The sequence below is a fragment of the Nocardia sp. NPDC050710 genome (assembly GCF_040654375.1).
Classification (GTDB): Bacteria; Actinomycetota; Actinomycetes; order Mycobacteriales; family Mycobacteriaceae; genus Nocardia.
Genome location: NZ_JBFAHV010000025.1, coordinates 54886 through 110433, shown reverse-complemented (window position 1 = coordinate 110433; position 55548 = coordinate 54886). Strand labels below are relative to the sequence as shown.

Below are 55548 nucleotides of genomic sequence, written 5' to 3'. Positions count from 1 at the left end.
TGGCCGCCGCGATCTGGCACAACCACGCCATCAGCGCCCCAACAAGCCGATCACTAACCGCCTACGACCACTGACGTTAGGAATCACTCGTCTAGTCGACGATTTCGATGACGCCCTCGTCCACGGCCCACTTGATCGTCTTCTCGAGGTGCGGGCAGGTGTCCGGGCGGCCGGGGGCATTGCCGTCGGCGCTGAGCTTGGCGAAGACCGGGCAGTGGGCGGCCGGATTGTCCTTCCACTGCACCGAGGTCTGATGCGAACTGCTTTTGCGCACCAGGACTTCGCTGTGGCAGGCCTGACACCGCAGCGGGGTCAGGCCGTCCTCCAAATAGCGCTGTTTGTCGACCACCGTCTGGGCCCGCACCGCGGCCCGCCGAGCGGGCTGGTCGGCGAAGTCGGGTGCTTTAGCCCAGGTCGCGGCCATCAGACACCCGCCTCCGCTTGCTTGGCCTCGGCCGCGTCGTCTTCGGCCTTGCGCCGCAGATTCTCCGCGACCTCGGCCTCCCACGCCTCATTCGCCTTGGTGGTGTCCACCTCGAATTCGAAGCGTTGCGTCATCTTCTCGGTGACATCGGCCGCGTCCACGTAGAACTGGTCGTACCAGCGACGCAGCTGATAGACCGGGCCGTCCTCCTCGCAGAGCAGCGGGTTCTCGACCTTGGACTTGTGCTTCCAGATCTCGACATCCTGCAGGAAGCCGACACTGATGCCCTCGGTCATCTTCGCGGCCAGCTTGTCCGCCATCTCGCCGTCGACGCCCTGCGGCTTCTCCAGCGTGATGCCCCATTGGAGTACGAACGAATCCTGCGTCACCGGGTAGTGGCAGTTGATCAGGACGCTTTTGACCTCGTATCCGCTGTAGATATTGATCAGCGGGTTGATCATGTAGGAGGGCCCGAAATAGGACGCCTCCGACTTCAGCAGCGTGTCACCGCCGTACTTGGAGGCCATGCCGATATCCGGGCGGCCCTTGGTCTCCAGGAACTGGGTGGCGATATGACCTTCGAAGACGTTCTTGAAGTACGTCGGGAATGCGAAGTGGATGTAGAAGAAGTGCGCCATGTCGACCACGTTGTCGATGATCTCGCGGCAGTTGGCGCCCTCGATCAACATCGAGTTCCAGGTCCAGTCGGTCCACCCGCTGTCGAGCTGTTCGGTCGGGTTGCCCTCGGCATCGGTATAGGGGCCCTTGATATGCGGGATGGTGACTTCCGGCGGTGGCGGATTGCCCTCGTGATCGTGCCAGACGAACAGCTGTCCGTTGCGCTCCAGCGTGGTCCACTTGCGGGTGCGCGCCAGCGGCGGCACCCGCCGCGCGTAGGGAATCGCCGAACATTTGCCGTTCGTGCCGGACCAGCGCCAGTCATGGAATGGGCAGGCGATGTCGTCGCCCTTGACCTCACCCATGCTGAGATCGCCACCCATATGCCTGCAGTAGGCGTCGAGCACGCGCAGTTCACCGTTGCTGTCGGCCCAGATGACGAGCTTGGTGCCGAAGACGTTCACCGCATGCGGCTTGCCGTCCCGGAACGTCTTGGCCAGGCCGACGCAATGCCATCCCCGCGCATACCGGGTGGGTGCGGAGCCGACATCGAGCTCCCTGACCCTACCCGCCCCGCCGGCTCCGCCGGCTGCCATCCCCCTTTCCCTCGCACCGCTCCCCTGTGGGGTAACTGCCATCGCGATTCCTCCTCCTTCTGTACTAGAACACGTTACAAAAATGTCGCGTTAGAAGCCAGCGATTCGGCCTACTTCCAGCACATGTCCACGTCGGGCCAGCGATGAACACCCGTTCTCGACAGAAATAAGAACCTGTTCTAGTCTCAGAGGCAAATGAGTACCGGTTACCAATCCGACCAGGCAGGAGCAGGTCCCGAGATGACGCAAGAAGTGACCGAACGGGTCGAAGCGCTGTTGCCGACGCTGCGCGAGCGCGCGCAGGAGGCCGAAGACCTGCGGCGCCTCCCCGACGAGACCGTGAAGGCACTGCAGGAGACCGGATTCTTCCGGCTGCTCCAGCCCAAGCAGTGGGGCGGCTACGCGGCCGATCCGGTCGTCTTCTACGACACCGTCCGCAAGATCGCCAGCGCATGCGGTTCCACCGGCTGGGTCGCGGGCATCATCGGCGTGCACAACTGGCATCTGGCGCTGTTCACGCAGGAAGCCCAGCAGGAAGTCTGGGGCGAGGACACCGAGGTTCGCATCTCCTCGTCGTACGCGCCGATGGGTGCGGGCACCGTGGTCGAGGGCGGCTACATAGTGAAGGGCGCGTGGGCCTGGTCCTCGGGATCCGACCACGCGGATTGGGTGGTCGTCGGCGGCCCGGTGATCAAGGACGGCCGGCCGGTCGACTTCGGCAGCTTCCTCATCCCCCGCACCGAGTACCGCATCGACGATGTGTGGAATGTGGTCGGCCTGCGCGGCACCGGCTCCAATACCGTTGTGGTGGAAGATGTTTTCGTGCCGCGGCACCGGTTCCTGAGCTTCCGGACGATGAGCGAACTGAAGTCGCCCGGCCTGGAGCAGAACACCGACCCGGTGTACAAGATGCCGTGGGGCACCATCCATCCCACCACCATCTCCACCCCGATCGTCGGCATGGCGTACGGGGCCTACGCGGCGCATGTGGAACACCAGGGCAAGCGCGTACGCGCCGCGTACGCGGGTGAGAAGGCCAAGGACGATCCGTTCGCCAAGGTGCGGATCGCGGAGGCCGCCAGCGATATCGACGCCGCCTGGCGTCAACTCTCCGGCAATGTGGCCGAGGAGTACGCGCATCTGGTCGCGGGCGAAGAGGTTCCGTTCGAGCTGCGACTGCGGGCGCGGCGCGATCAGGTGCGCGCCACCGGACGGGCCATCGCCTCCATCGACAAGCTGTTCGAGAGCTCCGGCGCCACCGCGCTGGCCAACGGCACTCCGCTGCAACGGTTCTGGCGTGACGCGCACGCGGGCCGGGTGCACGCGGCGAACGATCCCGAACGCGCCTACACCGTCTTCGGCTCGGGCGAATTCGGCCTGCCGATCACCGACACCATGGTCTAGGAGGACCTTCCGTGACTTCGACGGTGGAACTCACCTACGAATCCACTTCCCGGTACGCCCAGGTGCGGCCCGATCTGCAACTGCACTACCACGAGGCGGGTGTCGGAAACGGCCCGACGATCGTGCTGCTGCACGGCGGCGGGCCCGGAGCCTCGTCCTGGTCCAACTTCGCCCGCAATATCCCGGTGCTGGCGCAGAATTTCCATGTGCTCGCGGTGGATCAGCCGGGATTCGGACTGTCGGACAAGCCGGTCGACCACCCGCAGTATTTCGTGCACAGCGCCTCGGCGCTGAAGGATCTGCTCGATCACCTGCAGATCACCGATCGCGTTCACCTGCTGGGTAATTCGCTCGGCGGTGGGGCCGCGGTCCGGTTCGCGCTCGACTACCCGGACCGCGCGGGCAAGCTGGTGCTGATGGGTCCGGGCGGGCTGAGCGTCAATGTCTTCGCGCCGGATCCGACCGAGGGTGTGAAGAACCTGGCGAAGTTCAACTACGAACCGACCCGGGCGAATCTCGAGGCGTTCCTGCGGATCATGGTCTTCGACCAGTCGCTGATCACCGAGGAACTCATCGACGAACGGTTCGCCTCGGCGAGCAGGCCGGAATCGCTGGCCGCGACCCGGGCCATGGGTAAGTCCTTCTCCGGACCCGATTTCGAGCAGGGCATGCTCTGGCGCGAGGCCTACAAGTTGCGTCAGCCGGTGCTGCTGATCTGGGGCCGCGAGGATCGGGTGAATCCGATCGACGGCGCCATCATGGCCACCAAAATGATTCCACGGGTACAGCTGCACGTGTTCGGCGGTTGCGGGCACTGGGCGCAGCTGGAGAAATTCGACGAATTCAACCGGCTGGCAACCGATTTCCTCGCCGGTTCGCGCGGCAAGGAGGGATGATGAGCTACCAACGCGCAGCGCTCATCGAGACCGACCGGGTGCGGGTGTCCCGCAGAACACAGGAGGGGTAATGGGCATTCGATCACTGGGGTATCTGCGCATCGAGGCCACCGATATGGCGGCCTGGCGCGAGTACGGGCTCAAGGTGCTCGGCATGGTCGAGGGCAAGGGCGGCGACCCGGAGTCGCTGTACCTGAGAATGGACGAATTCCCGGCCCGGCTCGTGATCGTGCCCGGCGAGAAGGACCGGCTACAGGCCTCCGGCTGGGAGACCGCCAATGCCGGTGAGCTACAGGACATCCGGAACCGACTGGACGCGGCGGGCGTGCCCTACAAGGAGGGCACCAAGGCGGAGAAACAGGATCGCCGGGTCGACGAGCTGATCCGGTTCGAGGACCCCTCCGGCAATACGCTGGAAGCGTTCCACGGTGTGGCGCTGGAGGCGCGGCGACTGGTCACCCCGTACGGGCACCGGTTCGTCACCGAAGAGCAGGGTCTGGGCCACGTGGTGCTCAGCACCTCCGACGATGCCGCGGCGCTGACCTTCTACCGCGACGTGCTCGGCTTCCGGCTGCGCGACTCGATGCGGCTGCCACCGCAGATGGTCGGGCGGCCCGCCGACGGCGAACCGGCCTGGCTGCGCTTCTTCGGCTGCAACCCGCGCCACCACTCGCTGGCCTTCTTGCCGATGCCCACACCGAGTGGCATCGTGCATCTGATGCTGGAAGTGGACAAAGCCGACGACGTCGGCCTGGCACTGGATCGCGCGCTGCGCAAGAAGGTGCCGATGTCGGCCACCCTCGGCCGCCACGTCAACGACAAGATGCTGTCCTTCTACATGAAGACACCGGGCGGCTTCGACGTCGAATTCGGCTGCGAGGGACTGGAAGTCGACGATCATTCGTGGATCGCCAGGGAATCCACCGCCGTGAGCCTGTGGGGTCACGACTTCACGGTGGGCCAGCGACCGCAATGAGTACAAACGGCCGGGAGCCCGCTGGGCCGGACGGCGAACACGCTGTGGATTCGACGGCGGCGCCGGTGATCGATCCGCGTCGATTTCGGAATGTGCTCGGCCAGTTCTGCACCGGCATCACTGTGATCACCACATTCGATGGCGATGCGGCCCCGATCGGGTTCGCCTGTCAGTCGTTCGCCGCCCTATCCCTCGAACCACCCCTGATCCTGTTCTGCCCGACCAAGACCTCGCGGTCCTGGGCGGCGATCGAACGGGCGGGCCGGTTCTGCGTCAACGTACTCGCCGAGGAACAGCGGGCGACCTGTGCCACATTCGGTTCCCGCGAACCCGACAAATTCGCCGGAATCCCCTGGCGCACCTCAGAGCTGGAGCTACCGCTCCTGGACGACGCCCTGGCCACGATCCAGTGCACAGTGGACAGCGTCGTCGACGGCGGCGATCACTACATCGTGATCGGCCGCGTGCAGGCCCTGTCGGAGTCCACGGACTCCGGCAGGCCCCTGTTGTTCTACCGAGGCCAGTACACCGCCATCGAACCGGAGAAGACCACCCCGGCCCCCTGGCGCGCCGACCTCGACCACTTCCTCACCACCACCACCCTCGATACCTGGCTGTAGCGCTCGCTACGGCTTACGCGCCAGGCCCGCGACGATGAGCCGTGCCCGGACGGTCATCTCGCGGTCCGCCGCGCCGATGGCGGCGGCGCCGTTCCACTCCGGCGCGCGCTATCCACAATCCGGCGCGGCCACAACGGAATCGGTGCGGATCGTACCGATGACGCCGACCGTACGGCGCTCAGGCGGACGAGGCGCGCAGTGCGAACCAGCCGTCCGTGGGGTCGGCGTAGCCGTGGTACAGGAGGGGGATGCGCTGATCTACCTCGAAGTGACGGTAGATGGCCAGCATGGCGTGGCGGACCGCGTAATCCTGGAAATCGTCGACCCTGCGCGGGTCGATCGGGTGCTCGGGGAGCAGGGATAGGCGCGCCATATCGTCGGGGTCCGCGGTATCGAGGCCGATCGGGGCCGGATCGGCGATGAAGTGGTCGTGCAGAATCGCGCGGGTGCGCCGGTAGTCCGGGAGCCGGGTGGTGAAGGCCCGGAATTCCGGACGCACCGAACTGTGCGGTTCGACCTGGGTCTGGATCAGCTCCGTCAAATCGGGCCTCGGGGTGGTCGACCCCGCACTCAGCGGCGTCTGCTCGAGCAGGTGCAGGATGCAACCCCCGCGCACGAGCGGATCCGGAACCAGGAACGCCGCCAGCACGGGATCCGGGTACTCACGGCAGGTCAGACAGATTTTCCAATGAGTCGGATCGGTCATGCTGCTCTCCCTCCGAGAGGGGCGTCGGCCGCTCGTCCCGACTCGTAAGCGACCACCATGGGGTTATCCATTGTGCGCCGGACGCGGATAGTCTCGCGGCGCCCGACCAGCTGTGCCCTTGTCAGTATAGGAGCCCGGTCGGTCCACCGAAACGCCCTGATCTCGGCCGATCCGGTCGGCCGCGGTCAGCGCGGCAGGTCCGCACAGGTCTCGGCCTCCGGCAATTCCGCTGCCAGGAATACGGTTTGGGCCATCATCTTGAACCCGGACATGCGCTCGCGGAAGACCTCGATCGATTCCTCGGGATGTACCGAATCGATCACCGCGTGCTCGCCGATCGCATTGAACTGGTGGCTGACGCCGCGCGGGATCTGCATATCGACGAATGAGCAGGGCGGCACGATCAGGTTGTACCGGGTGCGCCGCACGCCAGGGGGTGTGTCGGGTAGTTCGTCGGAGAACCGCTCGGGACGGAACGGGGTCACGCCCTCGACGTGGGTCACCTCGAACGGTGACAGGCTGCCCACCCGGATGCGGGTATCCGGGCCGGTCATCATGCGTACGAAGCGCAGACCGGTGTGCAGATGCATGCGCGAGCAGATGCCGCGCTCTTCGACATTGTAGAAATCCATCAGGTAGCGATCGGCGAAGAAGCCGTCGAAGGGCTTCTCGATCATGTACACATCGCCCTCCTCGAATGTCTGCGAACGGACGATGCCGTCGGCGTCGGGGGTGGTGGCGGCCCGGCTGATCTTCGCATTCCGGACAATCTCGGCGAAGGCCCCGACGACGACCAGCGCCACCTCCGCCGGGAATCGCGCCACCGGGGTCACGGTATTGCGGCCCGCATCCGCGAATGCGGCGACATCGTGGATCTCGTTCTCATCGTCCGCGGTGTACTTGATTCGGGGATCGGACATGCGGTGGAACTCCTCGGGTACGTCGGCAAGAACAGGGCTGGCGGATCATGGGCCCACTTCGAAGGCGCGCAGCCACAGCTCCAGTGACAGCACCAGCCACAACTTGCCGCCCTGGCGCGGCAGCAGCGCGCCGTCGCCGCGCAGCCAGGATCGGATGGTGTCCTCGCGGAACAGGCCACGGGCTCGAGCCGAGCGGCCGAGCAGCAGGTCGTGGCCGAGATCGCGCAGCGGTCCGGAGAGCCACTGCTGCACCGGAACCCGCATACCGCTCTTCGGGCGATCCACGATGGTCGCCGGAAGCAGATCGCGCACCGCCTCTTTGAGAATCCACTTCTCGCTGGTGCCCGCGAGTTTCCACCGTGGCGGTATCCGGAAGGCGTAATCGATGACGGCGCGATCGAACAGCGGCGCTCGTCCTTCCAATCCGCTTGCCGTGGTGAGTCGTTCGACCTTGGTGAGAATGTGATGCGCGCCCTTGGTGCGCAGGTTCGTATGCAGTAATTGATTGAGCAGGCTCGTCATTCGGCCCGGACGCAGACAGGGCGCGACGAGCTCGGTCAGCGGCGGCGCGCCGGTCAGCGCGGTGCGCACATCGGGACTGAGCAGGACCGGCAGGTCGCCGTAGCACTTGCGATAACTGTCCAGGTAGGCCAGTGCCCTGGCGTCCGGATCCGGATCGTCGCGGGCCAATTCGAAGATGAGCATCGGCAGATTCTTGGGACCACCGAAGACCGGATCGCCGCCCTCGCCATTGAGCACCACCCGGACACCGTCCGCGGCGGCCGCCTCGGCGAGCAGCAGATTCGGCACGGTCAGCGGATCGCCGACCGGGCAGTCCAGCAGCGCGACGGTCTCCGCCAAACGCGCCGCGACGGTCTCGGCGGGCACGGTGAGCACGCGGTGCTCGGTATGGCAGTGCGCGGCAACGAGACCCGAATAGGCGAGTTCGTTCGGCGTGGTTCCGGTGAAACCGATCGAGTACGAGCGCACCGCCTGGTCGTGACGCTTCGCGGCGAGCGCGGTGACCAGACTGCTATCGATACCGCCGGACAGCAGCACCCCGACCGGGTCGCCGACCGGGAGTCTGCGGGCGGTGGCGTCCTCCAGCAGAGCACGCAGTGCCCGCGCGTGCTCGGCGGCGGGGCGATCGTCCTCGATTTCGATCGGCTCCCAATAGATTTGCTCGGTCGAGGATCCATCGGCGTGCAGACGCAGGCAACGGCCGGGCAGCACCTCGTACACGTCGCGCAGCAGGGTTTCCCGACCCGGCAGGTAGGCGAAGGTGAGGAACGATCGCACGGCGGGCAGATGCAGTCCGGTCCGCAGGGCGGGCCAGCGCTGGAGTGCCCGTAGCGAATTCGACGCTCCCCATGCCGTGCCCGCCCTAGCGTAGAAGAGGGTGCGGGTGCCGACGTGGTCGCGAATCAGCACCAGGTCGGCGCCGTCGGCGATGGCGAGGGCGAACATGCCGTCCGCGCGCGCGATCCCATCGATACCGAAACGTAGGTAGCTGTGCAGCAGGAGTTCTCCATCGGCACAGTCGCGCGGCACGGTCGCACCGAGGCGGGCGCGCAGCTCAGCGGCGTTGAACAGCGTGACCATACCGACGGCGGTCAGCTCACCGGCGGTGAAGTGACCGGCCGCGGGGCCGTCGAACAGCCCCCGCGCGGAGCGCCCCGTCGTCGGTACGGAGTCACGGCTGATGGCCCGGGCCTGGCCGGATACGACAGTGAGACCGTCGAGCGGCCCGTGTGCATAGCGCCCGTTACCCCGGACCGGACCGGACGCGACGGTGCGACCGTCGAGCAGGCCCAACGCGTACCGCCCGGTCCCCGACACCGGACTGCCGCCAACGGCCCGGACTTGACCCGACGGATCGTCAGTAGTCGAAAAGGCACACCAGTGCGACATCACTGCCCCTAGCCGAAATCGCCGCCGTCGTCACCGGAATCGTCATCCCAGGAACCATATTCGGAGCCGCCGCTATCGGAGCCGGTCGACTGCGCGGCCGACTGCCGCCGGAGTTCCTCCTCCTCGGCCGCGGTGAGCGCGTCCGGGGGCATGACCAGACCACCGAGCAGCGCGCCGCCCGCCACACCCGCCAAGATGACGCCGAGGCGGCCGCCGAATGAGGACCGGTTGACGGTGAGCAGGCCGTCGCCCCACAGGGTGCGGCCGTAACCCGCCTCGCGCCCGTAGACCACGGATCCATTGCGGTAGACGCGTTTCACCAGCTTTGGGCCGAGCGGTTCGTCGGTGCCGGCGTTGCCGCGGTCATCGCGCCAGGTCACCACGCCCGGCCCGCGCACCCGCCACTCCTGGCGGCCATCGGAGTAACGCCGGTGCGCGGTGCCGTCGGCGAGCAATTCATCGGTATAGGTGATCTGCCGTTGCACCGGCATGCGCTGTCCCTTTCATACGGTGGGCCAGGTCAGGAAGCCCGCGGTCCGGGCGCTGCGCAGCTGTGCCAGAGTGCTCGGGGGCGAACGCACCTCGCGCACGAGACGATGCACGGTGCGTAGCAGCGAGGCCGGGCGCACCGCGTCCACTTCGACGAATCGGCCGCGGTGCAGCCAGGCGCGCTCCCACGGATCGACCGCGCACTCCAGGGTGAGCGTTTGATTCGCGGGTAGCGCATCCATCGCACGCCGCCGCGATTCCAGCTGCGCCGGCTCGGTAATGTCGGTGAGTTCGGACTCCGGAGCGGACGTTGGATCGTTGCGGTGGGTCAGGTGCGCGCCCACCTCGTGCGGCCACAACCCCGGCGGCGGCACCTCGGGGCTCCGCCCGGGGGTATCGGTGAGTTCGGACTCCAGGGCATCGCGGTGGGTCGAGTGCGGGTCGACCTCGCGCAGCCGCGACCCCAACGACTCATCGAACCCCCACTTGGGGATATCGGCGAGTTCGGGGTTCGCAGTCCCATTGCGGTGGGCCAGGTTCGCGCCCATCTCATGCGGCCGCGATTCCAGCGGTACCGTGCGCACGCCGTCGGGTATGAGTGCAGACTCGGGCGAACCGCGGCGGTGGGTCAGGTGTAGAGCACCGGCCTGGCGTGGTCGCAATCCGAGCGGGACCACACGCACGCCCTCGGGGATATCGGTGAGTTCGGCCAGACGCGCGGGGAAGGCGAGACCCCGCGGGCTCGCGTCGTGCAGCAGGTAGACGCTGGCGCGCTCGACGCAGGCCATCATATCCGCGACCCGCGGATCCAGCGGCAGTTCGGACGCGCCGAGTACCGGGCAGGCCGATTCCATCGGAACGCCGTTGGCGCGCAACATCTGTGCGATCGCGTCCGACTCGCAGACGAGCAGCCGCGGCAGGCCGTAATCGAACAGGTCCGGTTCGGGGGTGTGCCGCCCGGCGGTGCGGGGACGGGCGGGGGCGGGCGTCAGCAGGCCCGGCACCTCACCGTGGCGGCGCAGCGCGGCCTGGAAATCCGGATACCGGACCGGTGCGGGGAGCGTGAACGCCGGATGCCGCACCCCGCGCGGCAGCGGCGACAGTGCCCGGCACACTTCGTAATAGAGCTGGCGTTCGGTGAAACGTAATCCGCTGGGTGCGCCCGCTCGCACGATCGCCACCCGCAGCGCCCGGCCGAGTATCCGCTCTCTCACCCGGTCGGCCACGTCAGGAAACCTACCGCGCGGGCACGACGCCGATCCGGGTCGCCCGCCTCCTCGACGCGGTGCACGGCACTGCCGAGCGCCGCAAGCAATTTCGCGGGCGGTACCGCCGCCAGTGGCGACCACCACCCCTCGGCCAACCACACGATCTCCGCCTCCGACAGCGGTTCCCGATGCAAGCGCGCCACTTCCGAGGGCTCCGGATGACCGTCGCGCAACCGCAGCGGCTTCTCCTTCCCCAGCAGCGCACGCGGAGCCAATCCGACCTGAACGGCCCTGGATCCGAGCGCTTCGCGGGCCCGGCTCGCGAACAGGACACCGGGCAGACTCGCATCGTGCAGCACCAGCACCGGAAGCTCCGGCGGCAACCGATCGATCCGATCCGCCAGCACCATCCCCCAGGTGTGCGAAACATTATTGGCCGCAAGGCAGGTGAGCACGCCGCGATCCGGGCACAATACCGCGAACCGGGGCCGCTGCGGCGCGGGAGGCAGCGCGGCGCCCTCGTCCACCGCGCCGGGCGGCGGCCCACCGTATACCTGCGACCACCGCCCGACCACCTCCTTGCGGAAGCGGTCGTACGGCACCGGCATGCGCACCGGCGATGTGCGCAGGAACCGCGGCCGGACGGCCCGCAAGGCGAGATCGGCGACGACCAGCGCCACTATGCCGGTACCGAGCACGACGAATCGGTTGAAAGCGCCGCTCACCATCGCGAAGAACGTGACGGCGACGAGCGGGATATACACCCCGATCCGCCACCCGTTGAACCGCTTCGCCAAATCCGGCATCTTCGCACGCGACGCCGCATACCAGAGCTGCGGCAGCGTATAGACCAGATTCCGCCCGTCACCGAGCCGTTCGCCCAGCTTGCGCATCCGAATATCGTGCAACCCGAGCGGACTCTCCTTCGGCTCGAGCGCGAATACCCGCTTGCATTTCGAGCACCGCCGATCACCCCGCTCCCGGCGCAGCAGGTTCTGGTTACAGTGCGGACAGATCACGCTTCACCGCCACCGTCCGAATATCCCACGACAACCCACGCCGCAGAACCCGAATCTTCACAGCTCCGGCATACCCGATCCCCCCGTCCCCCGCGACCCGGCAAATTGAACTGCCGAGGGCGAACCGGCCAACAGTCACCCCGCCACGAACTCCGCAGCGGGGTCCGCCAGCCGCGCCGGAATACGAACATGTCGCGGACGCGCTGGTTGAACCGTGCGCTTCACGAGGCGCAGGAAGCAGACGAGTTCTTCGGCGAAGGCCCCTGGCGGATTCAGTGCGGGGATACAGTAGGACCATGTCGCTGCTCGACCGCATCACAACGAATCCCGAAATCTGCCACGGTAAGCCCGTGGTGCGGGGTCTGCGGTACCCCGTCGAAATGTTGCTCGAGCTGCTCGCTTCCGGCATGACCGCCACCGATCTCCTGGACGACTATCCAGACCTCGAACACGAGGACATCCTGGCGGCGCTCGAGTACGCTGCCGTGGTGACCGCGCAACGGACCACTATCCCGTTCAACGCCGCGTGAAGTTCCTTGTAGACGCGCAACTACCTCGTCGGCTTGCCGCGTTCCTGGCGTCCTCCGGTCACGACGCAGTGCATACGTCGGAGCTATCCCTGGGGAATCGCACACCGGATCATCAGATCGCGGCGCGCGCCGACCACGACGGGCGCGTGGTCATTACCAAGGACCGCGATTTCTGGGTCAGCCATGTTCTCCACAACTGTCCGCGAACCGTCCTGATCGTGGCCACCGGCAATATCACGAACTCCGCACTGGTCGCGCTCTTCGCCGATCATCTCGATGACATCGTGGAGCTGTTGGCCGCGTGCGCCGTGGTCGAGATGAGCAGCGACCGGCTGGTCGGACATGCCGATAAGCCGCCGATCGCTGAGGAATCCGTCGTAGCGCCACGAGACGACTACGCCCGCATGCGCCAGGAAGCCGACGAGTTCTTCGGCACCGAGGATCGGCTTGGTGACGACGATGTCGAGTGGTGGCGTCCATAAGCGATGGGCATGCCTTTGGCGGCCTTTCGATGATGGTCGGAATGCCGCAAAGGCCGCGACCAGAGGTTCCGGTCGCGGCCCATGTGGTGCGTTCCCGTCAGGCGGTGACGGGGGACTGTTCGCGCTGGAGTTCCAGGGCGATGTCGATGAGCTGGTCTTCCTGGCCGCCGACGAGTTTGCGCTTGCCCGCGCGGACGAGCATTTCGGCGGCGGAGACGCCGTAACGTTCGGCCTGGCGTTCGGCGTGCTTGAGGAAGCTGGAGTAGACGCCCGCGTAGCCCATCATCAGGGCCTGGCGGTCCAGCAGGCATTCCTGCGGCATGACGGGGCGGACCACGTCCTCGGCGGCGTCGGCGATCGCGAAGAAGTCGATGCCGGTTTTGACGCCGAGCTTGTCGCAGACGCCGACGAAGGCCTCGACGGGGGTGTTGCCCGCGCCGGCGCCGAATCGCCGGGCACTGCCGTCGATCTGCTCGGCGCCCGCACGCACCGCGTACACCGAATTGGCCACGGCCAGATCCAGATTCTCGTGGCCGTGGAAACCGACCTGGGCGTCATCACCGAGTTCGGCGACCAGGGCCGCGACGCGATCGGAAACCTGTTCGAGCACCAGGGCGCCCGCCGAGTCCACCACGTAGACGCATTGGCAGCCCGCGTCGGCCATGATGCGGGCCTGTTTGGCCAGCGCCTCCGGCGGCTGGGTGTGCGACATCATCAGGAAGCCGACGGTCTCCAGCCCGAGCTCGCGGGCCAGGCCGAAGTGCTGGATCGAGACGTCGGCCTCGGTGCAGTGGGTCGCGATGCGGCAGATCGAGGCGCCGTTGTCCTGGGCGACCTTGATGTCTTCCTTGACGCCGACACCGGGGAGCATGAGCACCGCGATCTTGGCCTGCTTCGCCGTCTCCGCGGCGATTTTGACCAGCTCCTGCTCGGGGGTCTTCGAGAAGCCGTAGTTGAAGGAGGAGCCGCCCAGTCCGTCGCCGTGGGTCACCTCGATGACCGGCACGCCCGCACCATCGAGCGCGGCGACGATATTGCGCACATCGTCACCGGTGAACTGGTGACGCTTGTGGTGCGAGCCATCGCGCAGGGAGGTATCGGTCACCCGGATGTCGAGTTCTGTCGAGTAAGCCATGGTTTGAAGTCCCTTCTACACCCGGGCCGCTGAGTCGGATTGGTCGCCTCGCTGCGCTCGGCTCCTGATTTGCTGGGCCATGACCTCGCCGACCTGGGTCGCCGCGGCGGTCATGATGTCGAGGTTGCCCGCGTACGGCGGCAGGAAATCGCCCGCACCCTCGACCTCCACGAAGACCGAAACCTTCGCCATACCACCGGAAACCACCGAGGGCGCGTCGAACTGCGGTTCGTTGAGCAGCCGGTAGCCGGGCACGTACTGCTGGATATCGGCGACCATCCGGTGGATGGAATCGGCGATGGCGTCGGTATCGGCATCCTCCGGAATGGCGCAGAAGATGGTGTCGCGCATGATCATCGGCGGCTCGGCCGGATTCAGGATGATGATCGCCTTGCCGCGCTCGGCGCCGCCGATGGTCTCCACGCCACGCGAGGTGGTCTTGGTGAACTCGTCGATATTGGCGCGGGTGCCCGGACCGGCGGAGACCGAGGAGACCGAGGCCACGATCTCGGCGTAGGGAACGGTGACCACACGCGAGACGGCCGCGACGATCGGAATGGTGGCCTGGCCGCCGCAGGTGATCATATTGACGTTCGGCGCATCGAGATTCGCGCCGAGGTTCACCGGCGGCACCACCGCGGGTCCGATGGCGGCGGGGGTGAGATCCACGGCTCGGATGCCTGCCTCGGCATAGCGCGGCGCGGCGGCCCGGTGCACATAGGCCGAGGTGGCCTCGAACACCATATCCGGGAGTTCGGACTGGCCGAGCAGCCAGTCGACGCCCTCGTGCGAGGTCTCCAGCCCGAGCCCGCGCGCTCGCTTCAAACCCTCGCTCTCCGGGTCGATTCCGATCATCCAGCGCGGCTCGATCTTGTCCGAGCGCAGCAGTTTGTAGAGCAGATCGGTGCTGATATTGCCGGACCCGACGATCGCGGCGGTGACGGTCCCGTTTTCGGACACTACAGGCCTCCTTGGGTGGGTGCCGGCGAAGCCGGCGGGGTGGGTGGACTCAGCTGAATTGCAGGCGGACGGAACCGAGTCCGGCGAACTCAGCGTGGAAGGAATCGCCCGGACGGGCGTCGATGGCGCGGGTGCAGGAACCAGGGAGCACGATGTCACCGGCTTTGAGCCGCACCCCGAAGGAGGCGACCTTGCGGGCCAGCCAGGCCACCGCGATCACCGGATTACCGAGCACCGCGTCGCTGCGGCCCTCGGCGACGACCTCGCCATTGCGGGTGAGCACCGCGTCGATGGACTTGACGTCGATATCGTTCGGCGCGATCCGTTCCCGGCCGAGTACGAATCCGGCGGAGGAGGCGTTATCGGAGATGGTGTCGCACAGTCCGATATTCCAGTCCTTGATCCGGGAGTCGATCAGCTCGATGGCGGGCGCGTAGGCGACGGTCGCCGCGAGCACGTCGTCCTCCGTGCAGTCCGCGCCGGGCAGGTCCACACCGAGTACGAAGCCGACCTCGACCTCCACCCGCGGGAACAGGTAGCGCCCGGCCTCGACCGGGACATCCTGGTAGACCTCCATATCGGCGAGCAGGTGACCGTAGTCGGGTTCGTCCACGCCCATCATCTGCTGCATGGCCGCGGAGGACAGACCGACCTTGTGCCCGACCACCCTGGCGCCGTCGGCGAGCTTGCGCCGGATATTGATCAGCTGGATTTCGTAGGCGTCGACCACATCGATATCGGGATGCCGGTCGACCAGCTTGTCGATGGCCACCCGATCGCGTTCCGCGTCATCGAGTTCCTGGGCCAGTCGGTTTCGTACCGCGTCGGACAGCACGCTAGTTTCCTTCCACTGTGGTGTTATCGAGCGCAGTCGCCCGCTCGGCTGGTGGGGTCGGTTCGGCGGCGGCGTTGGCGCCCGCGCGGCGGCCGGAGAAGATGCAGTCGGCCAGCGAAAGCCCGCTGACGTAGGAGTCCGAGCAGATGCCGACCGCGGTGCGACCGGCCGCGAACAGGCCCGGAATATCGTTTCCGGCAGTGGATTTCACCGCGCCGGTGCGCTCATCCACGACGACGCCGCCGAGGGTGAGCATCGGGCACGGGTTGGTCAGGCTCGGTTGGATGCCCACATCCAACAGCCAGAAGGGTGCGGTGCGTACGGGTTCGGCGAATTCGGCGGGCTTGCCGACCGGATCAGGGGCGCCGTTGACCATGGCGGCATTGTGGGCGGCCACGGTTTCCCGCAACCCCGCCGGATCGACACCCGCCCGAACCGCGACCGCCTCCAAGGTGTCACCGCGGACCGCGGTGCGCCGGATCACCTCGAACTGCATGCGCTGGAACCAGGTGCCCTGCTTGCCGATCTGCGAGATCGCGGTGCGCATCAACCGGTCGTCGGCCAGGACCCAGCCCTTGCCCTCGTGTTCGGTGATCAGCGCGTGACCGACCGCCGCGCCGTAGCGGGTCTCATCGATGACGCGCCCGCCCGCCGCGTCTACCAGCAGAGAACCGGTGAAGGAGCTGGGCGGCAGGATGAATCGCCAGGCCGAGATGTTGCCCATCCGATCCGTGGCCGCGCCGACCTGCTGCGCCATTCGGATGCCGCTGCCGTCGTCACCGGTGGTGCCGAGCGCGAGTCCATTGCGGTACCGCGGGCCGTATTCGGCGAGCATGGTGCGGTTGGCGATGAATCCGCCCGCGCTGACCACGACGCCGCGGCGCGCCAGCACCCGGATCGGCTTGCCGTAGCGGCGATCCAGCTTCGCCAGCCGCTTCTCCAGCGCCCGGCGCAATGGCGGGTAGTAGATGCCCGGCTTGGCGGCGATCTTCGCCATCCGGGTATAGCGATCGCGGATGCGCCCCGGCGCGTCGCGCAGCGACCAGCACTCGACGCCGATTACCGCGCCATTGTCGTCGGCAATGAGTTTCGTTGCCTGCGTGAGCGTTTCGACCCGGACGCCGAGCCGAGAGGCGGACGCGGCGAGCGGCGCGGTGAGCTGCTTGCCCGAGGTGCCCTTGCCCTTCACCCGGTGACCTCGCTGCGCGGGCTCCGCGACCTCGCGCCCGTAACCGGAGACCTCGCTGCCCGAGTAGTACAGGTAGTAGCTGTCGTTCGGATACGAGGTCTTGTAGGGGCACAACGATGCCTCGAACGGCACCCCGTGCCCGGTCAGCCAGTCGATGAGCGCCGGGCTCTCGTCCACGAAGCGACGCAGTGTTTCCGGCGTGACGGCCGAGCCGACCTCACGCTCGAGGTAGGCGAGCATCTGCTCCGGGGTGTCCTTCACCCCCGCCGCTTCCTGCACCCAGGTGCCGCCGCCGGCGTATATGATGCCGCCGGAAAGCGCCGACGCGCCGCCTCCGGCGAACCGCTCCAGCACCAGTACCTGCGCACCCGCCGCGGTGGCTTCCAGCGCGGCCGCCGCACCCGCCGCACCGTATCCGACGACGACCACATCCGCGGCCAGGTCCCATTCGAGGCCCATGTACTTCACTCCGGTCTGAAACTGAAACGAGTTTCTCGGCCAGTGGAATGCCGAGCAAGTCTTCTGCCACACAACATAGACCAATGGCGCCATCATTCTATAACGTGTTCTACATGACTGATCAGGTTAGTGAGCCACGCAGCTATGACGTGGTGGTGGTCGGCAGCGGTGCCGCCGGCATGACGGCCGCGCTCACCGCGGCCCACCATGGACTGAGCGCCGTAATCATCGAGAAGGCCGCCCACTACGGCGGTTCCACGGCCCGCTCCGGCGGCGGCGTGTGGATCCCCGGCAATAAGGCGCTCAGGGCGTCGGGCAGGCCCGACGATCGCGAGGTTGCGCGCATCTACCTGCACAGCATCATCGGCGACGTGGTGCCCAAGGAGCGGATCGACACCTATATCGACCGCGGCGCCGAGGCCTTCGACTTCGTCCTCGAGCACACCCCGCTGAAGATGCGCTGGGTGCCGGGCTACTCCGACTACTACCCCGAAGCCCCGGGCGGCAAGGGCGAGGGCCGCTCGTGCGAACCCAAGCCGTTCAACGCCAAAATCCTCGGCGAGGAGCGGTTCAAGCTGGAACCGCCGTACGCCAAGGCGCCGCTGAATGTCGCGGTCACCCAGGCCGACTTCGTCCGGCTGAACCTCATCCGCCGCCACCCCAAGGGCATGATGCGGGCCATGCGGGTCGGCGCGCGCACCTACTGGGCCAAGTTCACCAATAAGCACCTGATGGTGATGGGTCAGGCCATCATCGCCGCCATGCGCAAGGGGCTCATGGACGCGAATGTGCCGCTGCTGCTGAATACTCCGATGACCAAGCTCATCGTCGAGAACGGCAAGGTCACCGGCGTCGAGGCGGAGCAGAACGGGGAGACGATCCGATTCACCGCCAACTACGGCGTGGTGCTGGGCGCGGGCGGATTCGAGCACAACGCCGAGATGCGCACCAAGTACCAGCGCCAGCCCATCACCACCGATTGGACCACCGGCGCGGCGGCCAATACCGGCGACGGCATCATCGCGGGGATGGAGGCGGGCGGCGCGGTCGACTTCATGGAGGACGCCTGGTGGGGGCCGACCATCTTCAAGGGTGGCCGTCCATGGTTCGCGCTGGCCGAACGCAATCTGCCCGGCTGCATCATGGTCAATCCCGACGGCAAGCGATTCGGTAATGAGTCCGCTCCTTACGTCGAGGCTGTGCACACCATGTACGGCGGCGAATACGGGCAGGGTGAGGGGCCGGGCGAGAACATCCCCTCGTGGCTGGTGTTCGACCAGCGCTACCGGAACCGCTACATCTTCGCCGGATTGCAGCCTGGTCTGCGCTTTCCGTCCCGCTGGATGGAAAACAAGAACATCGTCAAGGCCGACACCCTCGCGGAACTCGCCGCCGAGATCGGGGTGCCCGCGGAGAATCTGGCCGCATCCGTCGCCCGGTTCAATACCTTCGCCGTAACCGGTAAGGATGAGGATTTCGGACGCGGCGACAGCCACTACGACCGCTACTACGGCGACCCGACCGTGAAGCCCAACCCGTGTCTGGCCGGGCTGGTGCAGGGCCCGTACTACGCGGCCAAGATCGTGCCGGGCGACCTCGGCACCAAGGGCGGTCTGGTCGCCGACACCGCGGGCCGGGTCCTGCGCGAGGACAAGTCGGTGATCGAGGGCCTGTACGCCTCCGGCAACTCCAGCGCCCCGGTGATGGGTCATACCTACGCGGGCCCCGGCGCCACCATCGGACCGGCCATCACCTTCGGCTATCTGGCGGTGCTGGATATCGCCGAGCGCAAGAAGTCGGACCGGACATAACGTCCCACAGAACGGACGCCGCCTTGCCCATCCGGCCGATCCGGCCGCAGGATCGATTCGAAGCTCACGGGCGACGGTGCGGCATTTGTCCACAAGCATTCACAAGGAGACCCGATGCCCATTGATCCGACGATCGCGCTCGGCGCCGAACTTCCGAGCCGGGAGTTCGCCTGGACACCGTCCGATGTGCAGCTGTACCAGCTCGGCCTCGGCGCGGGCAGCCGCTGGACCGAACCGGCCGAACTGCGCTACCTCGACGATCGCGCCCCGCAGGTACTGCCGACCTTCGCGACCGTCGCGCCGTCGCTGCACGAGACCGAACCGCCGAAGGTGAGCTTCCCCGGTATCGATATCGACCTGGCGAAGGTGGTGCACGGCCACCAGGAGATCGAGGTGCACCGGCCCATCCCGGCATCCGGCAAGGCGACCGGTACCGGGCGCATCACCGAACTGTGGGATAAGGGCTCGGCCGCCGTGGTCGTGCAGGAGCAGACGGTGACCGGCTCCGACGGCGCGCCGCTGTGGACGGCGCGTTCGTCCATCTTCGCCAAGGGTGAGGGCGGCTTCGGCGGCGAACGCGGTCCGAGCACCAAGACCGAGCTGCCCGACCGCGCACCGGATTTCGACGTGACCACGCCGACGCTGCCGCAGCAGGCGCTGCTCTACCGCATGCTCGGCGACCGCAACCCGCTGCATTCGGATCCGGAATTCGCGCGCGCCGCCGGATTCCCCGATCCGATTCTGCACGGGTTGTGCACCTACGGCATTGTCTGCAAGACCGCCACCGATACCGTGCTCGGCTCGGATGCGGGCCGGGTCACCGGATTCCGCGCCCGCTTCACCGGGGTGCTGTATCCGGGCGAGACCATCCGCACCCGCATCTGGCGGGCCGACGGTGAGCTCACCATCGTCGCGACCGTGGTCGACCGCGACGATGCCCCGGTCCTCGGGGATGTGACCCTGCGGTTCCAGTAGGGCCGAACGCGATTCGCCGACCGCTGCCCGAGTGGCACGGTCGGCGAATCGCGTTCAACCCGAGACGGGCGAAGCGCCGTTGTTGTCGCGGCGGCGCACGGCGAGTCCCTGGATCACCAAGCCGTACAACAGGATCACCAGGATCGGAGCCGCGATCGGCGCCCAGGACAGCCGCAATGGGAGCAGCGCGGCGCCGACCGCGCAGCCGGTGAAGACGACCGCGCCCGCGACCGAGGGCACGGTGGTCGGCACCACCCCGACCGGCGCGGTGACGGTGGCCGTATTGAGCAGATAGGTGGTCGCCACCAAACCCGCTGCCGCGGACGCGAGTACGCCGGTATCGGCGAAGACCAGCACACCGAGGGCAAGCAGCACCGCCGTCATGGCGGAGAGCCGGAACCACCAGCCGGCCACCACCAGGACGATGGCGGGAATGCCCGCCCACGGGGCCATCAGCATGACCGAGCCCACCAGCAGCGCGCCGGACAGAACGGCGAGGAATCTGGTCATCGGCGCACCCGCACCATTCGGCGATGTTCCGGGAGCAGGCGCATGACCTGGTCGAGCCGGGTGTCCTCCGGCCAGGCCACGATATCGACGCCCACCGTCCCCATATCGCGGTACATCGAGGCGCGTTCCAGCTGCCACATGCGGGCCAGCGTCGGATCGAGACCCTCGCGGAACGGCGTGCCACGCAAGACGTCGACCACCACGACCACGTGCCCGCGTTTACGCAGATCGATCAGCGCCAGCGCGAACTGGGTATCCAGCAGAGTGGAGAAGGCGACGATGATGGCGCCCAACGGCACCGCCGCGTGTGGCGCCAGCGTGCCGGTGGTCTCGATATGCTCCTCGCCGACGCCGAGCACCGTATCGACGATCCGGTAGAACTGGCGGCGGCCGATATCCGGGCGCAGCCACCGCGGCGACCCGCCGAGACATACCACCGCGGTGCGGTCGCCTGCCTGCAACGTGGACTGCACCACCTGGACCGCGCCGCGCACCGAGAGTTCCAGCGAATCGGTCGCCGGACCCGGTGCCTGCTGCGAAGTATCCACCAGCACAACCACATCCGCGGAGCGATTGGTGAGGCGCTCGGTGACGTAGAGCTTGCCGCGCCGAGCACTCACCGGCCAGTTCACCAGGCGTAGTTGATCACCCGGCGCGTAGGCGCGGATATCGGCGAACTCCACGCCCGGCCCGTACTTGCGGGTCAGGTGGGTACCGAGCCGCTCCGGAAGTTCGGTGCGCGGCAACCGCATTCGCTGTGGATCGGTGATCGGGTACACGTACAGCTGCCCCGCGGGCAGTATCGCGTTGGCGACGGCCAGCCCCGCCGGGCTGAGCGCGGAGACTCGCACTGTGGCCGGGTAGCGCCCCCAGCGGTCCGCGGTGAGGGCCAGCCGTAGCCCGGCGGGCGCCGTCCCGGAATCGCTCGCCTCTTCGATCTCGATCCCGAGCCCGGGCACCTGCTCCGGCTTCAGCCGCAGCAGGGCATGACCGGCGTCGACGAAGGCAGCGACGGTCAGCACCACCTCTTCGGTTTCGAAGCAGCGCAGGGTGCCGCCGCCGTCGACCTGGATCCTGGTGCGCGACAGCTGCCACGGCGCGGTGGCCAGCACCCCGATCATCGGGGCCGCGAAAACCACCGGCTGCCACCGCCCGAACACCACCGCGAGCACCAGCGCCGCCGCGGCGCAGACCGCGAGCAGGTACACCAGCGGCGCCGGACGCCACCGCAATTCGGCCTCGACGGTGGCACTCGCATCGCGGTGCCGGGCGACGCCCGGCTTCTCGGCGGCGTCCGGCGCAACGACGGTGTCCGGCCCGCTCATGTCACGCTGGCGCGCGGAACCGGCAGACGACGCAGTAATTCGGCGATCACGTCCTCGCCGCGAATCCGGCGCACCCACATCTCCGGGCGCAGCGTGATCCGGTGCGCCATCGCCGGAATCGCCAACGCCTTCACATCCTCCGGGATCACATAGTCCCGCCCGAGCAGCAGTGCGCGGGCCCGCGACATCTGCACCAGATCCAATTCGGCGCGCGGACTGGCCCCCACCTCGACCTGCGGATGCGAACGGGTCGCCGAGGCCAGCGCGACGACATAACTGACCACATCGGGGTGCACGGTGACGTACTCGACCGACTGGCGCATCTCCAACAGGCCGTTCGCCTCCACCACCTGACCCACCTGTGGCGGCGTCGCGCCACGCTCCAGCCTGCGCCGGATCATCTGGGTCTCGTCGTGTTCGGACAGATAGCCCAGGCGCAACTGCATGGCGAAACGATCCAGCTGCGCCTCCGGCAGCGGATAGGTGCCTTCGTATTCGATCGGATTATCGGTCGCCAACACGATGAAAGGCTGGGGTAGCGGGAAGGTTTCGCCGTCGATGCTGACCTGGCCCTCGGCCATCGCCTCCAGCAGCGCCGCCTGCGTCTTCGGCGGCGTCCGGTTGATCTCGTCGGCCAGCAGCACATTGGTGAAGACCGGTCCGCGCCGGAAATTGAACCGGCCCGTCGACATGTCGTAGATGGTGGACCCGAGCAGATCCGCGGGTAGCAGATCGGGGGTGAACTGCACCCGGGTGAAATCCAGGCCGAGTGCGGCCGAGAACGACCGCGCTATCAACGTCTTGCCGAGACCGGGCAGGTCCTCGATGAGGATGTGCCCGCCCGACAGCACGGCGATCATGATCAGCTGCAACTCGTCGCGCTTACCGACGACGACACGGGATAGCTCCCGCAGCACCGCCTCGGTGCGCTGGACGGTCGCGTCCATCGGCATGGTCATTTGGCTACTCGCACTTACCTCAACCCATTCTTCGTGAACGGCGCATTACATTCTCTGGAGTCGGCGCAAGATCTCATCCAGCGCCGCCCGCCCGGGTGCGCGCGTGGTCTGATCGCGCAATGCCGAATTCGCCGGGTCGACCCAGCGCCACAGTTCCGGTCCGAACTGCAGTATCCCGGCGGCCTCGGTAGCCCTTCTGTTCTTGGCGACCCGCAGGCCGGTGGACAATTCGAACTCCTTGGCCAGTAGCGGCCGCAGGTGCCGGTCCCAGTCGGCACGGGTGCCCTCCGCCCGATCGGCCAGCATCTGGGCCCTCGCCTGCCAGCGATGCAACATCTCCGCCGGGCCGTTCTCGATCTCGTCGGACTCTTCGTCCGACTCCGAGAATCCCCGGTCCCGCAACGACCAGATCAGCTGGAACAAGGCCAGCGCCACCAGAATCCCGGTGACCACGAGCAATGCGTCGCGCGCCTTACCGAGGGTGATCAACTCCGCCACGACCACGACGAAGATCGCCATCACCACAATCGCCGTGCGATTCAACCTACCCTCTTCGGTCGTCATACCATCTCCCCTTGGAGATCGGCGAGGACAATGCGGAGCAGCTGTTCGGCACGCATGCGTTGCCACTCCAGCATCGAGTGTGGGCTGAATCTGGCTTCCTCGAACAGCGCGACCAGTTCCCGCGCGGACGCGTCGTGCAGTGCGCCGCGTTCGAAGGCGCGGGCAAGCACCTCCATCGGGGTATCCGAGGCCAGCGGCGCGGCGGCACGGTCGGAGGCGAGCCCGCGCTCCATCGCGACATAGCAGGCGATGATCGCGGTGCGCGGCTCCTGACCGGGCACATTCATGGCGGCCAAGCCCATTTCGGCCGCGCGGGCCAGCGAATCCACCACCGCGGGCGGCGCGGCCTGTACCGGCGGCTGTTGCGCATCCGGCTTGGTGCGGGCCGCGACCGCGACCACCACCAGGCCGATCACCGCCACCGCGATCAGCACGATGGCCGCGATGGTGGCGAGCAATAGCGGCGTCCCCGTCAATCCGGTCGGCGCGCTACCCGGGTCCGCGGGACTGGTGGCCACGGTTTCCGGTGTGGCGCCCGTATCGGTTCCCGGCGCCGCGGGCACGGGTTCGCGGTCGGTTCCGATACCGACGAAGAAGACCGCGGAGGCGGCGGCGATCACCAGCGCGAAACCCGCGAGCACGGTCAGCATCAGCAGCCCGAGGCGGCCCAGGCGCCACTGCCTCGGTTCATCGTCGCGTTCGACCTCCGGCATGGCCAGTGGCAGCCGGTGCTGGCTGGCGATCACACCCGCCAGCAGGATCACCACGGACACCGTGAGCAGTACCGGCATCAACGCGACCGCGATGGCGGACGGGACAGCGCGATGCTCCCCGGAATCGCCCGATCCCGGGATATACCCGCGCAGCGCAATCGCGGCAAACATCAGCAGCGTGATCAGCACGATCACGCGCGATATCGGCGCTCGCACCCGGACCACCCGAATTACCACCAAACCTGAGTACTGCACAAAACAGCCACATAGTTACATGCCGGGTGGTCCGCTCGGGAGCGAATCGAATACTTCGGATTACCTCGGGTTTATCGCCGGTTGTCGGTACCGTCGTCCAGTTCTACCCCGTACGCTTCGGCTATCCAGCCGGCACCGGCTCATATTGTGAAATTTCACCAAGACGGCTGCGGGTGCGGTCGATGTCGGGCACCCCGCGCAGGCCGCGGACCAGCTCCGATAAGGGCGCTGCCGCATACACCGTCAGTTCCAGATCGGCGTCGTACAGCACATCGACCAGATTCACCAGGCGCATCACCCAGTCCGGGGCCACCTCGCCGAGGAGCGGTACCGCGCACAGGGTCCAGCGCCGGAACCGCCGGGCGAGTTCGACATAGTCGGCCGCCGAGGTGGGGGTGCCGCAGAGGGCCGCGAAGTCGATGGTGATCGAATCCGCGGTTGTCGCGCGGGCGTAGATCCGCCGGGTACCGACCCGCACGGGGAGCGCACCGCCCACCGCGGGCCCGGCGCACGATTCGACCGCGCCGACGGTCGGCGCGACCAGGTAGCGACCCGCGGCGAAACCCGCGCGCATCGCCGTCACGCCCGTCGTGCGGTAGTCGATCGGACCGTCGACCGGCACGACATCGAGGTTCGCGACGATCCGGTCGATGGTCGGCAGGAATTTGTCGTGGAACAGCGGATTCGGCAGCAGCTCCGCGGGCGGGTAGTTCGAGGTGAGCACCAGCGCGATGCGGCGTGCGAACAGCGCGTCCAGCATCCGGCCGATCAACATCGCATCGCCGATATCGTGCACGTGGAATTCATCGAAGCAGACCAGTACGGCATTGCCGAGCAGCCGATCGATGGCCTTGTCGATGGAACGACACTCGTGCGCCGCGGCATGCAGTTGAGCGAAGAACTGATGGAAGTGGAAGCGCCGCTTACGAGCCGAAGCGACACCGGCGAAGAACCCGTCCATCACCATGGTCTTGCCGCGACCGGGCCTGCCGTGCAGGTAGATCCCCCGGTGCCGGGTGACCGGCCGCCCCCGCCGGTCCACCAACTCCGCCAGCCGCGCCGCCGCCCGCCGCTGGTCGGCATCCAGTTCGATTCCACCGGCTTCCATGGCCACCTCCCTGTCCTCTACATTTGTAGAGGACAATCGAAAGGGCCCGCCAGAGAAGGTGACGATGTCCACATCCGACCGCCGCACCCGCATCATCGATGCCGCCATCGACCTGATCGCCACCCGCGGCATTCGCGCACTCACCCACCGCGCCCTGGACACCGCGCTGGAACTGCCCACCGGATCGGCGTCCTACTACTTCCGGACCAAACGGGCCCTCATCGAAGCGGTCACCGACCGCATCACCACCCGATCCCGCGAGGAATTCACCACCGCCCGACCGGCGGTTCCCTCCCTCGACCCCGACGCCGTCGCGCACGGCATCGCGGTGTGGCTCGACCGGCTCCTCGCCGAACGCCGCAGCCATCTGATCGTCCGGCACGCCCTGGTCATCGAACTTCTGCCCGACCCCGATCTGCACGATCGCCTGGCCCACAGCCTGTTCTCCGTCGAACGCGCACGAGAGCTGTTCCAGGCCATGCGTACCCCCGACCCCGAGGTAACGGCCGCCGACTTCGTCGCGGTCATCGAAGGCGCGGTCTTCGACCGCTTCGCGGGCAACCGGACCCACCTGCGTCCCGGTGGCAGCGCGAGCATTGCCCAACTGACCGGCCTGCTGTCGGCCTTCCTGCGCGGCGTCACGGGCGGCCACCAGCCCGCGCCGACATGCGCTCAGTGCGAAGGTGACCAGCCGCGTTCGCTATAGGCGACACCGGTGGCCAGGGCACGGATGCCCGCCAGCGGGTAGGCGATGATGTCGGCGGGGAGATCGTCCAATGGGAACCATTGGAGCGCATAGCAATTGTCGGGTTCACGGTTCACCGGTTCACCGGTCCACCGGGTGGTCTCGAAGAACAGGCCGAGGCGCGGTTCGCGGCCGGAGCTCACCACGTGGGCGGTGTGGATGAGGCGCAGATCCGCCGGATCGATCAGCACGCCCACCTCCTCCTCGGCCTCCCGCACGGCCGCGGCGGTCGCGGATTCGCCCGACTCCAGCTTGCCCGCGGGCACATGCCAGCGGTCGTCGAACTCGTCGGGGCTACGGCGCTTGCTCAGCAGCAGCGCACCGTCGCGGATGAGCAGGATATGGACGTCGACCAGGTGTCGATCGATCATGAGACTCCTCCCTGCGCGGCACTGCCGCTCCAACCTACGCCGCGCCGCAGCGGGACCGGATCGCAGCGGACCTGGATCCTGCCCGAAGACGGAGTGCGGCGACCTGTCGATTCCTGTCCTTCTCGTTCGACGTCCTGGGTGAGAGGGTCGAAACACGACCCGACACGAAGGAGCGAACGATGAAATACATGTTGATCATGCGCGCGACCGACGAAGCCGTCGAGGCCGCGAAGAACATCCCGTTCGAGCAGATCATCGAAGCCATGGGCAACTACAACGAGGCCCTGATGAAGGCGGGCGTGCTGCTCGCCGGAGAAGGACTCGCGGAGCCCGAGGAAGGTTTCGTCGTCGACTTCGCCGCCGATCCGCCGCTGGTCACCGACGGCCCCTACGGTGAGACCACCGAGCTGTTCGGTGGCTTCTGGATCATCGAGGTCGCTTCCAAAGAGGAAGCGGCCGAATGGGCGAAGCGGGTACCGCTCGGGCCCGGTTCGAAGATCGAGGTGCGCCGAGTGCACGGCACCGAGGACTTCCCGCAGGACAACGAGTGGATCCAGAAGGAATCCGGGTGGCGCGAGGAACTCGAGGGACGCAAGGCCTGATGAGCGATGCCGCGGCGCAGCGCCACCCGGACCCCGCGGAGTCCGTGCGGCGCTCCGTCGCGGCCGTGTGGCGCATCGAATCACCCAGGATCATCGCCACACTGACACGTGCGGTCGGCGACTTCGGCCTCGCCGAGGATCTCGCACAGGAATCTCTGGTCGACGCGCTGACACAGTGGCCGGAGACCGGGATTCCCAGGAATCCGGGGGCATGGCTCACGACCGTCGCCAAACGCAGGGCAATCGACCGCTGGCGTCGTGACGAACGCTATGCCGAGCGGCTCGCCACCATCGCCCGCACACTGGCGGCCGATGATGCGCGGGGGCCGACCACCGATCCGCCGTGGGATCCCGATCGCATCGACGACGATGTGCTGCGGCTGGTATTCATCGCCTGCCATCCGGTGCTGGCGCGGGAGGCACAGGTGGCGCTGACCCTGCGGGTGGTCGGCGGCTTGGCGAGTGAGGACATCGCGCGGGCCTGCCTCGTTCCGACCGCGACGGTGCAGCAACGCATCCTGCGGGCGAAGAAGACACTGGCCGCCGCCCGGGTGCCGTTCGAGGTGCCGGAACGACTCGAATTCGGCCCACGGCTCGCGGGGGTGCTCGGGGTGCTGTACCTGATGTTCAACGAGGGCTACGCGGCCAGCCGCGGCAGCACGTGGCTGCGGCCCGAACTCGGCCGGGAATCCCTGCGCCTCGGGCGTATTCTCGCCGGACTCGTCCCCGATGAGCCCGAGGTACACGGGTTGGTCGCGCTCATGGAGCTGACCGCGGCGCGCTTTCCGGCGCGCGTGGACGCCGACGGCGATCCGGTGCTGCTCGCGGACCAGGATCGCCGCCGCTGGGACCGCGGATGCATTACACGCGGACGCACCGCACTGCGCCGGGTCGACGCGCTCGGGCGCGGGCGCGGGGCCTACGCGTTGCAGGCGACCATCGCCGAATGCCATGCGATCGCACCCTCTGTCGCGGACACCGACTGGGAGCGCATCGTGCTGCTCTACGACGCGCTCGGGCGGATCGCCCCCTCACCGGTCGTCGAGCTCAACCGGGCGGCCGCGGTCGCGATGGTGTCGGGGCCCGCGGCGGGGCTGCGCATTGTCGACGCGCTCGTCGACAACGGACAACTGGACCGGTACCACCTGCTGCCCGCGACGCGCGGCGAACTGCTCGCGCGCCTGGGCCGCTCCGACGAGGCCCGCGCCGAATTCGAGGCCGCGGCGCGGCTCGCCGGAAACGACCGGGAACGGACCATGCTGCTGCGGAAGGCGGCGGCAATCCGCAGCGCCTGAACCACCGGACGGCGAGCCCGCTCGGTTCAGTTCGCGCTGAGCACCAGACCCGAGGTCGGCACGCCGGTACCCGCGGTGACCAGGATGTTCCGCATCGACTCCACCTGGTTGACCGAGGTGCCGCGAATTTGGCGGACGGCCTCGGCGATGCCGTTCATACCGTGGATATAGGCCTCGCCGAGCTGTCCGCCGTGGGTGTTCAGCGGCAATGCGCCGCCGAGTTCGATGGCGCCGTCGGCGATGAAATCCTTGGCCTCACCGCGACCACAGAAGCCCAGTTCCTCCAGCTGCATGAGGACGAACGGGGTGAAGTGGTCGTAGAGGATCGCGGCCTGCATATCGTCAGGGCGCAGACCGCTCTGGGACCACAGCTGGTCACCGACCAGCCCCATTTCGGGCAGACCGGTGAGGGCGTCACGGTAGTAGCTGGTCATCACATACTGGTCGGCGCCGCTGCCCTGCGCGGCGGCGGCGATCACGGCCGGTCGCTGCGGCAGATCCTTGGCCCGTTCCGCGCTGGTGACCACAATGGCGACACCGCCGTCGGATTCCTGGCAGCAGTCGAGCAGATGCAGCGGTTCGGCGATCCAGCGCGAATTCTGGTGATCCTCCAGGGTGATCGGCTTGCCGTAGAAGAAGGCGGCGGGGTTCACGGCGGCGTGTTTGCGGTCGGCGACCGCGATGCGTCCGAAATCCGCACTGGTCGCGCCGTATACGTGCATATAGCGCCGGGCGACCATGGCGACCTGTGCGGCCGGGGTGCCCAGCCCGTGCGGATAGGACCAGCCCGCGTCGATACCCGAGGAGGTGGGCGCGGTCGCCAGGGCCGTGGAGAACTGCCCGAACCGGGATACCGACCGCTCGTTGAAGGCACGGTAGGCGACAACCACATCGGCTATCCCGGTGGCCACCGCCATGGCCGCCTGCTGCACGGTGGCGCAGGCCGCGCCGCCGCCATAGCCGATATGCGAGAAGAACTTCAGCTGCGGAATACCGACGGCGCGGGCTACCGCGGCCTGGGTGTTGGTATCCATGGTGAAGGTGGTCAGACCGTCGACATCGGCGGGTGTCAGACCCGCGTCCGCGAGCGCCGCGCCGACCGCCTCGGCGGCCAGACGCAATTCGCTGCGCCCGGAATCCTTGGAGAAGTCGGTGGCGCCGATGCCGACAATGGCCGCGCGACCCGAAATGCCGTTCCGCTCAGTCATCGTGGCCTCCGAGAAATGCGATAACGGCCTTCGCCGTGATGTGGTCGCCGAGGCTGTCGCGTCCGATGACCTCGATGTGGATATCGTCGCCGTCCAGCGCCGTCACCGTGCCGGTCAGGGTCAGCGTGTCACCGGCGTACAGCGGCACACCGAGACGCAGGGCAATGGATTTCACGATGGCGCGCGGCCCGGCCCAGTCGGTCACGAACCGCTGCACCAACCCGGTATCGGTGAGGATATTGACGAAGATGTCCTTGGAACCGCGGGCGACCGCCTTGTCGCGATCATGGTGCACATCCTGGAAATCCCTGGTGGCCAGGGCGGTGCTGATCACGAAGGTCGGATCGGCGTGGATCACCAGCTCGGGCAGTACCGCGCCGACCTCGACGGTGGGCTCGGCAGTGCCGATTGTCCGGTCGCTCATTCGCTCACCTTCCAGAACGGCAGTGTCGCATCGTCGTCGAGCTTCTCGAACTCGACCTGGACGGGCAGACCCACCTTGACCTCGACCGGATCGATGCCGCGCAGCTCACCGAGCATGCGTACGCCTTCCTCCAATTCGACCAGCGCGACCACGAACGGCAGTTGCCGCCCGGGCACCTTCGGCGCGTGATGCACGACGTAGCTGAAGATGGTGCCGCGACCGGAGGCGACCACATAGTCGGTCTGCTCGGATTTGTCCTTCCACAGCGCCGGGACGGGCGGATGGCGTAGCGAACCATCGGGCAGCCGCTGTATCCGCAGCTCGCCGAGCTTGGTTCCCTCCCAGAAGAATTCGGTATCCCAGGAGACCAGCGGCTTGACCCGCTCACCCGCGGGCTGTTGCGGCTGCGCGGTACCCGGCGCGAATTTGAGGATGCGGAAGAGCATTTCGGTGACGACCTCGTCGCCGACGTACCACTTCGTGCGGAAGGTGATGAACCAGCCGTCACCGAGTCCGGTCCGCTTGGGACCGACGAGGCTCTCGAGCTGGCTGGTGACCGTCACCCGCTCCCCCGGCACCAGATACCGGTGGTAGATCTGTTCGCAGTTGGTGCCGACGACCGAGGTGTATCCGGCCGCGTCGAGCAGTTCGGTGGCGGCCCCCATCGGATCGTCGGCGGGGCGAACACCGTTGAGCCCGAACATGGTCCACACCTGCGCCATGGCGGGCGGGGCGACGATGCCCGGGTGACCCGCGGCGCGGGCGGCCGCCTCGTCGACGTAGATGGGGTTGGTGTCGCCGATGGCCTCCACCCAGTTGTTGATCATCGGCTGGTTCACCGGGTCACGCGCGAGGCGCGGGGCACATTCACCCGCCGCCTTGATCCGCTCGGCGGCGGCGGTGATCTCTTCCGGTGCGGTCGTTTCCGGCACGCGGGCCTCCTTTATCTCTATCGGGGTACGCGCGGGAGTTGCAGTCCGGCGGTGGCGACGAGTTCGCGCATGACCTCGTTGACTCCGCCGCCGAAGGTCACCACCAGGTTCTGCTTGGTGCGCCGGTCCAGCCAGGTCAGCAGTGCGGCGGTGGCCGGGTCGCCGGGATCGCCGTAGCCACCCACGATTTCCTCCGCCAGCCTGCCCGCCTCCTGCAACGACTCGGTGGAGAAGATCTTGGTCGCCGAGGCGTCTGCGATGACGCCCATCGGATCCTCGGTCGCGCTGTCCGCGGTCGCGGCGACCTGCCAGTTCAGCAGTTCGTTGAGCCGGACCATGGCGTGGATGCGCCCGAGCGAGCGCTGCACATCGGGCTTGCCGAGTACGCCGCGTGGCGCGGCCCAGTCGTGCACCCGGTCGTAGAGCTGCTCGATCTTGCCGGACGGCCCGAGGCTGACCCGTTCGTGGTTGAGCTGGGTAGTGATCAGCCGCCAGCCCCGGTTCTCCGCACCGACCAGCATGTCCGCCGGCACCCGCACATTGTCGAAGTAGGTGGCATTGGTGTGATGCGCACCGTCACAGGTGATGATCGGCGTCCACGAGTAGCCGGGATCTTTGGTGTCCACGATCAGGATGGTGATGCCGCGGTGCCGCGACTCCACCGATCCGGTGCGGCAGGCCAGCCAGATGTAGTCGGCCTCGTGCGCACCCGTGGTGAAGATCTTCTGCCCGTTGACGATCCAGTCCCCGGAGGCGTCGCGCACCGCGCTGGTACGCAGCGAGGCCAGATCGGTACCGGCCTCGGGTTCGGAGTAGCCGATCGCGAAATGGATATCCCCGGAGAGGATGCCGGGCAGAAACTTCTTCTTCTGCTCGTCGGTGCCGAAGGTCTGTAGCGTCGGGCCGACGGTCAGCAGCGTCACCAGCGGCAGCGGCACATCCGCGCGGACCGCCTCGTTGAAGAAGATCTGCTGTTCGACGGCGCCGAAGCCCTGGCCGCCGTACTCCTTGGGCCAGCCGACGCCGAGCCAGCCGTCCGCGCCCATCCGGCGCACCACGGCGCGGTAGGCATCGCCGTGCCGGTTCACCTGCATCTCGGCCTCCTCCTCGGGAGTTACGAGATCGGCGAAATAGGCCCGCAGTTCGTCGCGCAGCCTGCGTTGCTCGGTGGTCAGGTCGATGAACATCTTGCCCCCAATCGGTCGAGTCGGAACGACGCGCCGCCGAGCCAGCGGGCGATGTCCTTGGCCTGTGAGTAGTAGCGGTGCATCGAATGGGTCACGTCGACCCCGATGCCACCGTGCAGGTGGTGACATTTCTGCATGGCGGCGGGCAGTTCGGAGGCCACGGTGTAGGCGAGGACCTCCAGATCGTCATCGATCCGTTCTTGATGCGCCGGTCCGGAATCGTCCTGCGCCAATGCCCAATTCGCCGAAACCGCGGCGGCGTGCAGGGTGCGGGATACGACGTACAGGTCGGCGATCTGCTGGGCCACCGCCTGGAACTCGGCCAGCGGCCGGTTGAACTGACGCCGGATCCGCAGGTGTTCGGCGGTCAGCACCAGCGCGCCCCGGAGCAGGCCGTCCGCGACGGATCCGATCGAGGCGACGGCGACCCGGTGCAGTTCGGTGATCTCGATCGGCAGCAGTCGCTCGGCCGGTACGGTGACCCCGTCCAGTCGTACGCTGCCCTCGGGCATACCGCCGGAGACCGGCGAGGGCGTCCGGGTCAGTCCTTCGGCATCCGCGTCGACCAGCGCGACACCGGCATCGGTCGGTATTAGCAGCCAGCGTGCCTGTTCGGCATAGGGCACCGCCACCTTCTGCCCGGTGATCCGCACGGCGTCGCCCTTGGTGACCGCGGTGGTCTCCGGCTTGACGACGAACGGCGCACCCGGCTCACTCAGCGCCACGGTGAGCACCGCGCCCTTGGCGACTTCCGGGAACACCCGGTCGGCCAGGCTCTCCGGCAGCGCGGCCACCAGCGGCAGCAGGGCGAAGCCCAGCGTCGGCAGGGCGGGCACGGCGACCGCGTCGGTGGCCAGTTCGGTCAGCATGACCGAGATCTCGGGCAGGCCCATGCCGTCACCACCGAAGCGCTCCGGCAGCGCGACCGAAGGCAGGCCGGTGTCGACCAGAATCGGCCACAGTTCGATGTCGCGCGCCGATTCGCGCTCCAGCAAACCGACGACGACTTCGGCCACGGCGTCCTGGCCTTCGTCTCTGGTGAAGTCCACGCTTATCTCCCAGCTTCCTCGTCGACTAACCGCTCGTGTCACGAGGCAGGCCTAGAACCCGCTCACCGGCCACGGTGAGCAGGATCTGCTCGGTTCCACCTGCGATCGACAAACAGCGAGTGAGCAGGAATTCCTTGACTACTTCCGACTCCTGGGCACCGACCGGACCCGCCGTGGTCGCGGCGAATTCCGCCACGTCCTGACGGTGGCGCACGCCGACGAGCTTGCGCACGCTGCTGAGCGCGGTCGGATCACCGCCGGACAGCATCTCGACCACCGCACGCTGCTCGAGCAGAAGTCCGGAGATCGCCTCGGCGACGAAGCCGCCGAGACGATCGGCGACCAGTTCCGCACCCGGTCCGGTGGCGGGCAGTTTGGCGATGAGTTCCTCCAGCACCGGCCCGATGCCGTTGCCGCCCATGGCGACCCGCTCTGCGGACAGCGTGGAACGGGCGATCTTCCACCCGTTGTTCAGCTCGCCGACCAGGCAATCGTCGGGGACGAAGACCTCGTCGAGGAATACCTCGCTGAAGCGCGCCTCGCCGGTGATCTGCACCAGCGGCCGCACGTCGAGTCCGTGGCTGCGCATATCGACGAGGAAGTAGCTGATGCCGCGATGCTTCGGTACGTCGGCGTCGGTGCGGGCCAGGCAGATGCCCCAGTTGGCCTTGTCGCCCAGCGAGGTCCACACCTTCTGGCCGTTCAGCACCCACCCGCCGTCGACCTTCTTGGCGGTGGTGCGCAGCGCGGCGAGATCCGATCCGGCGCCGGGCTCGCTGAACAGCTGACACCAGATCACCTCCTCGCGCAACGTCTGCCAGACGAAGCGATCGATCTGTTCCTGGGTGCCGTGCTGCAGCAGGGTCGGCACCGCCCAGCCGCCCACGGCGAGGTCGGGGGTCTCCAGCCCGTTGCGGCGCAGCTCCTCCGAAATCACCAGTCCGGTCATGGGATTCGCGCCGCGGCCGTAGGGCGCGGGCCAATGCGGCATCACCAGACCGGCCTCGACGAGTGCGTTGGCCCGCTGTTCGGCGGGCAGCGCGGCGATCGCGGCCACCTCGGTGGCCAGATCTCCCGCGTGGTCACGCTCCGCCACCGCCTCCTGGCCCGTCGCTCGCGCCGCCGTGAAGACCCGGTCGGCCCCGGTGGTCCGGCGATGTCCCGCGCGGGTCAGCTCGGTCACCCTGGCCCGCCAGCGCGCCGAGCCGCCGAGCAGCTGACGCAGGACGGTCGCCCGGCGCAGGTAGAAGTGGGCGTCGTGCTCCCAGGTGAAGCCGATGCCGCCGAGCACCTGGATGCAGTCCTTGGCGGTCTCGACCGCGGCGTCCAGCGCGACCGCGGCGGCGATGGCGGCCGCGATCGGCAGCTCGGCGCCGCCCTCGTCCACGGCGGCGGCGGCATCGGCCGCGACCGCGCGAATCAGCTCGGTGCGGCACAGCATCCACGCGCAGATGTGCTTGACGGCCTGGAAGGAACCGATCTTGCGGCCGAATTGCTCACGCACCTTCGCGTATTCGACCGCGGTTTCCAGGCACCAGCCCGCGAGCCCGGCGAGTTCGGCGGCGACCAGCGCCGCGATGAGGTCTTCGACGGCGTGCGGTGCGGTGAAGATCCGATCGGCGGGCACCGGCGCCTCGGCGCAGTGCACACGCGCCAGTGGCGTACTCGGGTCGGCCGAGGGCAGTTCCTCGATGCGCAGTCCCGCGGCGTCCGGCGGCAGCAGGCACCAGCGCGGGCCCTCCGGCGTCCGCACCGGCAGCAGCACCGAAGTGCCCTGTGCCGCACCGAGTACCGACTCCCAGACACCGGTAAGCAACACGTTCTCGCTTGCGGAGGGTACGCTCACGTCCGATTCGACAACGAAGTCGAGCGCGATACCGCACGGCATGTCCTCATCCAGGACACCCGCGGTGACCAGATTCGCCACAGCCGTCGACAGCACCGGCCCACCGACCAGATCGTGCGCGGCCTGTTCGACCAGGACAGCGAGGTCGGCGACCGTTCCGCCGGCGCCGCCCGCGTCCTCGGCGACCGCGACCCGGAAGATCCCGAGATCGGTCAGCGCGGGCCAGTACACGTGCCAGAAACTTGTGGCTCCGGCCCGCATTGTTTCAATTGGACGAACCGATCCGGCCCATCCGCGCATCGACTCCTGAACGGCTTTATGCTCTTCAGTGGTGGCGATGGTCACACTCCATACCGCCTTTCCGGCGTGACTCCCACACCTAGAACATGTTCTAATATCCTAGCCGGGCGGAAGTCAAGAGACGAGCTTCCCGACCGGCTGGATCCGCGCATGTAAGCCGACGAAACGACGTTTCTGGAAAGGACTCTCATCAATGGCCAGTCCATCCCGATCGCAGCCCGCCGATTCGAGCGCCGCGCGGCCCACCGCGACGGTCACCACGCTCAGCGAGGATGAGCTGAGTTCGGCCGCGCAGCGGGAACGGCGGAAGCGAATTCTGGACGCGACGCTGGCCCTGGCCTCCAAGGGCGGATACGACGCGGTGCAGATGCGCGCGGTCGCCGAACGCGCCGATGTGGCCGTCGGCACGCTGTACCGGTATTTCCCGTCCAAGGTGCACCTGCTGGTCTCGGCACTGTCGCGTGAATTCGAGCAGATCGAGGGCAAACGCAAGCCGCTTGCCGGACAGACGCCGCGCGAGCGCATGCATCTGCTGCTCACCCAGATCACCCGGATGATGCAGCGTGATCCGCTGCTCACCGAGGCCATGACCAGAGCCTTCATGTTCGCCGACGCCTCGGCGGCGGCCGAGGTCGACCGGGTCGGCAAGGTGATGGACCGGGTCTTCGCCCGCGCCATGAACGACGGCGAGCCGACGGAACGGCAGCTGGCGATCGCGCGCGTGATCAGCGACGTCTGGCTGTCGAATCTGGTCGCCTGGCTCACGCGACGGGCCTCTGCGACCGATGTCACGGATCGTCTGGAACTGACGGTGGATCTCCTGCTCGGTGACGAGCAGTGAATTAGCCGACGGCTATTGGTGAAACCTGACCGCCGGACTCGAGTAACCGGCCGTCGCGCATAAGAGCGGCGGTCGGGCTACCGTTGTTGTATGCCGCGCTTGCTCGCGGTCGCCGACCCGGCAGCGAACCCCGATGTCCGGCAAAGCGACTCATTCCCGGCAAATCCGCCCGGCCGCCCCGGCCCCGTGCGGAGCACACCCGTGATCCACGTGCGACACGCACCCGGACAATGGTTACCGTCCGGTTACCTGCGTGTTAACTGGGGGCCTCCGGTTCGGGGTGGTCGCAATCGTGCGCACGCATACCGGCGCGCTGCGGTGCGGCATATTCAACACAGTATTGTTTTGCCCGCCCCTGAAAAAACTCCTCCGATCACTAGGTTGGATGCGTGAGCGCACAGGATTTGCCACAGGAACTTCGCCGCGCACTGTCGACGGTCGCGCGCGAGCCACGACTCTTGGTCGCATCGGACTACGACGGGACGCTCGCGCCCATCGTCTCCGATCCGGCAAAGGCGTATCCCCAACGGGAATCGGTGAGCGCGTTACGCGCCCTCGCCGGTCTCACCGGCACGACCGCCGCCGTGATCTCCGGTCGTGCGCTGCGGGATCTCGCAGCACTGTCCCGGCTTCCGGTCGAGGTCCAACTGATCGGTAGCCACGGTTCGGAATTCGACGTCGGCTTCGTGCACGCGATCGATAACGATGCCAAACAGCTGCTGCAAGAGGTGCAGACCTCGCTCACGCGTATCGCCGCGGACAATCCCGGTGCCTCGGTGGAGATCAAGCCGGCCAGTGTGGCGTTGCATGTGCGCAATGCCAGTCCGGAGGTCGGACTGCGCGCGCTCAAGACGGTCCGGCTCGGCCCGGCGTGCTGGGTCGGCGTGCAGGTGACCGAGGGCAAGGCCGTTATCGAATTGGCCGTCATCCCGACCGACAAGGGCACCGCGCTGGACACCATCCGACACCAGGAGGGTGCGACCGCGGCGGTGTTCTTCGGCGACGACGTCACCGACGAGAAGGCCTTCCGCGTACTCTCCGGCCCCGATCTGGGCATCAAGGTGGGCGAAGGCGACAGCATCGCGAAGTTCCGGGTGGCGAGCACCGAGGCGGTCGCCTGCGCGCTGGCCTACCTGCTCGAGGAACGGCGCACCTGGCTGGCGGGCGCGAGCGCGCCCCGCATCGAGCGGCTGACCATGTTGTCGAGCCCGCGCTCGGTGGCGCTGCTGACCCCCGACGCCACGGTCACCTGGTTCTGCCACCCGGAGCCGGATTCGGCGGCGGTCTTCGCGCATCTGCTCGGCGGCCCGCAGGCGGGCCACTTCACCATCGGGCCGGAGCGGGCCGGACTACCGCTCTCGCAGCGTTATATCGACGGCACCATGACCGTCGAAACCCGTTGGGCCAGTCTGCAAGTGGTCGATTACCTGCCGCACGACGTCGCGCCCAGCCGAACCGACCTGACCCGGGTCATCACCGGCGACGCCAAGGCCGTGGTCACCTTCGCGCCGCGGCCGGAGTTCGGCCAGGTGCCGGTGACCCTCGAGCGCGAGCAGACCGGGCTGCGGGTGCTCGGCACCAACGACCCGATGGTGCTGCGCTCCCCCGGCGTCGAGTGGCAGATCGATACCGACGGCGCCCACGATGTGGCACGCGCGGTCGTCGACCCGTCGCGCGGCCCGATCGTGCTGGAACTGCGCTGTGGGACACATGATCTCGCGCCGGCCATGATCAGCGAGGCGGACCGGCGGCGGGAGGCGGAGAGCTACTGGTCCAGCTGGGCCGCCGGGCTCGATCTGCCGCCGCTGAAGCCGGATCTGATGAAGCGTTCGGCGCTCACCCTGCGCGGGCTGGTGCACTCACCCTCGGGTTCGATCCTGGCCGCGGCCACCACCTCGCTGCCGGAGGATATCGGCGGTGTGCGCAACTGGGACTACCGGTACTGCTGGCTGCGCGACGCCTCGATGACCGCGCAGGCGCTGGTCTCGCTCGGCTCGCTCGCCGAGGCCGAGGAATTCCTCGGCTGGGTGCACCGCGTGCTGGAGACGCTGCCGGGACCGGAGCGGCTGCACCCGCTGTACACGCTGTACGGCGAGACGCTGCCGCCCGAGGCCGTGATCGACCAGCTGCCCGGATATGCGGGCTCACGCCCCGTTCGCGTCGGCAATGCCGCGAATATGCAGGTGCAGCTGGACGTCTTCGGTCCCATCGTGGAGCTCATCGCCGCGCTGTCGCACGCCCGCGAGAGCAAGGGCATCACCGCACCGGATCGGGCGCTGCCGGATCCCGACTGGGAACTGGTGTGCGCCATGGTCGCCGCGGTGCAGCGTCGCTGGACCGAACCGGACCACGGCATCTGGGAGATCCGCGGCAACCCGCGCCACCACGTCTACTCGAAGGTGATGGGCTGGCTGACCGTGGACCGGGCGCTGACATTGGCGCAGAAATTCGGGCGCGAGGTCGACCCGGCCTGGACGCTGCTGCGCGAGACCATCGCCGAAGAGGTCAAGGCCAAGGGCTGGAACGACGAGGTGCAGTCCTACACCGCCGCCTACGACGGCACCGATCTGGACGCGGCCACCCTGCACATCGGCCTCAGTGGCCTGATCGAACCGTCCGACCCGCGCTTCGCGGCGACCGTGGTCGCGACCGAGGCCGAACTGCGCAGCGGTTCGACCGTGTACCGGTACCACCACGACGACGGTCTGCCCGGCGGCGAGGGCGGATTCCACCTGTGCGCGGCCTGGCTGGTCGAGGCATACCTGCTGATCGGCAAGCGCTCGGATGCCGAGGCGCTGTTCGCTCAGCTGGTCGATGTGGCGGGGCCGACCGGCCTGCTCAGCGAGGAGTACGACCCGGTCGCGGAGCGCTCGCTCGGCAACCATCCGCAGGCCTACAGCCACCTCGGCCTGCTGCGTTGCGCCCAGTTACTGGGTCAGCCCGCCGAGCTACTGGTCTAACCGCATACCGAGCACCTGGACGTCACGTCCGGCAAACGCCGAGTTGCCGACGTGACGTTCGGCGTTTCGGGCGCGGCTGGGCAGCGCGGGGGCGGCGGGCGGGCGGTGGCCGAGTTGCGGGTACTGCTAAAGTTAAACGGTAACGATTTCCATTATGATCTAGAGCACTCATTATGCTCAGTTCGTATCGCCAGGAGTGCCCCGCGTGAGTAGTCGTATTGTCTCGAAGTTCACTGGCGTCGCCGTGGGAGTGGCGACCGCTCTCGCGCTGACCGCCTGCGGCAGCTCCGACGACTCGGATAAGCCGCAAGTCGTCGCCTCGACCAATGTGTGGGGCACTATCGCCGCTACCGTCGCCGGTCCCGACGCGACCGTGACCTCACTCATCACCGACCCCGCCGCCGACCCGCATTCGCACGAGACCTCCGCGGTCGAGTCGGCCAAGATCAGCGACGCCGACCTGGTCGTCTACAACGGCGGCGGCTACGACGAGTTCGTCGAGAAGGCCCTGTCCGGCAAGGACAAGCGCACCGTCGACGCCTTCGAGTCCCGTACCGACAAGAGCGACGAGAACGAGCACGTCTGGTACGACGTGTCCACCGTCGGCGCGGTCGCCGACCAGATCGCGGGCGCGCTCGGCGAGATCGACTCGGCGCATGCGGCCGACTTCACCGCCCGCGCCGCCGCCTTCAAGTCGCAGCTGGCCGGGATCACCGCTGCCACCGGCGCGATCGCCGCCCAGCACCCGAAAACCCCGGTGCTGCAGACCGAACCGCTCGCGCACTACCTGCTGCTGGCGGCCGGTGCGGCGGACCGCACCCCGCACGAGTTCCAGGAGGCGATGGAGCAGGAGACCGATCCCGCGCCCGCGGCCGTCGCGGAAATCCGGGATCTACTCACCGGCAAGCAGGTTCGCGCGCTCGTCTACAACGTGCAGACCCAGGACAAGGTCACCCGCGACCTGCGCGAACTCGCCGTGACCAGCGGCGTCGCCATCGTCGAGATGACCGAAACCCTCCCCGAGGGAATGGATTACATTCAGTGGCAGACAGCGAACACCGCAGCGCTGGCGAAAGCGCTGGGCTGATCGACGAACAGCCGATCGAGATGTCCACGAGCAAGGGAGCCGCGCTGACCGAACACACCGCACAGGTGCGTCGGCGGATCGCGGACACCGACAGGGCGGCGGTTGTCCGGCTCGAGGACGCCCGGCTGGCGTTCGGCGACCGCACCCTCTGGCAGGGACTCGACCTCGAGGTGGCTCCCGGCGAATTCATCGCCGTGCTCGGCCCCAACGGCTCCGGCAAGACGTCATTGCTGAAGGTGCTGCTCGGTCAGCTCGCCCTCGGGTCGGGTCGGGCGTTCGTCGCCGGATCGCTCGCGCGCACCGGTAACCCCGACATCGGCTATGTGCCGCAACAGAAGACGATCGACGCGGGCGTACAGCTGCGCGGCGTCGACCTGGTCGGGCTCGGTGTCGACGGGCACCGCTGGGGCCTCGGCCTGCGCGGACGGGCCGAACGCAAGCGCAAGGTAGCCGCCGCCATCGCGGCCGTCGGCGCGGACAAATTCGCGAGCGCGCCGCTGGAATCCATGTCGGGCGGCGAACAGCAGCGCCTGCGCGTGGCGCAAGCACTGGTCGGCGACCCGAAGGTGCTGCTCTGCGACGAGCCGCTGCTCAGCCTCGACCTGGCCAACCAGCGGCTGGTCGCCGAGCTCATCGACAAGCGAAGGCGCAGCCACGACACCGCGGTGCTCTTCGTGACCCACGAGATCAATCCGATTCTGCCGCTGGTGGATCGGGTGCTGTACCTGGTGGACGGCAAGTTCCGGATCGGCGCGCCCGACGAGGTGATGACCTCCGAGGTGCTCTCCGAGCTGTACCAGACCGAGGTCGACGTGCTGCGGGTGCGCGGGCGGCTGGTGGTGGTTGGCACCGGTGACACCATCGACGCGCTCGGCGCGGCAGGCGCGCAGCACTGCCACGCCGAACCCGATGCCAGGGGCGTCCGCGCGTGATCGACAAACTCGGCGATGTCTTATCGAAGATGTTCGACCTGTCCACCACGGCCAATCTGCTCGGCTACGACTTCGTGCAGCAGGCGGTGCTGGCGGCGGCCATGCTCGGGTTGCTCGCCGGGGCCATCGGGCCGCTGATCATCAGCAGGCAGATGTCGTTCGCGGTGCACGGCACCAGCGAGCTGTCGCTGACCGGAGCGGCCGCGGCGCTGCTCGCCGGAATCGGGGTCGGGCTCGGCGCGATCATCGGGTCGGTGGTGGCCGCCGTGCTCTTCGGCGTGCTCGGAACCCGTGCGCGGGAACGCGATTCGGTGATCGCGGTGGTGCTCTCGTTCGGACTCGGGCTCTCGGTGCTTTTTCTCTGGCTTGGGCCCGAGCGCGCCGGATCCAAATTCTCGCTGCTCACCGGTCAGGTGGTCAGCGTCGGATACAGCGGTCTCGCGTTGCTCGTCACCTGCACGGTGCTGGTGCTCGCGGTGCTCGCGGCGATCTACCGGCCGCTGCTGTTCGCCAGCTCCGATCCGGAGGTCGCGGTGGCGCGCGGTGTTCCGGTGCGCGCGCTGTCGATCGTCTTCGCGGTCATGCTCGGCATCACCGCCGCCTTCGGCGTGCAGATCGTCGGCGCGCTGCTCGTGCTCGCGCTGCTGATCACCCCCGCGGCCGCCGCCGCTCAGCTCACCGCGAATCCGGTGCGCGCCACCGTACTCGCCATCGTGTTCGCCGAAATCGCCGCGGTCGGCGGCATACTGTTGTCCCTGGCGCCCGGAGTGCCGGTGTCGACATTCGTCACCACGCTGTCGTTCCTGATCTACGTGGTGTGCCGGGTCATCGGCGCCCGCCGTCATCAGGTGGCACGCGCGAGCTGAAATGGTCTCGCCGAACGCCGGGGCGGCCGATACGCGGCCGACCCGGCGCAAGCAGTGCCGGACTACCGTTCGGCGGGGTGGCCCGTCGCGCGCTGGAGGGCTTCCAGTGCCAGCTCACGCGGCATTTCCGCGCCCCGTCGGTAGGCATCGCGGTAGTCCGATTCGCCGAGCCGATCGATCAGGTCCTCGACCAGCGCCGCGAGAATCGGCTCACCCGCGTCGAACGCGCCGCGGATGACCTCGCTCATGCCGAGTGCGGTGGCGGCCGCCGCCGGATCATCTTCCAGCAGTAACAGACTCGCCTCGAGTTCGGCGGCCTGCGCGGTGATCGACGCATTACCCCAGGCGAGCAGGCCAGCGACGGCCGCGGGCAGCAATGCGCGAGCCGCGGCGGCGGAACGCTCGGCGAGCCGGTTCGCCATGCGTGCGCCCGCGATCAGGCCGGCGGCCATATCCGCCGGGAGCAGCAGGCGATCGGCGACGGATTCCAGTTCGTCGACGGCGCGATCGGCGGCGGCCGGATCGCCCGCGCGGCGGTGCCATTCGGCGACGCTGAACAGGATCTCCGCGGACATCCGCCGATATCCGCGCGCACCCGCCCGACGCCGAACGGACTCGATATCGCGCTCGGCGCCCGCCAGGTCGCCGCTGCGCATCCGTTCGGCGATGAGCCGGGCACGGCAGTGGAAGAGGTCGTCCTCCCCGTCCAATTCGGCGCTCACCGCCACCCCGCGCTCGAAGACGGCGATGGCCTCGCGGTGCTCACCACGCAGCGAGTGCTCGCGGCCGATCGCCAACAGCGCCATACCGAGCCCCCAGCGATCACCGACCGCTTCGAAATCGCGCAGCGCCGCCAGCCGAGCGGAGGCGCCGGTCCGTCGGTCACCCTGTTCGACGTGCACGTCATCCCGCGACCAGAGCGCGCTGGCGCGCACCCAGGGATCGGAGGAGTCGAGCGCTAGAGCGAGCAGCCGGTCGCCGAGTTCGGTATCGCCCGAGGAGTAGGCGAGCTGCGGGGTGAACAACAGCAACGCCGGATGGAATTCCAGTGCGCCCGCCGCCGTGCACTCCGCGATCAGCTCGAGCACCGGGACGTCCTCGCGCACCGGTGCTCCCGCCATTAGCCGGATCAAGCGGAAGGCGGCCCGGACCCGATCGGGTAGCGCCGCCTCCAGGTGCAGCACCCGGGCCAGGTAGCTTTCGAACTGGGTGCTCATCCCGCGAATTCCCCAGTACCAGAACAGGGCGGCGACGAATTCCGCGGCCCGCGCGGCCTCCGCCCTATCCAACGCGAATCGCAGTGCGGCGACCAGATTTTCGTGTTCGGCGTCGAAGACCCTGAGCGCGCGGAGCTGGTCGCGGGTGCGCAGCAGCGGCTCATTCGCCTCGGCCACCGCGAGATAGTGATCGGCGAAGCGTTGCGCCACATCGTCACCGGAGTCGGCGTAGCGATCGTAGGCATAGGCGCGGATGGTCTCCAGCATCCGATAGCGCGGATCACTGTCCGCCGAGACCTCCACCACCGACTTCTCCACCAACGCGCCGATCACGTAGAGCACATCGTCGGCGGGTAGCCGGATATCCGCACACACCGTCTCCAGCGCCGCCAGGGTCGCGCCACCCGGGAATATCGAAAGCCGTCGCGCCAGAACCCGTTCCGGTTCATCCAGCAGATCCCAGCTCCACTCGACCAGTGCCAGCAGCGTGCGCTGGCGTGGCAGCGCGGTGCGACTGCCGGTGGTGAGCAGCCGGAACCGATCGTCGAGTCGGCGGGCCACCTGCTCGACGCTCATCGAACGCAGCTTCGCCGCCGCCAGCTCCAACGCGAGCGGAATCCCGTCCAATCGACGGCAGATCTCCACCACAGCGGCGGCATTGGCCGGGTCGAGGGCGAAGTCCGCGCGCACCCCGACCGCCCGATCGACGAACAGCCGAACCGCGGGTGAGGCCGCAACGGCGGCGAATTCGGCGGTGGCAAGCCATTCCGAGGCCGCGCCGGATTCCACCGGAGATCCGGCGGCCGAAGCGGCTTCCGGCAGCGGAAGTGGCCCGAGCTGGATCAGCGATTCTCCGGTAATGGCCAACGGCTCCCGGGTGGTGGCCAGGATCCGCAGATCCGGGAGGGCCGCGAGTAATTCGTCGGCCAGATCCGCGGCCGCCTCGACGAGATGTTCACAGTTGTCCAGAACCAGGATCACCTCGCCGACGTCGAGCAGGCCGGTGATGCGCTCGACCGGCCCCGTCGAACCGGCCCCGTCGGCGGCCCGCAGGTCACCGGGGCCGAGCGCGCCGAGCACGGCATCGGCCAATTGGTCCGCATCGCCGACACCGGCCAATGGCACGAACCACACTTTGCCGCGCTCGTGGGCCCGATGCCGGGAGATCGCCTCGACCGAGAGCCGGGTCTTACCCGCACCGCCCGGCCCGACCACGGTGACCAGCCGGGATTCCGACAGCAGGGCGGCCAACCGGTCCAGTTCGCGTTCGCGGCCTATGAAGCTGGTGAGCCGCAGCGGGATTCGGCTCGCGGCGGGTTCCGGCTGCGCGGCGGGCCGCTCCAGTTCGCCGCGCAGCAGCGCGAGATGGGTCTCACGCAGTTCGGCCGAGGGATCGACACCGAGTTCGTCGCCCAGACGCTCGCGCATCTGCTCGTACACCGCCAGCGCATCTGATTGACGGCCACTCGCGGCGAGCGCGCGCATCCGCAGCGCGGCCAGGCGTTCGCTCAATGGCCGTTCGGCGGCGGCGGATTCGAGATCGGCCAGCACCGCGGCGTGCCCGCCGCAGCGCAGTTCCGCGTCGAAGCGGTCCTCGGCGGCGGCCGCGCGCAGGTCGTTCAGCCGACTCGCGGCGAGGTCCGCGAAGGGCGCTTCCAGCACGTCGGCCAGGGCGGGCCCGTGCCACAGTGCCGCCGCGGCGGCGAGCACCCCGGCCGCGGCTTCGGCCTTCCCCGCGGCCAATTCGCGCCTGCCACGCCCGGCCAGCTCCTCGAACCGGTACGCGTCGACATCGTCGGGCCGCACCGACAGCTGGTAGCCGCCCGCCCCGAAGTCCACGGAGCCCGCGCCGCGCAGCGCCTTGCGCAATCGGGATACCAGCGCCTGCAATGCCCCCGCCGCCTCCGCGGGCGGCTCCTCCCCCCACAACCCATCGATGAGCCCGTCCACGGAGACCGGGCGACCACCTTCGACGGCCAACCTCGCGAGCAGCATCCGCAGCCGTACGCCACCGATATCGATCGGAGCCCCGTCGTCGGTATGCGCGGTGACGGGACCGAGTAGAGCAATTCGCACCCGCCCAGCCTTGCAGACGCGGCCGCCGTCAGGTGCGGCGGAGCATGCGCACCGGGTCGGCTCCGACACAACGCGAGCAGCTGGCGGAGACCACGGCGGGTGCGGGGCCGTTCTGTCGCGACTCTTCGAACACGGTGACTCGGATAATGCGGAAGGCCCGGCGCCCGCTCGAATGGCGGGCGCCGGGCCGTCGACGGCTGTTCGGTCAGGCGGCGATCAGGGCGATCAGGACCAGCAGCGAGCCGCCGAAGACGATGGCGTGCCTGGCGTTCTGCAGGTACGGCATGACCCAGCGGGGGAAGGCGCCCTCGGCCGCGTCCAGGAACCGCTTGACGTCGATGCGGGCCAGTTCCGGGTCACCCTTCTTCGCGAAGGCGGCGGTGATGCTCGTGGCAGCGGTCAGGTTGCTGTAGAGGATCACGCCGTTGGCGAGCAGCACCAGGATCTGGAAGATCCAGGACAGGGTCACGCCCCCCTCGTTGCCTGCCAGGTTGAGCGCGGCCAGTGCGGTCATCACGGAGGCGATGCCTACCGGGGCCCAGGTCTCGTGGCCGCCGGCGTCGAAGCGCATGCCATTCTCCGCCAACACCTCCGGGCGCACACCCTGACGGGTCAGCTCGGCATGCGCGGCGGCCTCGGCGGCCTTGCCGTAGCGGTGCCGCACGATCGGAATGCTGATGAACGCGAGGGCGATCAGGATCTGGGCAATGGCGGCGGCGGTGATCATTTCGATTTTCTCCTCATCAGGTGTTTCGGCTGTTCCGGCGGGGCCGGTGCGGGCCCTCGCTCTCGATGAACCCAACGATGCCGGGCGGCGCCGATAGGACGCTGATAGTGCGCTGACAGCGCGAAGAGGGAGTTATCAGTGCAGCTCAGAAGGTATTTACAACTGCCCGAACCGAGTTCGCGATGAACGCCGGAGAGTCCCACGAACGCACGAAACCGGCCGACCGAGATATCGGCCGACCGGTTCGGTGCTGATAGTTATTCGATTACGAGACGCGTTTGAACAAGCGCCCGGCGAGGTCGACGCCCACCACCGCGCCGCTCTCGTCACGGCTGAAGAATCCGCGCTGCCCCTTGAATGCGCCACCGGTGACGATGTATTCGTCCCCGTCGCCGGGCAGTAGACCGAATTCGAACGGCTCGTGGTCGGCCGGAATCTCCTGCTCCGACGCGGCCCGGATCTCCGGCTTGACCAATACCTCGAGCACGAGACCCTTACCGTCCGTGGTGATATCGAAGGTCATCGCGTCGATCTCGTAGTGCCCCACGACCTCCTCGGCCCGTTCGGCATCGAACGGTATCGGCTCCGGGTCGCGGTCGACCAGGCCGAGGTAGTGCTCCAGCGCCCAGCGCAGGATGGCCTGATTGCACGGGATGCCGTCCGGGTTCGCATTGGACATCACGACGATGGCGAAGTCGTATTCGGGCACGATCAGCAGTTCGGCGAACTGGCCGAAGCCGGATCCGCCGTGCCCGATGGTCTGCACGCCGTCCACCTCGCGCAGGAACCAGCCGATACCCATGGCGTCGCCGAGCGAGGTGCCGCGCAACCTGACCGTCGGCTGCCGCATCCGGTGCAACAGCTGCGCGGGCAGTACCTCGACGCCGTCGGCGGTTCGACCGTCGCCGAGATGGAAACGGGCCCACCGCAACTGGTCGGCCGCCGAGGCCGCGAGGCCGCCGCCCGGGTTGTTGGCGCGGTTGGGTTTCCACAGCGGCGCGACGGACAGGTTGCCGTCCGCGTCGAGCTCGTGGCCCACCGCGAATCGGCGAATCATGGCCTCACCCGTCGTGAAGAAGCTGTTCGACAGCCCGAGCGGCCCGAAGACCAGCTCGGCGACGGCCTTCTCGTAGGTCTGCCCGGTGACCTTCTCGATGATCCGTCCGAGCAGGTTGAATCCGGCCTGACTGTAGGACGACCGGTCGCCGGGTGCGCCGATCAGCGCCAGCTCGGCCAGCCGGGCCACGAACTCGGCCAGCGCGTCATCACCCTCGCCGGTTTCCACGATCAGATTCCAGTCGAGACCCGAGGTGTGGTTGAGCAGATTCGCCACGGTGATCTCGGTCGCGGCCGCCTCATCGGCGAGCACCAGTTCCGGAAGGTAGCGCCGCACGGGCGCCTCCAACTCGACCTTGCCCGCCGCCACCAGGCGCATCACTGCGGTCGCGGTCACCGGCTTGGTGATCGAACCCAGCTGGAACAGCGTGTTCTCATCCACCGGCAGCGGGTTGTCGACGCTGGTCACGCCGTAGGCGGCGAAGATTTCCCGGCCGCCGGTGAAGACTCCGGCGCTGACGCCGGGCATACCGAATTTCTCGGCGGTGGCCTGGACGAATTCGGCGAATGCGGTATCGGACATCGGATTTCCCTTTCGATCTCTGAACGGCGGCGGCGAGATTTCGAGCGCCGTTCCGTTCGGCATGGGATGACACTGTCCCGGTCCGCCGACAGCACGCTGACAGCACGCCGATAGGCCGAGAATCGCATGCTTATACGCAGGTCAGCGTGGGTGGCGACAAAATGATGGCATCCGCCTTCAGTCGTCGGGGCCGGGTTTCGTATGCTCGACTGCAAACGCCGCCGAACGAATGGTGACCAACGATGATCGACTTCACGATTCCCGCCGAACTCGCCGCCGAACGCGACCGCGTGCGGCAGTTCGTCATCGACAAGATCGTCCCCTTCGAACGCGATCCGCGACTCACCTCGCACGGCCCGACCGATGAACTGCGGCAGGAGTTGGTCGAAATGGCCCGTGCCGAGAAGCTGCTCACCGTGCAGGCCCCGGAGGAACTCGGCGGGCGCGGCCTGACCCACGTGGAGCAGGCGGTGATCTACGAGGCGGCGGGCTGGTCCACTCTCGGCCCGGTCGCCATGAACTGTGCCGCGCCCGACGAGGGCAATATGTACCTGCTGTCCAAGATCGCCGACCGGGAGCAGATCGAGCGACACCTGATGCCGGCCATCAACGGCCACCAGCGCACCGTCTTCGCGATGACCGAACCCGACGGCGCGGGCTCGGACCCGAACCAGCTGGCCACCGAGGCCGTCTTCGATGGCGAGAACTTCACCATCAACGGGCGCAAGTGGCTGATCACCGGCGCGAACGGCGCGAAGAGCTGGATCATCATGGCCCGGGTCGCGCCGAATCCGCATGTACCGGAGGGCCCCACCCTGTTCCTGACCGACGGCGACCAGCCCGGCATCATCGTCGAACGCACGATGAACACCATGGATCGCAACTACGTCGGCGGGCACGGCGTGGTGCGCTTCGAGAACCTGGTGCTGCCCCGGTCGGCGCTGCTCGGCGAGACCGGCCAGGCACTGCGCTACGCCCAGCTCCGGCTGGCCCCGGCCAGGCTCACGCACTGCATGCGCTGGCTGGGCGCCGCCGAGCGGGCGCAGAGCATCGCGGTCGAATACGCCAAGACCCGCACCGCCTTCGGCAAGCCGATCGGCGACCACGAAGGTGTGTCGTTCATGTTGGCGGACAACGAGATCGCACTGCATCAGTGCAGGCTCACGATCTGGCACGCCTGCTGGCTGATGGATCAGGGCGAGAAGGCCAGGCACGAGAGCTCCATCGCGAAGGCTTTCGTCTCCGAGGAACTGTTCAAGGTCACCGATCGCTGCGTACAGGTGCTCGGCGGCATCGGCATCAGCGGCGAGACGGTCGTGGAAATGATCTTCCGCGATATGCGCGCCTTCCGGCTCTACGACGGCCCCACCGAGGTGCACAAGTACGCGATCGGCCGCGCGGTGCTGCGCTAACCAACACACCCGGCCGGAGCGCCACCACCGGTCGGCAGCAAGACGCCAACACGCCGGGACGAGGTGCCACGGTCCGCACTCTCCCAGCCCCGCACGGAGGGAGCCCGACGACCGACCGTTCGCGGCCGTCTCGCTGCCGAGCGGTCGAAGCGCATGCGCGCAGCGCGAGTCTCGACCGGTCGGCAGCGAGACCAAGGGGCCGCGAACCCGCCGTGACGAAGTCACGGCCAACAAACACGACTAACATCCATGGGCATGAGTTCGGAACTGCTCGTCGATGTCTCAGCGGGCATCGCCGTGCTCACGCTCAATCGCCCCGCCCAGCAGAATGCCTTCACCCCGGAGATGGCCGCCGAACTGAGCTCCGCGCTACATCGGTGTGATGCCGAGGACGCGATCCGGGCGGTCGTGATCACCGGTACGCCACCCGCGTTCTGCGCGGGCGCGGATCTGTCCAACCGGGTCGGCGATGTGAGCGCGACCATCGATCCGGCGCCGTGGCGGGTCCGCAAACCGGTGATCGCCGCGGTCAACGGGCATGCGGTCGGCATCGGGCTCGCACTCGCCCTGCAATGCGATCTGCGGTACATGGCGCGCGATGCCGTCTACGGCCTGAACCAGGTACGACGCGGCGTACTCGCCGACGGGTACGCGCACTGGACGCTGCCCCGGCTGGTCGGCATGGCCAATGCCGCCGACATCATGCTGACCGGGCGCACCTTCGACGGCGAGGAGGCCAAGGCGATGGGCCTGGCCAACAGCTGCCTGAATGCCGCCGAGGTATTGGAGACCGCCCTGTCGGTCGCGCACGACCTGGTCAACGGATCGGCGCCGCTACCGGTGGCACTGTCCAAGCGCCTGCTCTGGGAGGGGCTCGGAATGGGCCCCGGCATGGTCGGACAGCTGGAAGCCGACCTCAACGCGCACGTCACCAAGAGCATCGATGGCGGCGAGGCGATGGCGGCGTTCCGGGATCGCAGGCAGCCCAACTGGTCGGGCAGCATCAGTCAGGAATGGCCCGCCTGGGATAGCAAGACCGACGCCGAGCGGCCGGTTCTGGACTGAACCGCCTCAGGCGTTGCCGCCCAGCATGATCAGGATGAACAGCGTCGCGAAGATGACCATCAGAACCGTGCCGATGATGCCGAGGATGTATCCGACCAGCACCTGAGCGCGACCGCCGAAGGCGCCACCGGAATCCTCGATCTGGTCCAGCGCCCGCTTGCCCAGCGCCCACGCCACCGGACCTAGTGCCCCGCAGCAGAAGATGCTGGCAGCACCGAGCCACAGCACAGCTGTCGCGTTCGGGTGCTCGACCGGCTGACCGATGGGCGCGTTGGGTATCACCACTCGCCGAATTCTACGGGGAGCGAGCCGATTTGCAGTATTGGAATGGCCGCACCGGTGGCGCGGCGTGTCAGGATCGACCGTCGGCGCCCACCCGGGTGGGCGCTCCCACACGACGCGGCGGGTGGTTCCCGGGGATCAGGCCGAGCGGCGCTGGCGGGCCACCTCGGCGAGCACCACACCGGCGGCCACCGACGCGTTCAGCGATTCCACCGGCCCCGCCATCGGGATGCTCAGGATCGAATCGCAGGTTTCGCGAACCAGGCGGGACAGGCCCTTACCCTCGGAGCCGACCACGATCACCGTCGGTTCACGACCGTCGAAGGCATCCAGCGTGGTGTCGCCACCCGCGTCCAGCCCGACGATCTGATAGCCCTGATTCGCCCAATCCTTCAGCGTGCGAGTCAGATTGGTGGCCCGGGCGACGGGAAGCCTGGCCGCGGCGCCCGCGCTGGTACGCCAGGCGACGGCGGTGACACTGGCACTGCGCCGCGATGGAATGAGCACACCCTGCCCGCCGAACGCGGCCACCGAGCGAATCACCGCGCCGAGATTGCGCGGATCGGAGATATTGTCCAGCGCGACCAGCAGCGCGGGCTCGGCCGTGCCGCGGACCCGGTCCAGCAGATCATCCGGGTGCGCGTACCGGTACGGCGGCACCTGTAGTGCGACGCCCTGATGCATTCCATTGGCGCTCAAGCGATCCAAATCGGTGCGCGGCACTTCCAGGATGGAGATCCCGGCGTCGGCCGCCAGCTTCACGCTCTCGGTCAGCCGGTCGTCGTTCTCGGTGCCGACCGCCACATAGAGCGCCGTCGCGGGCACCTCGGCGCGCAGGCATTCGACCACCGGATTGCGGCCGAGCACCAACTCGGGACCGTCGTCGCTCTTGCGGCCCGCCGGACGACCGGCCGCACCGCCGCGTCCGCTCGGCTGTTTGGCCGCCGCCTTCGCCTTGGCGGCAGCGCGCTTGGCCGCGGGATGTTTGGTGCGCGCCTCCGCGGGCGGAGTCGCGCCGCGTCCTTCCAGACCGCGCCTGCGCTTACCACCGGAGCCGATCACGGCCCCCTTCTTGGTGCCGCCCTTGCGAACCGCGCCTCTTCGCTGTGAATTCCCTGCCATCAGTTCGCCTTTCCCAGCGACCACTCCGGACCGGTTGGTGTATCGGTCACTTCGATTCCGGCGGACTGCAACCGGTCCCGCGCCGCGTCGGCGCTCGCCCAATCCTTCTCGGCCCGCGCCTGCTGGCGGCGGTCGAGTTCGGCACGCACCAGCACGTCCAGCGCGTCCAGCGCGACCGAGTTGTCCTTCGGGCTGTACCACTGCGGATCGAACGGGCATACACCCAGGATGTTCAACATGGCCCTGACCTGACCGGCCAGCTCCCGCGCCTCGTCCAGCGACCCGGACTCCAGCGCCTTATTGCCCTCGTGCACCACCCGGTGCACCTCGGCCAGCGCCCGCGGCACCGCGAGATCGTCATCCAACGCCTCAGCGAAGGCATCGGTCCACTTACCCACCGGGATCTCCCCGGCGCGCTCGGCCACCCGATGCACGAAGGCCTCGATGCGCTGATAGGAGGCGGCGGCATCGTAGAGCGCCTTGTCCGAGTACTCCAGCATCGAACGGTAGTGCGCGCTGCCCAGGTAGAACCGGAGTTCGACGGCACGCACCTTTTTCAGCACATTCGGCACGGAGAGCACATTGCCCAGCGATTTGGACATCTTTTCGCCGCTCATGGTCACCCAGCCGTTGTGCAGCCAGTAGCGGGCGAAACCGTCACCCGCCGCCTTGGACTGGGCGATCTCGTTCTCGTGATGCGGGAAGACCAGATCCATACCGCCGCAATGGATATCGAATTCGGGGCCGAGATAGAACTCGGCCATCGCCGAGCATTCGAGATGCCAGCCGGGGCGGCCGGGACCCCACGGGGACGGCCAACTCGGCTCGTCGGGCTTGGCCGCCTTCCACAGCGTGAAATCGCGCGCGTCGCGCTTGCCGAGACCGGCGCTCTCGCCCTGGTGCACATCGTCGAGCTTGTGGCCGGAAAGCTTGCCGTAATCCGGGTAGCTCACCACGTCGAAGTAGACATTGCCCTCCGAGGCGTAGGCGTGGCCCCGATCGATCAGCCGACGCATCAGGTCGACCATCTGCGTGATGTGGCCGGTGGCACGCGGTTCCGCGGACGGCGGCTGCACACCGAGCAGTTGGTAGGCCTCGTCGAAGGCGCGCTCGTAGGTCGCGGCCCACTCCCACCACGGCCTGCCCGCCTCGGCGGCCTTGGTCAGGATCTTGTCCTCGATATCGGTGACATTGCGGATGAACCGGACGTCGTAGTCGTGGGCCTGAAGCCAACGCCGCAGCACATCGAAGGCGACGCCGCTGCGCACATGACCGATATGGGGTTCACCCTGAACGGTTGCGCCACAGAGGTACACCGAAGCACGGCCGGGGACCAGCGGCGCGAATTCGCGCACGGTCCGCGTTTCGGTGTCAAAGAGGCGCAGAGTCACGGCAGTCGATCCTAGTCGGTGTAGCTGGGCGTTCTTACCCCGGCTCACCTCTGTCGAACCGGGGTGCTATATGCGTTGTTCCAACATCGCGGTGGCGATCGCCGCGATACCTTCGCCTCGACCGGTGAGCCCGAGGCCGTCGGTGGTGGTTCCGGAGACCGAAACCGGTGCGCCGAGCAGGTCGCCGAGCACCCGCTGGGCCTCGGTGCGGCGCGGCCCGATCTTCGGCCGATTTCCGATTACCTGTACTGCCGCATTGACAACGGTGAAGCCGGATTCGTCGAGGAGCCTGCGCACCTCTTCGAGCATCGCGGCGCCCGAGACGTTCTCCCACTCCGGTCGCCCGGTGCCGAATACCGCACCGACATCGCCGAGACCGGCCGCGGAAAGCAGCGCGTCGCACAGCGCGTGCGCGGCGACATCGCCGTCGGAGTGTCCGGCGCAGCCGTCGTCGTCCTCGAACAGCAGTCCGGCCATCCAACATCGTCTGCCCGGTTCGATCGGGTGCACATCACTACCGATGCCGACGCGCATGGTCATGACGTCCGCGCGATCGTGGCGTACCCGGAGGAGAGACGGGTGAGCAGGGTCTCGGCGAGCATCAGATCGAGCTGAGTGGTGATCTTGAAGGCCTGGGCATCGCCGGGGATGGTGTGCACCTGCGTGCCGAGCAGTTCCACCAGCCCGGCATCGTCGGTGGCCTGCACATCGGCCGCGTAGGCGGTGCGCAGCAGATCGGCCGCGAAACCCTGCGGGGTCTGGATGGCGCGCAGCCCCGACCGATCGGGGGTACCGGTCACGATGCCGAGCGCATCGACGGACTTGATGGTGTCGACCACCGGCAGCGCGGGAACCACGGCGGCATGACCCGCGCGCAATTCGTCCGCGACCTCGGCGATCAACCGGGGCGGGGTCAACGCACGGGCGGCATCGTGCACCAGGAAATAGGAGGCATCGGGCGCGGCGGCGATGCCGGCGCGTACCGAATCGGTGCGTTCGGCTCCGCCGACCACCACCTGCACCATATCCCCGGCGGAGTCGGTCGCGGGCGTCAGCAGGGCGACTGCGCTCTCGACCATTTCGGCAGGGACCATGACGATGATCCGGTCGACCGCCCCGGAGGCGATCAGACCGTCCACGGCGAGCCGAACCATAGGCGTACCGCCGACCGCGACGAACGCCTTCGGTGCGCTTGCACCGAGACGCACGCCGCGACCGGCGGCAGGTACCAAGGCAACGACGGAACCGTCGTTGTCAATGTTGTTCACGGTCAGGAAGCCGCGGCGAGGACCTCATCGAGCAGAGTCTCGGCCTTGCCGTCGTCGGTACCCTCGGCCAGCGCGAGCTCTCCGACCAGGATCTGACGGGCCTTCGCCAGCATGCGCTTCTCGCCCGCGGACAGACCGCGGTCCTGCTCCCGCCGCCACAGGTCGCGAACGACCTCGGCCACCTTGTTCACATCGCCGGAGGCGAGCTTCTCCAGGTTGGCCTTGTAGCGGCGCGACCAGTTGGTCGGCTCTTCGGTGTGCGGAGCCCGCAGCACCTGGAAGACTCGGTCGAGACCCTCCTGGCCGACGACGTCACGTACGCCGACGTATTCGGCGTTCTCCGCGGGAACGCGCACAGTGAGATCGCCTTGGGCGACCTTCAGGACCAGATACTCTTTTTGCTCACCCTTGATGGTGCGAGTCTCGATTGCTTCGATCAGCGCCGCTCCGTGGTGGGGGTAAACGACGGTGTCTCCGACCTTAAAAATCATGTGTCCCGTGCCCCTTTCGATGTTCACAGTTTAACATGCGACTCGGTAACGGCGCGATCAACTGTGCAGGTCAGGGCCACAACGAGGCAACCGCGGGGGTTGACAGAACCGGCGCGGTGTGCATTACGTTGTGGCAGAACGATTTATCTACCGGCGCTTTCCCCGCCCCCAGCGCCGAATGAGCCCAGCAGCGCGCCCGCAATCGCCGGGCCCCGTCTCGGAACCGTTATCCAATGGTTGCCGAACGGCTCCGGTGTGCCCTATCCGCCGACACCTCCCCGGCCCCCGGAGATGCCCCACCAGCGACCCGTCCGCGACCCAACCATTCAGCACCCTCGCGCCCCCGTACGGAGCAAGTCTTACGAGCGACCCGTTCGCGGCCGTCTCGCCACCGAGCGGCCGAAGCGCACGCGACACAGTCGCAAGGCCCGATCTCTCGGCCGCAGGACATCCGGGCAGCAAACCACCGTTCAACCGTCCGCTCCCAACCCAGCCCCGCACGGAGCGAGTCTTACGAGCGACCGTTCGCGGCCGTCTCGCCACCGAGCGGCCGAAGCGCACGCGACACAGTCGCAAGGCCCGATCTCTCGGCCGCAGGACATCCGGGCAGCAAACC

The 55548-nt window shown here is 67.8% G+C and carries 52 protein-coding genes; 18 read left to right on the top strand and 34 right to left on the bottom strand.

What is annotated here, in order from left to right; genetic code table 11:
- Positions 1–91 precede the first annotated feature (91 nt).
- Together AB0H61_RS32220 and AB0H61_RS32215 are read right to left on the bottom strand one after the other, a co-directional pair.
- Positions 92–424 carry a hypothetical protein gene (locus AB0H61_RS32220; protein ID WP_357311508.1) on the bottom strand — a complete coding sequence of 111 codons (333 nt, stop codon included), beginning with the start codon at positions 422–424 and terminating at the stop codon, positions 92–94.
- On the bottom strand, positions 424–1638 hold the full coding sequence (locus AB0H61_RS32215; RefSeq protein WP_357311507.1) for a Rieske 2Fe-2S domain-containing protein: 1215 nt from the start codon (positions 1636–1638) through the stop codon (positions 424–426). The genes AB0H61_RS32220 and AB0H61_RS32215 overlap by 1 nt, the downstream gene beginning before the upstream one ends.
- Before the next feature lie 240 nt (positions 1639–1878).
- Here AB0H61_RS32215 and hsaA point away from each other — a divergent pair, with 240 nt between their 5' ends.
- From hsaA to hsaB, 4 genes are all read left to right on the top strand, one after another.
- The gene (gene hsaA / locus AB0H61_RS32210; protein ID WP_357311506.1) at positions 1879–3042 is read left to right on the top strand and encodes a 3-hydroxy-9,10-secoandrosta-1,3,5(10)-triene-9,17-dione monooxygenase oxygenase subunit; all 1164 of its coding nucleotides are present in this window, start codon (positions 1879–1881) and stop codon (positions 3040–3042) included.
- Positions 3043–3053: 11 nt separating this feature from the next.
- Positions 3054–3938, top strand: coding sequence for a 4,5:9,10-diseco-3-hydroxy-5,9,17-trioxoandrosta-1(10),2-diene-4-oate hydrolase (gene hsaD / locus AB0H61_RS32205; RefSeq protein ID WP_357311505.1), 885 nt, complete (start codon positions 3054–3056; stop codon positions 3936–3938).
- A 70-nt stretch (positions 3939–4008) separates the two neighbouring features.
- The gene (gene hsaC / locus AB0H61_RS32200; RefSeq protein ID WP_357311504.1) at positions 4009–4914 is read left to right on the top strand and encodes an iron-dependent extradiol dioxygenase HsaC; all 906 of its coding nucleotides are present in this window, start codon (positions 4009–4011) and stop codon (positions 4912–4914) included.
- Positions 4911–5534, top strand: coding sequence for a 3-hydroxy-9,10-secoandrosta-1,3,5(10)-triene-9,17-dione monooxygenase reductase subunit (hsaB, locus tag AB0H61_RS32195; protein ID WP_357311503.1), 624 nt, complete (start codon positions 4911–4913; stop codon positions 5532–5534). The genes hsaC and hsaB overlap by 4 nt, the downstream gene beginning before the upstream one ends.
- A gap of 178 nt (positions 5535–5712) precedes the next feature.
- Here the strand turns inward: hsaB and AB0H61_RS32190 are convergent, their stop codons facing one another.
- The 6 genes from AB0H61_RS32190 to AB0H61_RS32165 form a co-directional block, all read right to left on the bottom strand.
- Complete coding sequence (locus AB0H61_RS32190; RefSeq protein ID WP_357311502.1) at positions 5713–6240, bottom strand: hypothetical protein; 528 nt, start codon at positions 6238–6240, stop codon at positions 5713–5715.
- Between the two features lie 185 nt (positions 6241–6425).
- Positions 6426–7160 carry a hypothetical protein gene (locus AB0H61_RS32185; protein ID WP_357311501.1) on the bottom strand — a complete coding sequence of 245 codons (735 nt, stop codon included), beginning with the start codon at positions 7158–7160 and terminating at the stop codon, positions 6426–6428.
- 45 nt (positions 7161–7205) lie between these two features.
- The gene (locus AB0H61_RS32180; RefSeq protein ID WP_357311500.1) at positions 7206–8999 is read right to left on the bottom strand and encodes an asparagine synthase-related protein; all 1794 of its coding nucleotides are present in this window, start codon (positions 8997–8999) and stop codon (positions 7206–7208) included.
- Positions 9000–9079: 80 nt separating this feature from the next.
- Complete coding sequence (locus AB0H61_RS32175; protein WP_357311499.1) at positions 9080–9562, bottom strand: hypothetical protein; 483 nt, start codon at positions 9560–9562, stop codon at positions 9080–9082.
- A gap of 12 nt (positions 9563–9574) precedes the next feature.
- On the bottom strand, positions 9575–10786 hold the full coding sequence (locus AB0H61_RS32170) for a hypothetical protein (RefSeq protein WP_357311498.1): 1212 nt from the start codon (positions 10784–10786) through the stop codon (positions 9575–9577).
- Positions 10771–11661: a hypothetical protein gene (locus tag AB0H61_RS32165; RefSeq protein ID WP_357311497.1), complete on the bottom strand. Its 891-nt coding sequence runs from the start codon at positions 11659–11661 to the stop codon at positions 10771–10773. The genes AB0H61_RS32170 and AB0H61_RS32165 overlap by 16 nt, the downstream gene beginning before the upstream one ends.
- A 422-nt stretch (positions 11662–12083) precedes the next feature.
- Here AB0H61_RS32165 and AB0H61_RS32160 point away from each other — a divergent pair, with 422 nt between their 5' ends.
- Positions 12084–12317 (top strand): DUF433 domain-containing protein, encoded by a 234-nt coding sequence (locus AB0H61_RS32160; protein WP_357311496.1) that lies wholly within the window; start codon positions 12084–12086, stop codon positions 12315–12317.
- Complete coding sequence (locus AB0H61_RS32155) at positions 12314–12799, top strand: DUF5615 family PIN-like protein (RefSeq protein ID WP_357311495.1); 486 nt, start codon at positions 12314–12316, stop codon at positions 12797–12799. The genes AB0H61_RS32160 and AB0H61_RS32155 overlap by 4 nt, the downstream gene beginning before the upstream one ends.
- A gap of 97 nt (positions 12800–12896) precedes the next feature.
- On the opposite strand, the gene dmpG is transcribed toward AB0H61_RS32155, so the two are convergent.
- Genes dmpG through AB0H61_RS32135 form a run of 4 tightly spaced genes read right to left on the bottom strand, consistent with a single transcriptional unit; the run spans position 12897 to position 17377 of the window.
- Positions 12897–13934, bottom strand: coding sequence for a 4-hydroxy-2-oxovalerate aldolase (gene dmpG, locus AB0H61_RS32150; protein WP_357311494.1), 1038 nt, complete (start codon positions 13932–13934; stop codon positions 12897–12899).
- A gap of 15 nt (positions 13935–13949) precedes the next feature.
- Positions 13950–14894 carry an acetaldehyde dehydrogenase (acetylating) gene (locus AB0H61_RS32145; RefSeq protein ID WP_357311493.1) on the bottom strand — a complete coding sequence of 315 codons (945 nt, stop codon included), beginning with the start codon at positions 14892–14894 and terminating at the stop codon, positions 13950–13952.
- Positions 14895–14943: 49 nt separating this feature from the next.
- Entirely contained in the window at positions 14944–15729 is a 786-nt protein-coding gene (locus AB0H61_RS32140; RefSeq protein WP_357311492.1) for a 2-keto-4-pentenoate hydratase, read from the bottom strand.
- A 1-nt stretch (position 15730) separates the two neighbouring features.
- Positions 15731–17377: an FAD-binding protein gene (locus AB0H61_RS32135; protein ID WP_357311522.1), complete on the bottom strand. Its 1647-nt coding sequence runs from the start codon at positions 17375–17377 to the stop codon at positions 15731–15733.
- Positions 17378–17490: 113 nt separating this feature from the next.
- Here AB0H61_RS32135 and kstD point away from each other — a divergent pair, with 113 nt between their 5' ends.
- Both kstD and AB0H61_RS32125 read left to right on the top strand, forming a co-directional pair.
- Complete coding sequence (kstD, locus tag AB0H61_RS32130) at positions 17491–19188, top strand: 3-oxosteroid 1-dehydrogenase (protein ID WP_357311491.1); 1698 nt, start codon at positions 17491–17493, stop codon at positions 19186–19188.
- A gap of 114 nt (positions 19189–19302) precedes the next feature.
- Positions 19303–20163 carry a MaoC/PaaZ C-terminal domain-containing protein gene (locus tag AB0H61_RS32125; protein ID WP_357311490.1) on the top strand — a complete coding sequence of 287 codons (861 nt, stop codon included), beginning with the start codon at positions 19303–19305 and terminating at the stop codon, positions 20161–20163.
- A 54-nt stretch (positions 20164–20217) separates the two neighbouring features.
- Here the strand turns inward: AB0H61_RS32125 and AB0H61_RS32120 are convergent, their stop codons facing one another.
- The 6 genes from AB0H61_RS32120 to zapE form a co-directional block, all read right to left on the bottom strand.
- Positions 20218–20673 carry a hypothetical protein gene (locus AB0H61_RS32120; RefSeq protein WP_357311489.1) on the bottom strand — a complete coding sequence of 152 codons (456 nt, stop codon included), beginning with the start codon at positions 20671–20673 and terminating at the stop codon, positions 20218–20220.
- The gene (locus AB0H61_RS32115) at positions 20670–21998 is read right to left on the bottom strand and encodes a DUF58 domain-containing protein (protein WP_357311488.1); all 1329 of its coding nucleotides are present in this window, start codon (positions 21996–21998) and stop codon (positions 20670–20672) included. The genes AB0H61_RS32120 and AB0H61_RS32115 overlap by 4 nt, the downstream gene beginning before the upstream one ends.
- Positions 21995–22957 carry a MoxR family ATPase gene (locus AB0H61_RS32110; protein ID WP_357311487.1) on the bottom strand — a complete coding sequence of 321 codons (963 nt, stop codon included), beginning with the start codon at positions 22955–22957 and terminating at the stop codon, positions 21995–21997. Before AB0H61_RS32110 ends, AB0H61_RS32115 begins: the two co-directional genes overlap by 4 nt.
- A gap of 45 nt (positions 22958–23002) precedes the next feature.
- Positions 23003–23521 carry a hypothetical protein gene (locus tag AB0H61_RS32105; RefSeq protein WP_357311486.1) on the bottom strand — a complete coding sequence of 173 codons (519 nt, stop codon included), beginning with the start codon at positions 23519–23521 and terminating at the stop codon, positions 23003–23005.
- A complete protein-coding gene (locus AB0H61_RS32100) occupies positions 23518–24471 on the bottom strand; it encodes a DUF4129 domain-containing protein (RefSeq protein WP_357311485.1) in 954 nt (317 codons plus the stop codon). The genes AB0H61_RS32105 and AB0H61_RS32100 overlap by 4 nt, the downstream gene beginning before the upstream one ends.
- 139 nt (positions 24472–24610) lie before the next feature.
- Positions 24611–25597, bottom strand: coding sequence for a cell division protein ZapE (gene zapE / locus AB0H61_RS32095; RefSeq protein WP_357311484.1), 987 nt, complete (start codon positions 25595–25597; stop codon positions 24611–24613).
- 64 nt (positions 25598–25661) lie between these two features.
- Between zapE and AB0H61_RS32090 the strand changes: the two genes are divergently transcribed.
- A complete protein-coding gene (locus AB0H61_RS32090; RefSeq protein WP_357311483.1) occupies positions 25662–26303 on the top strand; it encodes a TetR family transcriptional regulator in 642 nt (213 codons plus the stop codon).
- Here AB0H61_RS32090 and AB0H61_RS32085 read toward each other — a convergent pair.
- A complete protein-coding gene (locus tag AB0H61_RS32085) occupies positions 26270–26713 on the bottom strand; it encodes an NUDIX domain-containing protein (RefSeq protein ID WP_357311482.1) in 444 nt (147 codons plus the stop codon). The genes AB0H61_RS32090 and AB0H61_RS32085 overlap by 34 nt on opposite strands.
- 179 nt (positions 26714–26892) lie before the next feature.
- Between AB0H61_RS32085 and AB0H61_RS32080 the strand changes: the two genes are divergently transcribed.
- Positions 26893–27315: a YciI family protein gene (locus tag AB0H61_RS32080; RefSeq protein WP_357311481.1), complete on the top strand. Its 423-nt coding sequence runs from the start codon at positions 26893–26895 to the stop codon at positions 27313–27315.
- On the top strand, positions 27315–28610 hold the full coding sequence (locus AB0H61_RS32075) for an RNA polymerase sigma factor (protein WP_357311480.1): 1296 nt from the start codon (positions 27315–27317) through the stop codon (positions 28608–28610). Before AB0H61_RS32080 ends, AB0H61_RS32075 begins: the two co-directional genes overlap by 1 nt.
- 26 nt (positions 28611–28636) lie before the next feature.
- On the opposite strand, the gene AB0H61_RS32070 is transcribed toward AB0H61_RS32075, so the two are convergent.
- The 6 genes from AB0H61_RS32070 to AB0H61_RS32045 are packed head-to-tail and all read right to left on the bottom strand — an operon-like array spanning position 28637 to position 35601.
- Positions 28637–29818: a lipid-transfer protein gene (locus AB0H61_RS32070; RefSeq protein ID WP_357311479.1), complete on the bottom strand. Its 1182-nt coding sequence runs from the start codon at positions 29816–29818 to the stop codon at positions 28637–28639.
- Entirely contained in the window at positions 29811–30242 is a 432-nt protein-coding gene (locus AB0H61_RS32065; RefSeq protein WP_357311478.1) for a MaoC family dehydratase, read from the bottom strand. The genes AB0H61_RS32070 and AB0H61_RS32065 overlap by 8 nt, the downstream gene beginning before the upstream one ends.
- On the bottom strand, positions 30239–31174 hold the full coding sequence (locus tag AB0H61_RS32060) for an OB-fold domain-containing protein (RefSeq protein ID WP_357311477.1): 936 nt from the start codon (positions 31172–31174) through the stop codon (positions 30239–30241). The genes AB0H61_RS32065 and AB0H61_RS32060 overlap by 4 nt, the downstream gene beginning before the upstream one ends.
- Positions 31175–31191: 17 nt before the next feature.
- The gene (locus tag AB0H61_RS32055; protein ID WP_357311476.1) at positions 31192–32361 is read right to left on the bottom strand and encodes an acyl-CoA dehydrogenase family protein; all 1170 of its coding nucleotides are present in this window, start codon (positions 32359–32361) and stop codon (positions 31192–31194) included.
- The gene (locus tag AB0H61_RS32050) at positions 32346–33410 is read right to left on the bottom strand and encodes an acyl-CoA dehydrogenase family protein (RefSeq protein WP_357311475.1); all 1065 of its coding nucleotides are present in this window, start codon (positions 33408–33410) and stop codon (positions 32346–32348) included. The genes AB0H61_RS32055 and AB0H61_RS32050 overlap by 16 nt, the downstream gene beginning before the upstream one ends.
- 25 nt (positions 33411–33435) lie before the next feature.
- Positions 33436–35601, bottom strand: coding sequence for an acyl-CoA dehydrogenase family protein (locus tag AB0H61_RS32045; protein ID WP_357311474.1), 2166 nt, complete (start codon positions 35599–35601; stop codon positions 33436–33438).
- A 148-nt stretch (positions 35602–35749) separates the two neighbouring features.
- On the opposite strand from AB0H61_RS32045, the gene kstR reads away from it, so the two are divergent.
- The 5 genes from kstR to AB0H61_RS32020 all read left to right on the top strand — a co-directional run bounded on the left by kstR (position 35750) and on the right by AB0H61_RS32020 (position 42242).
- Positions 35750–36397 (top strand): cholesterol catabolism transcriptional regulator KstR, encoded by a 648-nt coding sequence (gene kstR / locus AB0H61_RS32040; RefSeq protein ID WP_357311473.1) that lies wholly within the window; start codon positions 35750–35752, stop codon positions 36395–36397.
- 389 nt (positions 36398–36786) lie between these two features.
- Positions 36787–39357 (top strand): trehalose-phosphatase, encoded by a 2571-nt coding sequence (gene otsB / locus AB0H61_RS32035; protein ID WP_357311472.1) that lies wholly within the window; start codon positions 36787–36789, stop codon positions 39355–39357.
- 205 nt (positions 39358–39562) lie between these two features.
- A complete protein-coding gene (locus tag AB0H61_RS32030; protein WP_357311471.1) occupies positions 39563–40444 on the top strand; it encodes a zinc ABC transporter substrate-binding protein in 882 nt (293 codons plus the stop codon).
- Between the two features lie 20 nt (positions 40445–40464).
- Entirely contained in the window at positions 40465–41376 is a 912-nt protein-coding gene (locus tag AB0H61_RS32025; protein ID WP_357311521.1) for an ATP-binding cassette domain-containing protein, read from the top strand.
- Complete coding sequence (locus tag AB0H61_RS32020; RefSeq protein ID WP_357311470.1) at positions 41373–42242, top strand: metal ABC transporter permease; 870 nt, start codon at positions 41373–41375, stop codon at positions 42240–42242. The genes AB0H61_RS32025 and AB0H61_RS32020 overlap by 4 nt, the downstream gene beginning before the upstream one ends.
- Before the next feature lie 62 nt (positions 42243–42304).
- Here the strand turns inward: AB0H61_RS32020 and AB0H61_RS32015 are convergent, their stop codons facing one another.
- The 3 genes from AB0H61_RS32015 to AB0H61_RS32005 all read right to left on the bottom strand — a co-directional run bounded on the left by AB0H61_RS32015 (position 42305) and on the right by AB0H61_RS32005 (position 47901).
- Entirely contained in the window at positions 42305–45535 is a 3231-nt protein-coding gene (locus AB0H61_RS32015; RefSeq protein ID WP_357311469.1) for a BTAD domain-containing putative transcriptional regulator, read from the bottom strand.
- Between the two features lie 205 nt (positions 45536–45740).
- The gene (locus tag AB0H61_RS32010) at positions 45741–46262 is read right to left on the bottom strand and encodes a hypothetical protein (protein ID WP_357311468.1); all 522 of its coding nucleotides are present in this window, start codon (positions 46260–46262) and stop codon (positions 45741–45743) included.
- 265 nt (positions 46263–46527) lie between these two features.
- Entirely contained in the window at positions 46528–47901 is a 1374-nt protein-coding gene (locus tag AB0H61_RS32005; RefSeq protein WP_357311467.1) for a serine hydrolase domain-containing protein, read from the bottom strand.
- Between the two features lie 242 nt (positions 47902–48143).
- Between AB0H61_RS32005 and AB0H61_RS32000 the strand changes: the two genes are divergently transcribed.
- Both AB0H61_RS32000 and AB0H61_RS31995 read left to right on the top strand, forming a co-directional pair.
- The gene (locus AB0H61_RS32000; RefSeq protein ID WP_357311466.1) at positions 48144–49313 is read left to right on the top strand and encodes an acyl-CoA dehydrogenase family protein; all 1170 of its coding nucleotides are present in this window, start codon (positions 48144–48146) and stop codon (positions 49311–49313) included.
- Positions 49314–49568: 255 nt separating this feature from the next.
- Positions 49569–50378 (top strand): enoyl-CoA hydratase-related protein, encoded by an 810-nt coding sequence (locus AB0H61_RS31995; RefSeq protein ID WP_357311465.1) that lies wholly within the window; start codon positions 49569–49571, stop codon positions 50376–50378.
- A 6-nt stretch (positions 50379–50384) separates the two neighbouring features.
- Here the strand turns inward: AB0H61_RS31995 and AB0H61_RS31990 are convergent, their stop codons facing one another.
- The 6 genes from AB0H61_RS31990 to carD all read right to left on the bottom strand — a co-directional run bounded on the left by AB0H61_RS31990 (position 50385) and on the right by carD (position 54932).
- On the bottom strand, positions 50385–50663 hold the full coding sequence (locus tag AB0H61_RS31990) for a DUF4190 domain-containing protein (RefSeq protein ID WP_357311464.1): 279 nt from the start codon (positions 50661–50663) through the stop codon (positions 50385–50387).
- A gap of 135 nt (positions 50664–50798) precedes the next feature.
- On the bottom strand, positions 50799–51782 hold the full coding sequence (gene rlmB, locus AB0H61_RS31985) for a 23S rRNA (guanosine(2251)-2'-O)-methyltransferase RlmB (RefSeq protein ID WP_357311463.1): 984 nt from the start codon (positions 51780–51782) through the stop codon (positions 50799–50801).
- Positions 51782–53173, bottom strand: a complete 1392-nt coding sequence (gene cysS / locus AB0H61_RS31980) for a cysteine--tRNA ligase (RefSeq protein WP_357311462.1) — start codon at positions 53171–53173, stop codon at positions 51782–51784. Before cysS ends, rlmB begins: the two co-directional genes overlap by 1 nt.
- Positions 53174–53239: 66 nt before the next feature.
- A complete protein-coding gene (ispF, locus tag AB0H61_RS31975; RefSeq protein ID WP_357311520.1) occupies positions 53240–53707 on the bottom strand; it encodes a 2-C-methyl-D-erythritol 2,4-cyclodiphosphate synthase in 468 nt (155 codons plus the stop codon).
- Between the two features lie 2 nt (positions 53708–53709).
- Positions 53710–54441, bottom strand: a complete 732-nt coding sequence (gene ispD / locus AB0H61_RS31970) for a 2-C-methyl-D-erythritol 4-phosphate cytidylyltransferase (protein ID WP_357311461.1) — start codon at positions 54439–54441, stop codon at positions 53710–53712.
- Between the two features lie 2 nt (positions 54442–54443).
- The gene (gene carD, locus AB0H61_RS31965) at positions 54444–54932 is read right to left on the bottom strand and encodes an RNA polymerase-binding transcription factor CarD (protein ID WP_011206964.1); all 489 of its coding nucleotides are present in this window, start codon (positions 54930–54932) and stop codon (positions 54444–54446) included.
- Positions 54933–55548: the final 616 nt, after the last annotated feature.

Bases quoted from the DNA above. Each gene is read 5' to 3' on its own strand.
- AB0H61_RS32220 (WP_357311508.1), bottom strand. From the start codon at position 424: ATGGCCGCGACCTGGGCTAAAGCACCCGACTTCGCCGACCAGCCCGCT.
- AB0H61_RS32215 (WP_357311507.1), bottom strand. From the start codon at position 1,638: ATGGCAGCCGGCGGAGCCGGCGGGGCGGGTAGGGTCAGGGAGCTCGAT.
- hsaA (WP_357311506.1), top strand. From the start codon at position 1,879: ATGACGCAAGAAGTGACCGAACGGGTCGAAGCGCTGTTGCCGACGCTG.
- hsaC (WP_357311504.1), top strand. From the start codon at position 4,009: ATGGGCATTCGATCACTGGGGTATCTGCGCATCGAGGCCACCGATATG.
- hsaB (WP_357311503.1), top strand. From the start codon at position 4,911: ATGAGTACAAACGGCCGGGAGCCCGCTGGGCCGGACGGCGAACACGCT.
- AB0H61_RS32190 (WP_357311502.1), bottom strand. From the start codon at position 6,240: ATGACCGATCCGACTCATTGGAAAATCTGTCTGACCTGCCGTGAGTAC.
- AB0H61_RS32185 (WP_357311501.1), bottom strand. From the start codon at position 7,160: ATGTCCGATCCCCGAATCAAGTACACCGCGGACGATGAGAACGAGATC.
- AB0H61_RS32175 (WP_357311499.1), bottom strand. From the start codon at position 9,562: ATGCCGGTGCAACGGCAGATCACCTATACCGATGAATTGCTCGCCGAC.
- AB0H61_RS32165 (WP_357311497.1), bottom strand. From the start codon at position 11,661: ATGCGCAAGCTGGGCGAACGGCTCGGTGACGGGCGGAATCTGGTCTAT.
- AB0H61_RS32160 (WP_357311496.1), top strand. From the start codon at position 12,084: ATGTCGCTGCTCGACCGCATCACAACGAATCCCGAAATCTGCCACGGT.
- dmpG (WP_357311494.1), bottom strand. From the start codon at position 13,934: ATGGCTTACTCGACAGAACTCGACATCCGGGTGACCGATACCTCCCTG.
- AB0H61_RS32135 (WP_357311522.1), bottom strand. From the start codon at position 17,377: ATGGGCCTCGAATGGGACCTGGCCGCGGATGTGGTCGTCGTCGGATAC.
- kstD (WP_357311491.1), top strand. From the start codon at position 17,491: ATGACTGATCAGGTTAGTGAGCCACGCAGCTATGACGTGGTGGTGGTC.
- AB0H61_RS32125 (WP_357311490.1), top strand. From the start codon at position 19,303: ATGCCCATTGATCCGACGATCGCGCTCGGCGCCGAACTTCCGAGCCGG.
- AB0H61_RS32120 (WP_357311489.1), bottom strand. From the start codon at position 20,673: ATGACCAGATTCCTCGCCGTTCTGTCCGGCGCGCTGCTGGTGGGCTCG.
- AB0H61_RS32115 (WP_357311488.1), bottom strand. From the start codon at position 21,998: ATGAGCGGGCCGGACACCGTCGTTGCGCCGGACGCCGCCGAGAAGCCG.
- AB0H61_RS32110 (WP_357311487.1), bottom strand. From the start codon at position 22,957: ATGACCATGCCGATGGACGCGACCGTCCAGCGCACCGAGGCGGTGCTG.
- AB0H61_RS32105 (WP_357311486.1), bottom strand. From the start codon at position 23,521: ATGACGACCGAAGAGGGTAGGTTGAATCGCACGGCGATTGTGGTGATG.
- zapE (WP_357311484.1), bottom strand. From the start codon at position 25,597: ATGGAAGCCGGTGGAATCGAACTGGATGCCGACCAGCGGCGGGCGGCG.
- AB0H61_RS32090 (WP_357311483.1), top strand. From the start codon at position 25,662: ATGTCCACATCCGACCGCCGCACCCGCATCATCGATGCCGCCATCGAC.
- AB0H61_RS32085 (WP_357311482.1), bottom strand. From the start codon at position 26,713: ATGATCGATCGACACCTGGTCGACGTCCATATCCTGCTCATCCGCGAC.
- AB0H61_RS32080 (WP_357311481.1), top strand. From the start codon at position 26,893: ATGAAATACATGTTGATCATGCGCGCGACCGACGAAGCCGTCGAGGCC.
- AB0H61_RS32075 (WP_357311480.1), top strand. From the start codon at position 27,315: ATGAGCGATGCCGCGGCGCAGCGCCACCCGGACCCCGCGGAGTCCGTG.
- AB0H61_RS32070 (WP_357311479.1), bottom strand. From the start codon at position 29,818: ATGACTGAGCGGAACGGCATTTCGGGTCGCGCGGCCATTGTCGGCATC.
- AB0H61_RS32065 (WP_357311478.1), bottom strand. From the start codon at position 30,242: ATGAGCGACCGGACAATCGGCACTGCCGAGCCCACCGTCGAGGTCGGC.
- AB0H61_RS32055 (WP_357311476.1), bottom strand. From the start codon at position 32,361: ATGTTCATCGACCTGACCACCGAGCAACGCAGGCTGCGCGACGAACTG.
- kstR (WP_357311473.1), top strand. From the start codon at position 35,750: ATGGCCAGTCCATCCCGATCGCAGCCCGCCGATTCGAGCGCCGCGCGG.
- AB0H61_RS32025 (WP_357311521.1), top strand. From the start codon at position 40,465: ATGTCCACGAGCAAGGGAGCCGCGCTGACCGAACACACCGCACAGGTG.
- AB0H61_RS32010 (WP_357311468.1), bottom strand. From the start codon at position 46,262: ATGATCACCGCCGCCGCCATTGCCCAGATCCTGATCGCCCTCGCGTTC.
- AB0H61_RS32005 (WP_357311467.1), bottom strand. From the start codon at position 47,901: ATGTCCGATACCGCATTCGCCGAATTCGTCCAGGCCACCGCCGAGAAA.
- AB0H61_RS32000 (WP_357311466.1), top strand. From the start codon at position 48,144: ATGATCGACTTCACGATTCCCGCCGAACTCGCCGCCGAACGCGACCGC.
- AB0H61_RS31995 (WP_357311465.1), top strand. From the start codon at position 49,569: ATGAGTTCGGAACTGCTCGTCGATGTCTCAGCGGGCATCGCCGTGCTC.
- rlmB (WP_357311463.1), bottom strand. From the start codon at position 51,782: ATGGCAGGGAATTCACAGCGAAGAGGCGCGGTTCGCAAGGGCGGCACC.
- ispF (WP_357311520.1), bottom strand. From the start codon at position 53,707: ATGCGCGTCGGCATCGGTAGTGATGTGCACCCGATCGAACCGGGCAGA.
- carD (WP_011206964.1), bottom strand. From the start codon at position 54,932: ATGATTTTTAAGGTCGGAGACACCGTCGTTTACCCCCACCACGGAGCG.